Annotated in this window: 51 protein-coding genes and 1 riboswitch (2 of these 52 only partly in view); of the genes, 34 read left to right on the plus strand and 17 right to left on the minus strand. The window is 65.7% G+C overall.

Features of this window, described 5'->3' with window-relative positions:
* On the minus strand, positions 1-311 hold the start of the coding sequence (locus tag ACODSM_RS12505; protein ID WP_488805473.1) for a methyl-accepting chemotaxis protein. 1,345 nt of this gene lie to the left of the window's left edge; 311 of the gene's 1,656 nt are visible here — the first part of the coding sequence; its start codon is at positions 309-311; its stop codon lies off the left edge, out of view.
* A 34-nt stretch (positions 312-345) separates the two neighbouring features.
* A complete protein-coding gene (locus tag ACODSM_RS12510) occupies positions 346-873 on the minus strand; it encodes a chemotaxis protein CheW (RefSeq protein ID WP_488805474.1) in 528 nt (175 codons plus the stop codon).
* A gap of 227 nt (positions 874-1,100) precedes the next feature.
* Between ACODSM_RS12510 and ACODSM_RS12515 the strand changes: the two genes are divergently transcribed.
* The 21 genes from ACODSM_RS12515 (at position 1,101) to ftsZ (ending at position 26,643) form a co-directional block, all read left to right on the plus strand.
* Positions 1,101-2,336, plus strand: coding sequence for a class I SAM-dependent rRNA methyltransferase (locus ACODSM_RS12515; RefSeq protein ID WP_488805475.1), 1,236 nt, complete (start codon positions 1,101-1,103; stop codon positions 2,334-2,336).
* Between the two features lie 113 nt (positions 2,337-2,449).
* Complete coding sequence (locus tag ACODSM_RS12520; RefSeq protein ID WP_060985569.1) at positions 2,450-3,511, plus strand: CobW family GTP-binding protein; 1,062 nt, start codon at positions 2,450-2,452, stop codon at positions 3,509-3,511.
* 178 nt (positions 3,512-3,689) lie between these two features.
* Positions 3,690-4,487 (plus strand): RNA polymerase-binding protein DksA, encoded by a 798-nt coding sequence (dksA, locus tag ACODSM_RS12525; protein WP_015012542.1) that lies wholly within the window; start codon positions 3,690-3,692, stop codon positions 4,485-4,487.
* Between the two features lie 47 nt (positions 4,488-4,534).
* The gene (locus ACODSM_RS12530) at positions 4,535-6,274 is read left to right on the plus strand and encodes an STAS domain-containing protein (RefSeq protein WP_110961392.1); all 1,740 of its coding nucleotides are present in this window, start codon (positions 4,535-4,537) and stop codon (positions 6,272-6,274) included.
* 165 nt (positions 6,275-6,439) lie between these two features.
* Positions 6,440-7,006 (plus strand): ATP-dependent protease subunit HslV, encoded by a 567-nt coding sequence (gene hslV, locus ACODSM_RS12535; protein ID WP_056646768.1) that lies wholly within the window; start codon positions 6,440-6,442, stop codon positions 7,004-7,006.
* Positions 7,007-7,138: 132 nt separating this feature from the next.
* Positions 7,139-8,464, plus strand: a complete 1,326-nt coding sequence (gene hslU / locus ACODSM_RS12540; RefSeq protein ID WP_488805476.1) for an ATP-dependent protease ATPase subunit HslU — start codon at positions 7,139-7,141, stop codon at positions 8,462-8,464.
* Between the two features lie 252 nt (positions 8,465-8,716).
* Entirely contained in the window at positions 8,717-9,145 is a 429-nt protein-coding gene (gene mraZ, locus ACODSM_RS12545) for a division/cell wall cluster transcriptional repressor MraZ (RefSeq protein WP_015012546.1), read from the plus strand.
* An 8-nt stretch (positions 9,146-9,153) separates the two neighbouring features.
* A complete protein-coding gene (gene rsmH / locus ACODSM_RS12550; protein WP_488805477.1) occupies positions 9,154-10,080 on the plus strand; it encodes a 16S rRNA (cytosine(1402)-N(4))-methyltransferase RsmH in 927 nt (308 codons plus the stop codon).
* Position 10,081: 1 nt separating this feature from the next.
* The gene (ftsL, locus tag ACODSM_RS12555; RefSeq protein ID WP_488805478.1) at positions 10,082-10,411 is read left to right on the plus strand and encodes a cell division protein FtsL; all 330 of its coding nucleotides are present in this window, start codon (positions 10,082-10,084) and stop codon (positions 10,409-10,411) included.
* Positions 10,408-12,153 (plus strand): peptidoglycan D,D-transpeptidase FtsI family protein, encoded by a 1,746-nt coding sequence (locus ACODSM_RS12560; protein WP_015012549.1) that lies wholly within the window; start codon positions 10,408-10,410, stop codon positions 12,151-12,153. Before ftsL ends, ACODSM_RS12560 begins: the two co-directional genes overlap by 4 nt.
* Positions 12,153-13,667, plus strand: a complete 1,515-nt coding sequence (locus ACODSM_RS12565; RefSeq protein ID WP_488805479.1) for a UDP-N-acetylmuramoyl-L-alanyl-D-glutamate--2,6-diaminopimelate ligase — start codon at positions 12,153-12,155, stop codon at positions 13,665-13,667. Before ACODSM_RS12560 ends, ACODSM_RS12565 begins: the two co-directional genes overlap by 1 nt.
* Entirely contained in the window at positions 13,658-15,124 is a 1,467-nt protein-coding gene (locus tag ACODSM_RS12570; protein WP_488805480.1) for a UDP-N-acetylmuramoyl-tripeptide--D-alanyl-D-alanine ligase, read from the plus strand. The genes ACODSM_RS12565 and ACODSM_RS12570 overlap by 10 nt, the downstream gene beginning before the upstream one ends.
* A 39-nt stretch (positions 15,125-15,163) precedes the next feature.
* On the plus strand, positions 15,164-16,342 hold the full coding sequence (gene mraY / locus ACODSM_RS12575; RefSeq protein ID WP_015012552.1) for a phospho-N-acetylmuramoyl-pentapeptide-transferase: 1,179 nt from the start codon (positions 15,164-15,166) through the stop codon (positions 16,340-16,342).
* On the plus strand, positions 16,339-18,288 hold the full coding sequence (murD, locus tag ACODSM_RS12580; RefSeq protein WP_488805481.1) for a UDP-N-acetylmuramoyl-L-alanine--D-glutamate ligase: 1,950 nt from the start codon (positions 16,339-16,341) through the stop codon (positions 18,286-18,288). The genes mraY and murD overlap by 4 nt, the downstream gene beginning before the upstream one ends.
* Positions 18,285-19,553 (plus strand): putative lipid II flippase FtsW, encoded by a 1,269-nt coding sequence (gene ftsW / locus ACODSM_RS12585; protein WP_488805482.1) that lies wholly within the window; start codon positions 18,285-18,287, stop codon positions 19,551-19,553. Before murD ends, ftsW begins: the two co-directional genes overlap by 4 nt.
* A gap of 79 nt (positions 19,554-19,632) precedes the next feature.
* Positions 19,633-20,694 carry an undecaprenyldiphospho-muramoylpentapeptide beta-N-acetylglucosaminyltransferase gene (gene murG, locus ACODSM_RS12590; RefSeq protein ID WP_488805483.1) on the plus strand — a complete coding sequence of 354 codons (1,062 nt, stop codon included), beginning with the start codon at positions 19,633-19,635 and terminating at the stop codon, positions 20,692-20,694.
* Entirely contained in the window at positions 20,691-22,124 is a 1,434-nt protein-coding gene (gene murC, locus ACODSM_RS12595) for a UDP-N-acetylmuramate--L-alanine ligase (protein WP_488805484.1), read from the plus strand. Before murG ends, murC begins: the two co-directional genes overlap by 4 nt.
* The gene (locus ACODSM_RS12600) at positions 22,121-23,110 is read left to right on the plus strand and encodes a D-alanine--D-alanine ligase (protein WP_488805485.1); all 990 of its coding nucleotides are present in this window, start codon (positions 22,121-22,123) and stop codon (positions 23,108-23,110) included. Before murC ends, ACODSM_RS12600 begins: the two co-directional genes overlap by 4 nt.
* The gene (locus tag ACODSM_RS12605; protein ID WP_015012558.1) at positions 23,110-23,913 is read left to right on the plus strand and encodes a cell division protein FtsQ/DivIB; all 804 of its coding nucleotides are present in this window, start codon (positions 23,110-23,112) and stop codon (positions 23,911-23,913) included. Before ACODSM_RS12600 ends, ACODSM_RS12605 begins: the two co-directional genes overlap by 1 nt.
* Before the next feature lie 107 nt (positions 23,914-24,020).
* A complete protein-coding gene (ftsA, locus tag ACODSM_RS12610) occupies positions 24,021-25,250 on the plus strand; it encodes a cell division protein FtsA (protein WP_015012559.1) in 1,230 nt (409 codons plus the stop codon).
* A gap of 151 nt (positions 25,251-25,401) precedes the next feature.
* Positions 25,402-26,643, plus strand: coding sequence for a cell division protein FtsZ (gene ftsZ / locus ACODSM_RS12615; RefSeq protein ID WP_209816169.1), 1,242 nt, complete (start codon positions 25,402-25,404; stop codon positions 26,641-26,643).
* 142 nt (positions 26,644-26,785) lie between these two features.
* Here the strand turns inward: ftsZ and ACODSM_RS12620 are convergent, their stop codons facing one another.
* On the minus strand, positions 26,786-28,573 hold the full coding sequence (locus ACODSM_RS12620) for a methyl-accepting chemotaxis protein (protein WP_488805486.1): 1,788 nt from the start codon (positions 28,571-28,573) through the stop codon (positions 26,786-26,788).
* A gap of 194 nt (positions 28,574-28,767) precedes the next feature.
* Here ACODSM_RS12620 and lpxC point away from each other — a divergent pair, with 194 nt between their 5' ends.
* From lpxC to ACODSM_RS12640, 4 genes are all read left to right on the plus strand, one after another.
* Entirely contained in the window at positions 28,768-29,691 is a 924-nt protein-coding gene (gene lpxC / locus ACODSM_RS12625; RefSeq protein WP_015012562.1) for a UDP-3-O-acyl-N-acetylglucosamine deacetylase, read from the plus strand.
* Between the two features lie 12 nt (positions 29,692-29,703).
* Positions 29,704-29,880 (plus strand): hypothetical protein, encoded by a 177-nt coding sequence (locus ACODSM_RS12630; protein WP_015012563.1) that lies wholly within the window; start codon positions 29,704-29,706, stop codon positions 29,878-29,880.
* A 55-nt stretch (positions 29,881-29,935) separates the two neighbouring features.
* Positions 29,936-30,058, plus strand: a riboswitch (TPP riboswitch).
* Positions 30,059-30,206: 148 nt separating this feature from the next.
* The gene (gene thiC, locus ACODSM_RS12635) at positions 30,207-32,084 is read left to right on the plus strand and encodes a phosphomethylpyrimidine synthase ThiC (protein ID WP_488805506.1); all 1,878 of its coding nucleotides are present in this window, start codon (positions 30,207-30,209) and stop codon (positions 32,082-32,084) included.
* Positions 32,085-32,280: 196 nt separating this feature from the next.
* Positions 32,281-33,930: a methyl-accepting chemotaxis protein gene (locus ACODSM_RS12640; RefSeq protein ID WP_488805487.1), complete on the plus strand. Its 1,650-nt coding sequence runs from the start codon at positions 32,281-32,283 to the stop codon at positions 33,928-33,930.
* 66 nt (positions 33,931-33,996) lie between these two features.
* Here ACODSM_RS12640 and ACODSM_RS12645 read toward each other — a convergent pair whose 3' ends face one another.
* The 10 genes from ACODSM_RS12645 to gspG form a co-directional block, all read right to left on the minus strand.
* Positions 33,997-35,385: a GspE/PulE family protein gene (locus tag ACODSM_RS12645; protein ID WP_110961377.1), complete on the minus strand. Its 1,389-nt coding sequence runs from the start codon at positions 35,383-35,385 to the stop codon at positions 33,997-33,999.
* A gap of 19 nt (positions 35,386-35,404) precedes the next feature.
* The gene (gene gspD / locus ACODSM_RS12650) at positions 35,405-37,687 is read right to left on the minus strand and encodes a type II secretion system secretin GspD (RefSeq protein ID WP_488805488.1); all 2,283 of its coding nucleotides are present in this window, start codon (positions 37,685-37,687) and stop codon (positions 35,405-35,407) included.
* Between the two features lie 4 nt (positions 37,688-37,691).
* Positions 37,692-38,504: a type II secretion system protein N gene (gspN, locus tag ACODSM_RS12655; protein WP_260666293.1), complete on the minus strand. Its 813-nt coding sequence runs from the start codon at positions 38,502-38,504 to the stop codon at positions 37,692-37,694.
* A 41-nt stretch (positions 38,505-38,545) separates the two neighbouring features.
* Positions 38,546-39,094: a type II secretion system protein M gene (locus ACODSM_RS12660; protein WP_488805489.1), complete on the minus strand. Its 549-nt coding sequence runs from the start codon at positions 39,092-39,094 to the stop codon at positions 38,546-38,548.
* Positions 39,091-40,377, minus strand: a complete 1,287-nt coding sequence (gspL, locus tag ACODSM_RS12665; RefSeq protein ID WP_488805490.1) for a type II secretion system protein GspL — start codon at positions 40,375-40,377, stop codon at positions 39,091-39,093. Before gspL ends, ACODSM_RS12660 begins: the two co-directional genes overlap by 4 nt.
* 83 nt (positions 40,378-40,460) lie before the next feature.
* On the minus strand, positions 40,461-41,438 hold the full coding sequence (gene gspK, locus ACODSM_RS12670) for a type II secretion system minor pseudopilin GspK (RefSeq protein ID WP_488805507.1): 978 nt from the start codon (positions 41,436-41,438) through the stop codon (positions 40,461-40,463).
* Positions 41,439-41,536: 98 nt separating this feature from the next.
* On the minus strand, positions 41,537-42,358 hold the full coding sequence (locus ACODSM_RS12675; protein ID WP_488805491.1) for a PulJ/GspJ family protein: 822 nt from the start codon (positions 42,356-42,358) through the stop codon (positions 41,537-41,539).
* A complete protein-coding gene (gene gspI, locus ACODSM_RS12680) occupies positions 42,358-42,732 on the minus strand; it encodes a type II secretion system minor pseudopilin GspI (protein WP_060984497.1) in 375 nt (124 codons plus the stop codon). The genes ACODSM_RS12675 and gspI overlap by 1 nt, the downstream gene beginning before the upstream one ends.
* The gene (locus tag ACODSM_RS12685) at positions 42,729-43,241 is read right to left on the minus strand and encodes a prepilin-type N-terminal cleavage/methylation domain-containing protein (RefSeq protein WP_110961369.1); all 513 of its coding nucleotides are present in this window, start codon (positions 43,239-43,241) and stop codon (positions 42,729-42,731) included. The genes gspI and ACODSM_RS12685 overlap by 4 nt, the downstream gene beginning before the upstream one ends.
* A gap of 28 nt (positions 43,242-43,269) precedes the next feature.
* The gene (gene gspG / locus ACODSM_RS12690) at positions 43,270-43,710 is read right to left on the minus strand and encodes a type II secretion system major pseudopilin GspG (protein ID WP_015012575.1); all 441 of its coding nucleotides are present in this window, start codon (positions 43,708-43,710) and stop codon (positions 43,270-43,272) included.
* 72 nt (positions 43,711-43,782) lie between these two features.
* Between gspG and ACODSM_RS12695 the strand changes: the two genes are divergently transcribed.
* Positions 43,783-44,232, plus strand: coding sequence for a type II secretion system protein N (locus ACODSM_RS12695; RefSeq protein WP_488805492.1), 450 nt, complete (start codon positions 43,783-43,785; stop codon positions 44,230-44,232).
* Positions 44,233-44,252: 20 nt separating this feature from the next.
* Here the strand turns inward: ACODSM_RS12695 and ACODSM_RS12700 are convergent, their stop codons facing one another.
* From ACODSM_RS12700 to ilvA, 3 genes are all read right to left on the minus strand, one after another.
* Complete coding sequence (locus tag ACODSM_RS12700; RefSeq protein WP_488805493.1) at positions 44,253-44,846, minus strand: histidine phosphatase family protein; 594 nt, start codon at positions 44,844-44,846, stop codon at positions 44,253-44,255.
* A complete protein-coding gene (cobS, locus tag ACODSM_RS12705; RefSeq protein ID WP_488805494.1) occupies positions 44,843-45,649 on the minus strand; it encodes an adenosylcobinamide-GDP ribazoletransferase in 807 nt (268 codons plus the stop codon). Before cobS ends, ACODSM_RS12700 begins: the two co-directional genes overlap by 4 nt.
* Positions 45,650-45,729: 80 nt before the next feature.
* On the minus strand, positions 45,730-47,289 hold the full coding sequence (gene ilvA, locus ACODSM_RS12710; RefSeq protein WP_060984500.1) for a threonine ammonia-lyase, biosynthetic: 1,560 nt from the start codon (positions 47,287-47,289) through the stop codon (positions 45,730-45,732).
* Positions 47,290-47,666: 377 nt separating this feature from the next.
* On the opposite strand from ilvA, the gene ACODSM_RS12715 reads away from it, so the two are divergent.
* Entirely contained in the window at positions 47,667-48,116 is a 450-nt protein-coding gene (locus ACODSM_RS12715; protein WP_099731207.1) for an OsmC family protein, read from the plus strand.
* 95 nt (positions 48,117-48,211) lie between these two features.
* Here the strand turns inward: ACODSM_RS12715 and coq7 are convergent, their stop codons facing one another.
* Entirely contained in the window at positions 48,212-48,829 is a 618-nt protein-coding gene (coq7, locus tag ACODSM_RS12720) for a 2-polyprenyl-3-methyl-6-methoxy-1,4-benzoquinone monooxygenase (protein WP_488805495.1), read from the minus strand.
* A gap of 315 nt (positions 48,830-49,144) precedes the next feature.
* Here coq7 and ACODSM_RS12725 point away from each other — a divergent pair, with 315 nt between their 5' ends.
* The 7 genes from ACODSM_RS12725 to ACODSM_RS12755 all read left to right on the plus strand — a co-directional run.
* Entirely contained in the window at positions 49,145-50,191 is a 1,047-nt protein-coding gene (locus ACODSM_RS12725) for a porin (protein WP_110961364.1), read from the plus strand.
* A gap of 505 nt (positions 50,192-50,696) precedes the next feature.
* Positions 50,697-52,277, plus strand: a complete 1,581-nt coding sequence (locus ACODSM_RS12730) for an ABC transporter substrate-binding protein (RefSeq protein ID WP_209816155.1) — start codon at positions 50,697-50,699, stop codon at positions 52,275-52,277.
* A 137-nt stretch (positions 52,278-52,414) separates the two neighbouring features.
* Positions 52,415-53,395 carry an ABC transporter permease gene (locus ACODSM_RS12735; RefSeq protein ID WP_015012584.1) on the plus strand — a complete coding sequence of 327 codons (981 nt, stop codon included), beginning with the start codon at positions 52,415-52,417 and terminating at the stop codon, positions 53,393-53,395.
* Complete coding sequence (locus ACODSM_RS12740) at positions 53,395-54,612, plus strand: M20 aminoacylase family protein (protein WP_060986071.1); 1,218 nt, start codon at positions 53,395-53,397, stop codon at positions 54,610-54,612. The genes ACODSM_RS12735 and ACODSM_RS12740 overlap by 1 nt, the downstream gene beginning before the upstream one ends.
* Positions 54,613-54,723: 111 nt before the next feature.
* Positions 54,724-56,307 (plus strand): ABC transporter substrate-binding protein, encoded by a 1,584-nt coding sequence (locus ACODSM_RS12745; protein ID WP_060986070.1) that lies wholly within the window; start codon positions 54,724-54,726, stop codon positions 56,305-56,307.
* Between the two features lie 122 nt (positions 56,308-56,429).
* Positions 56,430-57,341 carry an ABC transporter permease gene (locus ACODSM_RS12750; RefSeq protein WP_015012586.1) on the plus strand — a complete coding sequence of 304 codons (912 nt, stop codon included), beginning with the start codon at positions 56,430-56,432 and terminating at the stop codon, positions 57,339-57,341.
* A 29-nt stretch (positions 57,342-57,370) separates the two neighbouring features.
* Positions 57,371-57,671, plus strand: partial view of an ABC transporter ATP-binding protein gene (locus tag ACODSM_RS12755; RefSeq protein WP_015012587.1) — the beginning only. It continues 686 nt past the right edge of the window; only the first 301 of its 987 coding nucleotides appear in the window; the start codon lies at positions 57,371-57,373; its stop codon lies beyond the right edge, outside the window.

Consider the following 57,671-nt stretch of genomic DNA (forward strand, 5'->3'; position numbering starts at 1 on the left):
TGTGCGAGGGTCTCGAACAGCTGCGTGATCTGTTGGCGTTTGGCGTTGATGGTGGCCTGGTGCCGTTGTACGTTTTCGGGGCTGGTATCCAGCAGCATCTGCGTGAGGGCCAGTTCGACCCCCGTCACGTCTTCCTTGGCCACATGCAGGTGCAGCACCTTGGGGAAGCGGTCATCGATGATGGAGTGGAACGCTTTGTCAGCGCGGCTTGCCAGCACCACCGACATCGTGCCCATGAGGCCGATGAGCAGCGCCATCAAGCCAAAGCCCAGCGTGAGCCGGGTCGAAATCTTCAGGTCATTGAATTTCATGGTGTGTCCAGTTCTTGGGGGAGGGGGTGGCCGTTTAGTGGGTGGCGGCAAGGGCTTCGCCCGCCACAGGCCGGGCAAGGAATTTCTCGATGTCGAGCAGGATCAGCATGCGCGGGCCCACCGAGCCGATGGCCAGAAGGTGTTCGGGCTTGACGTTGCCGCGCAGGGCGGGCACTGGGCGCAACTGTTCGCGCTGCAGCGTGAGCACGTCGGACACGCCGTCCACCACCACGCCCACCGTGCGCTGGCCGATGTGCAGCACGATCACCACCTTCAGGTGGTCGTACTGCACGGCGGTCTGTCCCAGCTTCAGGCGCAGGTCGATGATGGGCACGATCACGCCGCGCAGGTTCATCACGCCCAGCAATTCGCCCGTGGCGTTGGCAATGGTGGTGGGCTTCTCGTACGTCCGGATCTCCTGCACGCGCAGGATGTCCACCCCGTATTCCTCGTTGCCGATCTTGAAGGCCAGAAATTCGCGCAGGTCGGTCATCACGGCCTGGGCCGTGCCGGGCGCTGAGGCGAGGCGGGTGGTGCTGGGGCGTGTGGCGGAGGTGGTCATCGGAGTGCTTTGATAAAAATGATAATTTATGCAATTCTATCGATTGAAAATCACATTTGTCAAATATGCGGTTTCAAGAGAGCGACTCGTCCGGGTGTCTGCCTGGCGAAGAGGGGCGGACGGCGCGTGTCTGACCAAGGCGTGATCAGGCGCGGTGATGGCTTCTGCGCGCGTTTTTCCGTCGGCGGGGCACTCTCCCGTGCCCGCCAGCCCGCACAATCCGGGGCATGAAAACCCTTCGACTCCGCGCAGGCAAAGAGCGCTCGCTGCTGCGCCGCCATCCCTGGATCTTTGAATCGGCCATCGCCAAGGGCGGCGGCGACAGCGGCGAGACCGTGCGCGTCGAGTCGCACGAAGGCCAGTTCCTCGCCTGGGCGGCCTACAGCCCCAGCTCGCGCATCCGCGCGCGGGTGTGGAGCTTTGACGAGGCGCAGCGCATTGATGCTCCATTTTTTATAGCTGCTTGCGCACGTTCCATCATCGCCAGAGCCCGTTTTGATGTGCAAAGCGATGGCGTGCGCCTGGTGCACGGCGAGTCCGACGGTCTGCCGGGGCTCATCGTGGACCGCTATGGCGATACCCTGGTGGCGCAGTTCACCAGCGCAGGCACTGAGCGCTGGAAGGGCGTGATTGCCGATGCGCTGCTGCGCGAGACGGGGCTCACCAAGCTGTACGAGCGCTCGGACGCCAGCGTGCGTTCGCTGGAAGGTCTGGAGCCCGCCACCGGCTGGCTGCGCGGCGGGCCGACGGGCGCTGCGGGCGATGGCGAGGGGCCGCCGCTCGAACTGACGATCCGCGAGCACCAGTGGCGCCTGACCCTCAACATCGCCGAGGGCCACAAGACGGGCTTTTATCTGGACCAGCGCGACGGCCGCAAGCGGTTTGCTGACTACACCCAGCGCCTGGGCTTCAAGCATGTGCTCAACTGCTTTTGCTACACCGGCGGCTTCAGTGTGGCGGCGCTGGCGGGCATGCGTGCTGCGGGCAATGTGGCCGACGGGCACGTGACCTCCATCGATTCCTCCGGCCCGGCCCTGGAGCGCGCCCGCGCCCACGTGGCGCTCAATGGGTTCGATCCGAACCGCGCCACCTTCCTCGATGCCGACGTGAACGCCTCGCTGCGCCAGTTCCTCAAGGAAGGCCAGCGCTTCGACGCCATCATCCTGGACCCGCCGAAGTTTGCGCCCACTGCGGCGCACGCCGAGCGCGCCGCACGCGCCTACAAGGACATCAACCGGCTGGCGCTGCAGTTGCTGTCGCCGGGGGGCGTGCTGTTCACCTTCTCCTGCTCAGGCGGCATCAGCGCCGACCTGTTCCACAAGATCGTGGCCTCGGCCGGCGCGGATGCGGGTGTGGACGGCTTCATCCTGGAGCGCCTGGGTGGGGCGCCCGACCACCCGATGACGCTGGAGTTTCCGGAGGGCGAGTACCTCAAGGGGCTGGTCGTCATGCGCAAGGGGTGAGCTTTCCGGCGCCAGCAGGGGCTTGACAGCCTCGGTACACTGAAAAAGATGCCCCTGGGTGGGGCACTGCTGCCGCGCAGCGCGAGTATTTGATTCCCTTGAAAGACAGATTTATGGCACTGATCCCCGTCACCATCCTCACCGGCTTCCTGGGCTCGGGCAAAACGACGTTGCTCAAGCGCCTCTTGAGCGAAGCCCATGGCCAGAAGATCGCCGTGATCGAGAACGAGTTCGGCGAAGAAAACATCGACAACGACATCCTGGTGACCGAGTCCAAGGAGCAGATCGTGCAGATGAGCAATGGCTGCATCTGCTGCACCATCCGCGAAGACCTGCGCGAGACCCTGCAACTGCTGGCCGCCAAGAAGCGCAAGAACCTGCTCGACTTTGACCGCATCGTGATCGAGACCACCGGCGTGGCCGACCCGGGCCCCGTGGCGCAGACCTTCTTCATGGACGAAGAGATCGCCGAGACTTACCTCATCGACTCGATCATCACCCTTGTGGATGCGAAGCATGCGCCGCAGCAGCTCAACGACCGCCAGGAAGCGCGCCGCCAGGTGGGGTTTGCCGACCAGATCTTCCTGTCCAAGACCGACCTGGTCAGCGCCGAGGAAACCGATGCGCTGATCCACCGCCTCAAGCACATGAACCCGCGCGCGCCCATCAAGGCCGTGCATTTTGGCGAGGTGCCGCTCAAGGAGGTGCTGGACCTGCGCGGCTTCAACCTCAATGCCAAGCTGGACATCGACCCGGACTTCCTCAAGGAAGAGGAGCACGGCCATGACCACCACGATCACGACCATGAGCATGGCGAGCACTGCAACCACCCGTCGCACCAGCATGGCCACGAGCACGGGCACCACCATCACCATGACGATGACGTGAAGAGTTTTGTGTACCGCTCGGACCGCCCGTTCGATCCGGCCAAGCTCGAAGACTTCCTCGGCGCCATCGTCAACATTTACGGCCCGCGCATGCTGCGCTACAAAGGGGTGCTGAATATGAAAGGCACGGAGCGCAAGGTGATTTTCCAAGGCGTGCACCAGCTCATGGGCAGCGACCTGGGCCCCCAGTGGGCCGAGGGCGAGCCGCGCACCAGCAAGATGGTTTTCATTGGCATTGACCTGCCCAAGGACATCTTCTTGCAGGGGCTGGAGCAAAGCCTGGTCTGACCTGCGCACGGGGTTTGAGGGGGCGATGGCGCCCGATTTGTGTTGTATCCGCAACGTTTCCGTTTGCGTCAGCCCAGGTCGATACAATCGCGCCCCGGTAAAACCACCCAAGGCTTGCCACCAGTCCCGGGCCGTGAGAGCGGCCAAGGGCCCGCCCGTACTGCGAGGAGACCAGGAAGTGAAAGCCGACACCAGCAAATCCAAGGGGGCCACCAAGGCAACCCCTGCCGCGGCGAAAAGCGCCGCCGCCCCAGCAGCACCCAAGGTGGCTGCGAAGGCCGCTGCCAAGGCTGCTGCGGCACCCAAGGTGGCCGCGCCCCCCGCCGTGGCGGCACCCGCTGCGGCGCCTGCGCTGCAGGCGGGCTCGCAGGTACCCGTGCGCACAACCCGGCCTTCTTCCCGATTGGCCCAATTGACCGTACCATCCATGGCACAGACGGTGGCCTCAACGGCCGCCAAAGCCAGTTATCAACACACCATGCCCACGACCGCGCAAGCGCAGCCTACTTTCACGGCTGCCAAAAAAGACCCCAAGCTGGCGAACAACTGGAAGACCAAGTCCGTCGCCGAGCTGACCGACGCTGAAGTCATGGCCATGCCCGACAGCGAGTACATGAACGAGAAACAGATGGCGTTCTTCCGCCTCAAGCTCGTTCAGCTCAAGCAGGACATCCACAACAGCGCCGGCGAAACCACCGAGCACCTGCGTGAAGACACCGTGGTGGTGCCCGACCCGGCCGACCGCGCCACCATCGAAGAAGAGCACGCACTGGAACTGCGCACCCGCGACCGCGAGCGCAAGCTGCTCAAGAAGATCGAGCAATCCATCGCCCGCATTGATGCCGGTGACTACGGCTACTGCGACGAAACCGGTGAACCCATCGGCGTGGGCCGCCTGATCGCTCGCCCCACTGCCACGCTGTCGCTCGAAGCGCAGCAACGCCGCGAACTCAAGCAGAAGATGTTTGGGGATTGAGCAGGCAGCGGCCTGTCAATCAACGCGCGCACTCTGCACCCTGAGCCATGAGCAAGGAAGAATCCACCCCCGGCGGCCTGCTATCGAAGGTGGTGCGGTTCGTGAAGAATCCGACCGTCAACTGGACGGAGCTCGATTCCCTTCAGGACGACCGGGAGAGCCAGTACAGCAAGCAGATGCTCAAGGAGATGATCGAGCGCAAGCGCCGCAACGACTTTGTGCGGCGCCGCGAGTTCGATCAGCTGCGCAAGCTGCGCCAGCGCGAGGTCTTGCACGGCCAGCGGGTCGAAGACGCCGCAGGGCGGCCCTCGTTCTTCCAAAGCAGCATGGCATCGCCTGACGAGCGGGCCGTCACGCTCAAGAAGATCGACGAGATCGAAGCGCAGATGTCCCAGCAGTGGTGGAAGAGCAAGCAGGGCGCCGACGCCCCCACCCAGCCTGGGGTGATGCCGGACTCCAGCACGGAGGCCTCTTCGGAGGAGCAGGCCCGTGCCTATGCGCCCACGGTGCCCGGAAGCCTGTCTGCCCCCTTGGACACCAAGCCTGCCGTCCAGCCCCTGTTTGCCGATGACAGCATGGCCATTGGCCGTTTTGGTGGCACGGACGCCACCATGCTGCCGGGCAGCACCCCACACGTCGAAGCATCCTTCAGCCCTGCGGCTCCCACGGCTGCGCCCGCGCCCGCATTCGAACCGGAGGAATTCGTGCACGAACCCGATCTTGAAGAAGCCGCCATCCGGTTTGCCAATGGTGACCATGCAGGGGCCGAGTCTGGTCTGCTGGAGGTGCTGGCCCAGCACCAGCAGGACGATCCAGCGCAGCAGCTGGAAATCTGGATGACGCTGTTTGACCTGTACCGGGCCACCGGGCAGCACGACCGTTTTGATACCCTGGCCATCGACTTTGCCGCGCAGTACGGCCGTTCTGCGCCGCTGTGGTTCTCCATTCCGGCGCAGCTGGGTCTGGCCGCAGAGGCCGCACCGGCTGCCGAGCCCGCCGTCGCCATGCGCCGCGATTTCAGCTGGAACGCACCACCCACCGTCGCTGTCTCTTCGGTGGCGGCCCTGCAGGCCTCCCTGGTGCGTGCCGCATCGCCCTGGACCTTGTCCTGGTCGCGCCTCACTTCCATCGACGAGGCTGCGGTGCCGCTGCTGGCCGACCAGTTCAGCCAGTGGGCTGACCGTGATGGGCAGATCGTGTTTTCGGGTGTGGAAAAGCTCCATGCCTTGCTGGATGCCAAGACCCAGTCGGGCGACCGCTCCAACAGCCCTGAGTGGTGGCGCCTGCGCATGGCCGCCATGCGCCTCATGGGCAAGCCCGACGAATTTGAACTGGTGGCCCTGGACTACTGCGTGACCTATGAGGTCTCGCCGCCGTCCTGGGTGTCGCCGCGCTGCGGATACTCGGACAACGAAGGGGTTTCGTCTGGTTCCGCCCCGCTGGCGGCGGACAGCGACTTCATGGCCTCCGACCTGGGCGAGCTGTCGGCCCCGGCCCCGCTGGATGCGGGCCCGGTGGCAGAGCTCAAGGGCCACATCGATGGCGATGCCACGCCCCTCTTGCAGCCGTTCGAGGCGCACTTCAAGCCCGGCGTGCCGCTGACCATTGCCTGCGACAAGCTGATCCGGGTGGACTTTGCGGCGGCAGGCTCCGTGCTCAACTGGGCCGCCGAGCAGCAAGGCCACGGTCATGTGATCCAGTTCCACAATCTGCAGCGGCTGGTGGCGATTTTCTTCAACGTGATCGGCATCAACGAGCACGCCTGGGTGGTGCCCCGCAAGAACTGAGGCGAGCTGGATCTGCGACGGGCAGCTCGGCGGTCCTTTCTTTTCCTTGCAGCCTCGGGTTTCGGCGGAACCGCCTTCTGCGGCGCGCGTGAGGGGGCGTTCTGCCCATCTCCCCGCTGGATAGCTGCCTTGCAAAATGGGCCTCCGCCCCCATCTGCCGCAGCTATGGACTCATCACAAGACAACCACCCGGTGTTCCACGGCACCACCATCCTCAGCGTGCGCCGCCAGACTCCTTCCGGCATCCAGGTCGCCATCGGGGGCGACGGGCAGGTCACGCTGGGCAACATCGTGGTCAAGGGCACGGCGCGCAAGGTGCGCAAGCTCTACCACGGCAAGGTGCTGGCGGGTTTCGCCGGGGCCACGGCCGATGCCTTCACGCTGTTCGAGCGGTTCGAGGCCAAGCTGGAAAAGCACCAGGGCCACCTGACGCGCGCGGCCATCGAACTCACCAAGGACTGGCGCACCGACCGCGTGCTGCGCCGCCTCGAAGCCATGCTCGCGGTGGCCGACGCCAGCGCGTCGCTCATCATCACTGGCAATGGCGACGTGCTGGAGCCCGAGCAAGGCATCGTGGCGATCGGCTCCGGGGGCGCCTATGCGCACTCGGCGGCCAAGGCGCTGCTGGTGAACACAGAGTTGTCCGCCGAAGAGATCGTGAAGAAGTCGCTCGAAATCGCGGGCGAACTCTGCATCTACACCAACATGAACCACACCATCGAGACGCTCTGAGCGTACGGCGGTAGAACCGGCCCCACGTTGGCCGCACGGTCAGCCCCTGATGGGCTGATTGCTCTGTTATTTATAGCTGCCAGCGCATGATCCACTAGCGCTACAGCCCCATTTGATACCAGGAAGACCTGTATGTCGTCCATGACCCCCCAGGAAATCGTCTCCGAGCTGGACAACCACATCGTGGGCCAGGCCAGCGCCAAGCGCGCCGTGGCCATCGCCCTACGCAACCGCTGGCGCCGCCAGCAGGTGGAAGGCAGCCTGCGCCAGGAGATCACGCCCAAAAACATCCTCATGATCGGCCCCACCGGCGTGGGCAAGACCGAGATCGCACGCCGCCTGGCCAAGCTGGCCGATGCGCCCTTCATCAAGGTCGAGGCCACCAAGTTCACCGAGGTGGGCTACGTCGGCAAAGATGTGGATTCGATCATCCGCGACCTGGCCGAGATGGCCGTCAAGCAGACGCGCGAGGCCGAGATGAAAAAGGTGCGCACCCGCGCCGAAGATGCGGCCGAGGAACGCATTCTGGACGTGCTGATCCCCCCGGCCCGCGCCGCAGCAGGCAGCGAGCCTGCCGCTGACAACACCGCCCGCCAGGTCTTTCGCAAGAAGCTGCGCGAAGGCAGTCTGGACGACAAGGAGATCGAGATCGACGTGGCCGAAGGCCGCCCCCAGCTCGAAATCATGGGCCCCCAGGGCATGGAGGAAATGACCGAGCAGCTGCGCGGCATGTTCAGCCAGCTGGGGCAGGACAAGCGCAAGACCCGCAAGCTCAAGATCGCGGAAGCCCTGAAGCTCATCACCGACGAAGAGGCGGCCAAGCTGGTCAACGAAGAGGAGATCAAGACCCGCGCCGTGCAGAACGCCGAGCAGAACGGCATCGTCTTTATCGATGAGATCGACAAGGTGGCCGCGCGCCAGGAAAGCAGTGGTGCGGACGTGTCGCGCCAGGGCGTCCAGCGCGACCTGCTGCCGCTGGTGGAGGGCACCACGGTGTCCACCAAATACGGCATGATCAAGACGGACCACATCCTGTTCATCGCGTCGGGCGCCTTCCACCTGTCCAAGCCCAGCGACCTGATTCCGGAACTGCAGGGGCGTTTCCCGATCCGGGTGGAGCTGGAGTCGCTGTTGGTCAAGGACTTCGAGGCCATCCTCACGCAGACCCATGCGTCGCTGGTCAAGCAGTACCAGGCCTTGCTGGCCACGGAAGGCGTGACGTTGGAGTTTGCCCCCGAGGGCATCACACGCCTGGCGCACATCGCCTTTGAGGTGAACGAACGCACCGAGAACATCGGTGCGCGCCGCCTTTCCACGGTGATGGAGCGCCTGCTGGACGAAGTGAGTTTTGACGCCACGCGCCTGTCCGGCCAGACCATCACCATCGACGCCGCCTACGTCGATGCGCGCCTGCAGACCCTGAGCCAGGACGAGGACCTGTCGCGCTACATCCTGTGACCACTCGGTCAAGCCTTGAGAGGTCACTTTCATAGGCCTCTCTAAGTACTTCTTTTTCAACGACTTTTGGCGTTTTGGCGGCTGAAAAAACGCATCTAAGTCGTTGATTTCATTGAAAAGTTTGTGGGACACCCCCCTTGTTCGGTGTGCTTTTCCTGCTACAGTGCAAAAAAGTGCAATTAAGTGGTGAAAAGTGCCCTCAAGGTCCCCTTCGGGACCTCCGAGGCGCAAAACCGAACTGGGAATCTGTCCGTGTTTCAAGGTGCCTCGTCGCTGAGTCTCGATGCGAAGGGTCGGCTGTCTGTGCCGACCCGGCATCGTGACGTCCTTGCGGCCACGGCATCCGGTCAGCTCACCATCACCAAGCACCCGCACGGCTGCCTCATGGTCTTTCCCCGTCCTGAATGGGAGAAGTTCCGCGAGCGCATTGCCCAGCTGCCCATGTCCGCCCAATGGTGGAAGCGCATCTTTCTGGGCAACGCCATGGACGTGGACATGGACGCCACCGGCCGTGTGCTGATCTCCCCCGAGCTGCGCGAAGCCGCCGGTATTTCCAAAGACACCATGCTGCTGGGCATGGGCAACCATTTCGAGCTCTGGGACAAGGCCACCTACGACGAGCAGGAAGCCAAGGCCATGCAGGGCGAGATGCCGGATGTCTTCAAGGACTTCTCCTTCTGAGGCGCGCTGTGACATCTCCCTTGCAACACACCACCGTCCTGCTGAATGAGGCTGTGGACTCTCTCTTGGGCGGCGCAGGCCCGGAGCCTTCCGGCACCTGGGTCGATGCGACCTTCGGGCGCGGCGGGCACTCCCGCCTCATCCTGCTCCGGCTGGGCCCCCAGGGGCGCTTGGTGGCCTTTGACAAGGACCCCGAGGCCATCGCCGAAGCAACGCGCATCACCGATGCGCGTTTTTCCATTCGGCACGAAGGTTTTCGCCATCTGGCGGACCTGCCGCCTGCCAGTGCTGCGGGTGTGCTGATGGATCTGGGTGTGAGCTCGCCCCAGATCGACAGCCCCGAGCGGGGCTTCAGTTTCCGTTTTGACGGTCCGCTGGACATGCGCATGGACACCACGCGCGGCGAAAGCGTGGCCGATTGGTTGGCCACGGCCGAAGTCGGTCAGATTGCGGAGGTGATACGTGACTACGGTGAAGAACGGTTTGCTGGCCCCATTGCAAAGGCGATTGTTGCTCGGCGCGAAGAACGGGGTCCTCTTGCAACCACCGCAGAACTGGCCGACCTCGTGGCTGGCGCGGTCAAAACCCGCGAGCCGGGCCAGAACCCTGCAACGCGCACATTTCAAGCTCTTCGGATTTTCATCAACGCCGAGCTTGAAGAGCTGCAACAGGCGCTAGAGGCCAGCCTCTCGGTGCTGCAGCCCGGCGGGCGGCTGGTGGTCATCAGCTTCCATTCGCTCGAAGATCGCATCGTCAAACAATTCATCGCGAAACACTCCAAGGAGGTCTACGACCGCCGCGCACCGTTTGCCGCGCCGCAGGCCATGAAGCTTATCGCGCTCGACCGCATCAAGCCCAGTGCGGCGGAGGTCGAGGCCAATCCCCGCTCGCGCAGCGCCATCATGCGCGTGGCCGAGCGCACGGCGGTCGCCTGACATGACGCGGCTGAACGTGGTCCTTTTGCTGGCGGTGCTCGCCAGCGCGATCTACCTGGTGCACACCCAGTACGAATCGCGCCGCCTGTTCACCGAGCTGGACCGCGCGGTGGCCGAGGCACGTCGTCTGGAGACGGAGCACCAGCGCCTGCAGGTGGAAAAGCGCGCCCAGGCCACGTCGCTGCGGGTGGAAAGGATCGCGCGTGCGCAGCTGAACATGCGCACCGCCACGCCAGCCATCACGCAGTACGTGTCTGACCCACAGGGTGTCGCAACTGCCAATGCAGCAGCGGCAGCCGCCGCTTCGCAACCTGCGGGGGCGCAGCCATGAGCCGCAGCGTGCTCTACACATCCAGCCCCTTGCTGGCCAGCAAGACGCCGGTCTGGCGCAGCAAGTTCATTGTGGCGGTGATTGCGCTGGGTTTTCTGGGGCTTGCCGGGCGGGCGGCCTATGTGCAGGTGTTTGGCAATGCGTTCTTCCAGCGGCAAGGTGAGGTGCGGTTTGCGCGCACGCTGGAGCTGCCTGCCAACCGCGGCAAGATCGTGGACCGCAACGGTCTGATCCTCGCTTCCAGCGTGCCGGCTGCGAGCATCTGGGCCATTCCTGAAGACGTGGACCAGGACAAGCCCGAGGTCCGCGCCAAGCTCAAGCAGCTGGCCAAGCTGCTGGACATGCCGCAGGCCGATCTGCTGAAGAAGCTGGCGGACGAGGACAAGACCTTTGTCTGGATCAAGCGCCAGCTCGACTGGGATGTGGGCCAGCAGATTGCAGCCCTGGACATCAAGGGCATCTACCAGCGCAAGGAGTACAAGCGCCAATACCCCGAGGGCGAAGCCGCCGCGCACGTGGTGGGCTTCACCAACGTGGAAGACCATGGCCAGGAAGGTATGGAGCTGGCGTTCGACAAGGAACTGGCGGGCAAGCCCGGTTCGCGCCGCGTGATCAAGGACCGCCTGGGTCGCGTGGTGGAAAGCGTGGGCGAAACCGTGCCCCCGGTCGACGGCAAGGACATGCAGCTGTCCATCGACAGCAAGGTGCAGTTCTTTGCGTACCAGAAGCTGCGCGACCAGGTGGCCGCGCACAAGGCCAAGGCGGGCAGCGTGGTGGTGCTCGATGCCCACACGGGCGAACTGCTGGCACTGGCCAACTACCCCAGCTACGTGCCCGACAAGCGCCAGAACCTCACCGGCGAGCAGCTGCGCAACCGCGCGCTCACCGACGTGTTCGAGCCCGGTTCCACCATGAAGCCGTTCACCATCGGCCTCGCGCTGGAGACAGGCCGCGTGCGCCCCGAGACCATCGTGGACACCAACCCCGGGCGCATCACCATCACCGGCTCCACGATCTCGGACACGCACAACTACGGCGTGCTTACCGTGGAAGGCGTGATCCAGAAGTCCAGCAACGTGGGCACCACCAAGCTGGCCATGCAGATGCCCGCGCGCGAGATGTGGGAGACCTTCTCGGCGGCCGGTTTTGGCCAGAAGCCGCAACTGCACTTCCCGGGTGTGGTGACGGGTCGCCTGCGCCCTTACAAGAGCTGGCGCCCGGTGGAGCAGGCCACCATGTCCTACGGCTACGGTCTGTCGGCCAGCCTGTTCCAGATGGCACGCTCGTACACCGTGTTTGCCAACGGTGGCCGGGTCATTCCCGCCACCATGCTCAAGACCAGCGAGCCCGCCGTGGGCGTGCCCGTGTTTTCCGAACGCACGGCCGACCAGGTGCGCAAGATGCTGCAGATGGCCGCAGGCCCCGGCGGCACGGGCCAGAAGGCGCAGACCGTGGGCTACTCGGTGGGCGGCAAGTCGGGCACGGCGCGCAAGCAGGTGGGCAAGAACTACGCCTCGGGCAAGTACCGCGCGTGGTTCACCGGCATGGCGCCCATCGACAAGCCCCGCATCATCGTGGCCGTGATGATCGACGAGCCCAGCAACGGCGTGTTCTACGGCGGCGCTGTGGCCGCGCCCGTGTTCAGCGAGGTGGTACAGCAAACCCTGCGCATGATGGGCGTGCAGCCCGACATGGCGGTCAAGCCGCAGATCGTGGCCAATGCGGTGGAGGAGTCGCTGTGATGCAAGCCCCGCTCCATACCCTGCAGACCGCTGGCGACGCGGTGCAATGGCTGCGCACGCGCGTCACCGGCACCCTGCACACCGACAGCCGCCAGATCACGCCCGGCGACGGCTTCATTGCCTGGCCTGGTGCCGCCACCGATGGCCGCGCGCATGTGGCCGATGCCATGGTGCGCGGCGCCACGGCCTGTCTGGTCGAACAGGCGGGGGTCGAGGCTTTTGCTTTCGAGGGCGACCACATGGCCGCGCTGCCAGGCCTCAAGGCCGCCACAGGGCCCATCGCCGCTGAATGGTTTGCACAACCCACGCAGCAGCTGAAGGTGCTGGCCGTGACCGGAACCAACGGCAAGACCAGCACGGCCTGGTGGCTGGCGGGTGCGCTGAATGTGCTATCGAATGAGGAGCGCTCGGGGCGAGATCAATGTGCGCTGGTGGGCACTTTGGGAATGGGAGTGCCTCCCGCGCTGGCCTCCACCGGCATGACCACGCCCGACCCGGTGCGGTTGCATCGCGCGTTTGCCCAGTTTGTGGCGCAGGGCCTCGGTGCCTGCGCCATCGAGGCCTCGTCGATTGGACTGGCCGAGGCTCGGCTCGATGGCACGCAGATCCACACCTCCATCTTCACCAACTTCACGCAGGACCACCTGGACTACCACGGCAGCATGGCCGACTACTGGCTGGCCAAGCGCGCTCTCTTCGACTGGCCCGGTCTGCAGGCCGCCATCGTCAATGTGGACGACCCCGCAGGCTCCCAGCTGCATGGAGAGCTGAAAGGCAGTGCGCTGGATCTGTGGAGCGTCTCGGCCCAGGCACCTGCGCGGCTGACGGCACAAGACATCGCCCTGGGTGATCAGGGCCTGCGCTTCACGGTGGTGGAGGGCAATGACCGTCATCTGCTGCAAACCCGTGTGATCGGCCAGTACAACGTGCTCAACTTGCTGGGCGTGCTGGCCACGCTGCGCAGCCTGGGCGTACCGCTGGACCGTGCCGTGCGCGCCTGCGCCAGTCTGCAGCCCGTGCCGGGCCGCATGCAGCGGCTGGTGTCTGCAGGACAACCCCTGGTGGCGGTGGACTACGCCCACACCCCCGATGCTTTGGACAAGGCCCTGCAAGCCCTTCGCCCCATAGCTGCTGAGCGTGGCGGGCGGCTGTGGTGCGTGTTCGGCTGCGGCGGCGATCGCGACGCGGGCAAGCGCCCGCTGATGGGCGCCGTGGCCCAGCAGCAGGCCGACCAGGTGGTGGTGACCAGCGACAACCCCCGCAGCGAAGACCCAGCCGCCATCCTGCACCAGATCCTGCAGGGCACGATTGCCGGTGGCACGGTGCGCGCCGAGCCCGACCGTGCGGCCGCCATCGCCCAAGCCATTGCCGAAGCTGCGCCCGCCGATGTGGTGCTGATTGCCGGCAAGGGCCACGAAGACACCCAGGAGACGGCAGGCGTGCGTGTGCCGTTCTCCGACATGGCCCACGCGCAGGCTGCGCTGCAGGCCCGAGGAGCCCACACATGGGCATGAACAGTTTTGAACCCGTCATGACACTGCAGCAAGCATGGGTGCTGCTGCAGCCAAGTATTCCCACCGCCCGTCTGGTGGGCGATGGCGCCACCCCGCTGGCGCGTGTGCACACCGACACGCGCACGCTGCAGCCGGGCGATTTGTTTGTGGCCCTCAAGGGCGAGCGTTTTGATGCCAATGCCTTTTTGGCCGATGCCCGTGCAGGCGGCGCTGCCGCCGCTATTGCGCACGGTGGCCTGGAAGCCGCGGGCTTGTCCGGCATCGAAGTGCCCAACAGCCTGGCTGCGCTGGGCGCACTGGCCACCGGCTGGCGCGCGCAATTCCACCTGCCGCTGATCGGTGTGACGGGCAGCAACGGCAAGACCACGGTGACGCAGATGATTGCGTCCATCCTGCGTGCCTGGCAGGGCGAGGCTGCGTTTGCCACGCAGGGTAATTTCAACAACGACATCGGTGTGCCGCTGATGCTGATGCGCCTGCGCGCCAGCCACCGCGCCGCCGTGATCGAGATGGGCATGAACCACCCTGGCGAGATCGCCACGCTGGCTGCGATGGCCCAGCCCACGGTGGCCTTGGTCAACAACGCCCAGCGCGAGCATCTGGAATTCATGCACACCCTAGAGGCCGTGGCCCGCGAGAACGGTTCGGTGTTTGCCAGCCTGCCGGCCGATGGTGTGGCCGTATTCCCGGCAGGGGATGCGTACACGAGCCTGTGGCAATCGCTTGCCATGGAGCGGCCCGGCCGCCGCACGGTGACATTTGGCGATGGCGGCGACGTCCGCTGCGCGCAGGCCACCTGGGAGCGCGGCGCCTGGGCGGTCACCCTGGCCACGCCACGCGGCGCGATCACCACCCGTCTGCACATCGCAGGCCGCCACAACGTGACGAACGCACTGGCGGCCACGGCGTGCACGCTGGCAGCCGGCGCACCGGTGGCTGCCATTGCCCAGGGGCTGCGCGACTTCACGCCGGTCAAGGGCCGCTCGCGCGCGTTCAGCGTGTCCGTTGCAGGCCGCGACATCACGGTGGTCGACGACACCTACAACGCCAACCCTGATTCCATGCACGCTGCCATCCAGGTGCTGGCTGAATTGCCGGGCCCGCAACTGCTGGTGATGGGCGACATGGGCGAGGTGGGCGACCAGGGCCCGCAGTTCCATGCCGAGGCGGGCGCACTGGCCCGTGAGGCGGGCATCCCCACGATGTTTGTTCTGGGTGCGCAGTCGGTGCACGCCGCATCGGCCTATGGCGATGGGGCCCGGCATTTCAACGAGATGGTCGCCCTGCAGGATGCCGTGCGCAACGCCCTGCCCACGGTGGGCAGTGTGCTGGTCAAGGGATCGCGATTCATGAAGATGGAACAGGTGGTCGAGGCGATCAGCGCCGCCGCACTGCCCGCAGAACAACAACAAAAGCCGATCAACCCACGGGAGGGACACCATGGCGCAACGCATTGATATTGCCCGCACGGTGCCAGCCTGCGCCGGAGGTGCCACATGCTGCTGATGCTGTCGCAATGGCTGCAGGGCTTGTCGCCCGAGTTCGGCTTTTTCCGGGTGTTCCAGTACCTCACGTTCCGTGCGGTGATGGCTGCCATGACGGCGCTGCTCATCGGGCTGGTGGCCGGCCCCAAGGTGATTCGCATCCTCACCTCGCTCAAGATCGGCCAGCCCATTCGGGGCTATGCGATGCAGTCGCACCTGTCCAAGAGCGGCACGCCCACCATGGGCGGTGTGCTGATCCTGTTGTCGATCGCCATTTCCACCCTGCTGTGGTTTGACCTGTCCAACCGCTTTGTGTGGATCGTGCTCATCGTCACGCTCGGCTTTGGCGCCATCGGCTGGGTGGACGACTGGCGCAAGGTGGTCAACAAAGACCCCGAGGGCATGCGCTCGCGCGAGAAGTATTTCTGGCAGTCGGTGATCGGCCTCATGGCCGCGCTGTACCTGGTGTTCAGCATTTCCGAAAGCTCCAACGCCAAGGTGTGGGAGCTGTTTGTGGGCTGGGTGCAGTCGGGCTTCTCGCTGGACCTGCCGCCCAAGGCGGGCCTGCAGTTGCCGTTCTTCAAAGAGGTGAGCTACCCGCTGGGCGTGCTGGGTTTCGTGATCCTCACCTACCTGGTCATCGTGGGTTCGAGCAATGCGGTGAACCTGACCGATGGTCTTGACGGCCTGGCCATCATGCCCGTGGTGATGGTGGGCTCGGCACTGGGCGTGTTTGCCTACGTCACCGGTAGCTCGGTGTACTCCAAGTACCTGTTCTTTCCGCACATTCCGGGGTCGGGCGAACTGCTGATCTTCTGCGCAGCCATGGCGGGCGCAGGTTTGGCGTTTTTGTGGTTCAACGCGCACCCTGCCCAGGTCTTCATGGGTGATGTGGGCGCGCTGGCGCTGGGCGGTGCCCTGGGCACCATCGCCATCATCGTGCGCCAGGAAATCGTGCTCGCCATCATGGGCGGCATCTTTGTGGTCGAGGCGCTGTCGGTGATGCTGCAGGTCACCTGGTTCAAGTTCACCAAGAAGCGCTATGGCGAAGGCCGCCGCCTGCTCAAGATGGCGCCGCTGCACCACCACTTTGAGAAGAGCGGCTGGAAGGAAACGCAGGTGGTCGTGCGCTTCTGGATCATCACCATGCTGCTGTGCCTGATTGGGCTGTCCACGCTGAAACTGCGATGAACCCGAACGATCCTCTTGTCCCTGACCCCCTCGGTACACCCGAGGCCATGCCCCCGTTGGCAGGGGCCGGGGTGGGTGCGGACGGCACTCCCGAAGGCGATCCTGGCATGCAGGCCCCTTTGCCTGCAGAGCCCGTAGCTCCTGAGGCGAATCCGGAGCAGGATGTTGCTGCGACAGGTAGCGAGGCCACAGACGCTTCGCCCGCAGCCAAAAGCACCAGTACCGCCTGGAACCCCGAGGCCGTGCCGGCCGTCTCCGCCGCGAAGGCCGCGGCGGACTTTGTGGCGCAGATCTTTGCCGAGGTGACCGCCCCCGAGCCGGGCGCTGCGGACAGCGCGGACGTTGCCGAGACCGCTGCGGCCGACGAGTCCACCACGCCGGATGTGCCTGCGGGCCCGGCGCGCGAGGGCGTTGCAACCCTGCTGCAAGACCAGCACATCCTGATCCTGGGCCTGGGCGCCTCGGGCATGGCGATGGCACGCTGGTGTGTGCGCTGCGGTGCACAGGTCACCGTGGCCGACACGCGCGCTGCCCCGCCACAACTGCCTGCGCTGCAGCAGGAGCTACCCCAGGTGCGTTTTGTGTCGGGCGCATTCGATGCCAGCCTGGTGCAGGGGCAGAGCCTGCACGCGGTCTATCGTTCGCCAGGGTTGAGCCCCGAGGCAGTGGCTCCTGTTTTGGAAGCGGCTCGCGCAAACAGCATCAGCACTGGCGGTGAGTTGAGCCTGTATGCCACGGCCCTGGCCGCGCTGCGTGCATCGCATGCATATGCCCCGGCCGTGCTCGCCATCACCGGCACCAACGGCAAGACCACCGTGACCTCGCTCACCGGCCAGCTGGTGGAGCGCTCGGGCAAACGTGTGGCCGTGGCCGGCAACATCGGTCCTACCCTGCTCGACACACTGGCAGAACACCTGGATGCAGACACCTTGCCCGATGTGTGGGTGCTGGAGCTGTCGAGTTTTCAGCTGGATGGCGTCAGTGGGGGTGAAGGGGGCTTCGAACCCACAGCCGCCACGGTGCTCAACATCACGCAGGATCACCTGGACTGGCACGGCAGCATCGAGGCCTACGCTGCGGCCAAGGCACGCATCTTTGGCCAGACGGGCTTGATGATCCTGAACCGCGAAGACCCTGCGGTGATGGGCATGCTACCGCCGCCCGTCAAGGTCAAGCTGCAAAAGCCGCAGGTGCGCGCACACATCACTTTTGGTGGCGACATGCCCCGGCGTCCGGGCGATTTCGGCATTGAGGTGGTCAGCGGCATGCCCTGGCTGGTGCGTGCCATGGATGCAGACGAAACCCGCAAGCGTGGTCGCAACGAGGTCGAAGAGGACCTGCATATCCAGCGGCTCATGCCAGCGGATGCGCTGCGCATCCGGGGGCGCCACAACGCCACCAATGCCTTGGCGGCGCTGGCGCTGGCCACGGCAGCGGGCTGCCCGCTGGCGCCCATGCTGTACGGCCTGCGCGAGTACCGGGGCGAGCCGCACCGCGTGGAACCCGTGGCCATCATCCATGGCGTGGAATATTTTGACGACAGCAAGGGCACCAACGTAGGCGCCACGGCGGCAGCGCTGGTGGGGTTGGGCACGGAGCGGCGTCTGGTGGTCATTCTGGGCGGAGAAGGCAAGGGGCAGGACTTTGCGCCCCTGGCGGCCCCCGTCGCGCGCTATGCACGTGCGGTGGTGCTGATCGGCCGCGACGCACCGCTGATCCGCGCTGCGCTCCAGGACGCCGGCGTGCCGCTGCTCGATGCGGGCACCTTGCCAGAGGCTGTCGCACTGGCAGCGCAGCGCGCCCATTCTGGTGATGCGGTGCTGATGTCGCCCGCCTGCGCCAGCTTCGACATGTTCAAGGACTACGAGCACCGCGCCCACGTCTTTTGCGAGACCGTGCGGGCGATGGCCGACGATGCGGGCCAATCGGCGGAGGGCATGCAATGACAGCACCCGCCAGCACCTTGCTCCAACGCGTGACCGGCTGGTTCGGTCGCCTGCCCGGCAAGGCGGCCGACGTGTTGCCCGTGCGTGTGGGCGGCACCGAGTACCGCCAGTCGTCCAGCACGCCCGCGAGTGTGCTGGGCTTTGACCAAGCCCTGCTCTGGGTGGTGGTGGCGCTGCTGGCCTGGGGACTGGTGATGGTCTATTCGGCGTCGATTGCCATGCCGGACAACCCGCGCTTTGCCAACTACGCGTCCACCCATTTCCTGACCCGCCACATGATGTATCTGGTGGTGGGCTTTGTGGCGGCGCTGCTGGCGTTCCAGGTGCCCATGGCGCTGTGGGAGCGCGTGGCACCCTGGTTGTTCATTGTGGCCCTGCTCATGCTGGTGGCGGTGCTGATTCCTGGCGTGGGCAAGGTGGTCAACGGCGCGCGCCGTTGGCTGTCCATCGGGCCGGTGGGCTTCCAGCCGTCCGAGGTGGCCAAGTTTGCGGTGCTGATCTATGCCGCCGACTACATGGTGCGCAAGATGGAGGTGAAGGAGCGCTTCTTCCGCGCCGTGCTGCCCATGGGCGCTGCGGTGGCCATCGTCGGCGTGCTGCTGCTGGCCGAGCCCGATATGGGCGCCTTCATGGTGGTGGCCGTGATTGCCATGGGCATCCTGTTCCTCGGCGGTGTGAATGCCCGCATGTTCTTCCTGATTGCTGGCGTGCTGGTCGGTGCCTTTGCGTTGATGATCGCCAGCTCCCCTTGGCGCCGCGAGCGCGTGTTTGCCTACCTCGACCCTTTCAGCGAACAGCATGCGCTGGGCAAGGGCTACCAGCTGTCACACTCGCTGATCGCCATCGGGCGGGGCGAGGTGTTTGGCGTGGGGCTGGGCGGCAGCGTGGAGAAGCTGCACTGGCTGCCTGAGGCGCACACCGACTTCCTGATGGCAGTGATCGGCGAAGAGTTTGGTCTCGTGGGTGTGGTGGCGCTCATCATCCTGTTCCTGTGGATGACCCGCCGCATCATGCACATCGGCCGGCAGGCCATTGCGCTGGACCGGGTGTTCTCCGGCCTCGTCGCACAGGGCGTGGCGATCTGGATCGGCTTCCAGGCCTTCATCAACATGGGCGTGAACCTGGGCGCACTGCCGACCAAGGGGCTCACGCTGCCGCTGATGAGTTTTGGCGGGTCAGCGATTCTGATGAATCTGGTGGCGCTGGCAGTGGTGCTGCGTGTGGACTATGAAAACAAACTTCTCATGCGCGGAGGCCGCGTATGAGGAGTTTGTTTCACCAAAACCAGCTGCAGCAGCGTGCAACGCTGCCGAATGCGCAGCATTCGATGAAAAGGGGGCGGGTATGACGCAGAAGACCGCCCTCATCATGGCCGGCGGCACCGGTGGCCACATCTTCCCCGGCCTGGCCGTGGCCGAAGAGTTGCGCACGCGTGGCTGGCGCGTGCACTGGCTGGGCGCGCCCGGCAGCATGGAGTCGCGCATCGTGCCGCAGCACGGCTTTGCGCTGGAACTCATCGATTTCTCGGGCGTGCGCGGCAAGGGGCTCGTCACGCTGGCCCTGCTGCCGCTGCGCTTGCTGCGCGCGTTCTGGCAGGCGCTGCAGGTCGTGCGCCGTGTGAAGCCCGATGTGGTGGTGGGCCTGGGCGGCTACATTACCTTTCCGGGCGGGATGATGGGCGTGCTCGCGGGCAAGCCCCTGGTGCTCCACGAGCAGAACTCGGTGGCGGGCATGGCGAACAAGGTGCTGGCCGGTGTGGCCGACCGGGTGTTCACCGCTTTTCCTAACGTGTTTAAAAAGGGCCAGTGGGTGGGCAACCCGCTGCGAACCGCCTTCACGCAGCAGCCCGGCCCGGCCGAACGGTTTGCGGGCCGCAGCGGCCCGCTGCGCCTGCTTGTGGTGGGTGGCAGCCTCGGCGCACGTGCGCTCAACGAGATCGTGCCCCAGGCCATTGCGCTGATGCCTGCCGACCAGCGCCCCACCGTAGTCCACCAAAGCGGTGCGGCGCAGATCGATGCGCTGCGCGCCAACTATGCCGCCGCGGGTGTCGAGGCAGAGCTGACGCCTTTCATCGACGACACCGCCAGCGCGTTCGCAGCGGCCGACATCATCGTCTGCCGCGCGGGTGCGAGCACCGTCACCGAGATCGCGGCCGTGGGCGCTGCGTCCATCTTTGTGCCCTTCCCGTCGGCCGTGGACGACCACCAGACCACCAACGCGCAGTTCCTGGTGAATGCGGGCGGCGGCTGGCTGGTGCAGCAGCGCGACCTAACGCCACAAGGGCTGTCTGAAATGCTATTGAAATTGGAGCGGTCCACGCTTGTGGATGTAGCGCTCAAGGCCAAAAACATGCAAAAAATCAACGCCACCCGCGAAGTGGTGACTGCCTGCGAGGAGTTGGCATGAAACACGCGATTCGCCACATCCACTTCGTCGGCCTGGGCGGCGCCGGCATGAGCGGCATTGCTGAAGTGCTGTTCAACCTGGGCTACCGCATCTCGGGCTCGGACCTGGCCGACAGCGCCACGCTGCGCCGCCTGGCCGACCTGGGCATCAAAACCTGCCTCGGCCACGCGGCCGCGCACATCGATGGTGCCGACGCCGTGGTCACGTCCACAGCGGTCACTTCGGACAACCCCGAAGTGCTGGCCGCACGCGAAAAGAAGATCCCCGTGGTGCCGCGCGCGCTGATGCTGGCCGAGCTGATGCGCCTCAAGCAAGGCATTGCCATAGCCGGCACACACGGCAAGACCACCACCACCAGCCTTGTGACCAGCGTTCTGGCCGAGGCGGGGCTGGATCCCACCTTTGTGATCGGCGGCAAGCTCAACAGCGCGGGCGCCAATGCCAAACTGGGCAGCGGCGACTACATCGTGGTCGAGGCCGATGAGTCCGATGCGTCGTTCCTGAACCTGCTGCCCGTGATGGCGGTGGTGACCAACATCGATGCCGACCACATGGAGACCTACGGGCACGACTTCGGCCGGCTCAAGGGCGCGTTTGTGGACTTTCTGCACCGCATGCCGTTCTATGGCACGGCCATCCTGTGTGTGGACAGCCCCGCCGTGCGCGACATCCTGCAAAGCGTGACCTGCCCTATCACCAGCTACGGCTTCTCGGAAGACGCCCAGGTGCGTGCCATCAACGTGCGCGCCGAGGCGGGCCAGATGCGCTTCACGGTGCAGCGGCGCAACGGCGTCACGCTGCCCGACATGGAAGTCGTGCTCAACCTCGCGGGGGAGCACAACGTGCTCAACGCGCTGTCGGCCATTGCCGTGGCGGTGGAACTGAACATCCCCGACGACGCCGTGCAGCGCGCGCTGGCGGGTTTCAAGGGTGTGGGCCGGCGCTTCCAGCGCTATGGCGACCTGCCCGCGAAGGACGGCGGCACCTTCACCGTCATCGACGACTACGGCCACCACCCGGTGGAAATGGCTGCCACGCTGGCAGCCGCACGTGGCGCGTTTCCCGGGCGGCGCCTGGTGCTGGCCTTCCAGCCGCACCGCTACACGCGTACGCGCGATTGCTTCGAAGACTTCGTCAAGGTGATCGGCCATGCCGACGCGGTACTGCTCACCGAGGTGTACGCCGCAGGCGAGGCGCCGGTCGTGGCTGCCGATGGCCGCTCGCTGGCCCGTGCCTTGCGTGTGGCGGGGCGCGTGGAGCCTGTGTTTGTGGACAACGTGGCCGATCTGCCCCAAGCCATTGCCGACAACGCACGTGCAGGCGACGTGGTGATGTGCATGGGCGCCGGTTCCATCGGTGCCGTGCCCGGCAAGGTGGTTGAGATGCTACAAAATAATGAGCTGAAAGCGCACGAAGGGAGCGCAGTATGACCCTTCCTGAATCCCCTATCGATGTTAAATCGCTGGGCAAGGTCGCCGTCCTGATGGGCGGGGACTCGGCCGAGCGCGAGGTGTCGCTGATGTCGGGCAGCGGCGTGCTGCAGGCGCTGCGCTCGCGGGGCGTGGATGCCCATGCGTTTGACCCCGCACAGAACGCACTGGGTGACCTGAAGCGCGACGGCTATGCGCGCTGCTTCATCGCACTGCATGGTCGTCATGGCGAAGACGGCACGGTGCAGGGCGCGCTGGAGCTGCTGCGCATTCCGTACACCGGCCCTGGCGTGATGGCGTCGGCGATTGCCATGGACAAGGTCATGACCAAGCGGGTGTGGCTGGCCGAGGGCCTGCCCACGCCGCGCTATGTGTGGCTGGCCCCTGACCGTCAACAGCGTGAAGTAGTGCGCACCGTGCCCGACGAGCTGGGTCTGCCGCTGATCGTGAAGCCGCCGCGCGAAGGTTCGTCCATCGGCGTGACCAAGGTGCGCGGCTACTCGGACATGCAGGAGGCCGTGCAGCTTTCGGCCCAGTACGACCCCGACGTGCTGTGCGAAGAATTCATCGAGGGCGAAGAAGTGACCTGCCCCGTGCTGGGCCAGGGCGCCAGCGCCCGCGCACTGCCGGTGATCCGCATCGTGGCGCCTGATGGTGCCTACGACTACCAGAACAAGTACTTCACCGACGACGTGAAGTACCAGTGCCCGAGCGGCCTGCCTGAGGCCGAAGAGCGCGAGATCCAGCGCATCGTGCTGGAGGCCTATCGCACCCTGGGCTGCCGGGGCTGGGGCCGCGCCGACCTGATGATCCGTGCGAGTGACCGCAAGCCCTTCCTGCTGGAGATGAACACGTCCCCCGGCATGACAGGCCATTCGCTCGTGCCCATGTCGGCCCGGGCCTCAGGCATCAGCTACGAAGAGCTGTGCCTGCGCATCCTTGCGGATGCGGCACTGGACACGCCCGCAAAGCCAAAGGCTGCCTGATGAATCAGACGCTGCCCGCACCCCTGGACGTCAAGCTCATGAACCTGACCGCGTCGGTCCTGTTCGTGGGCTGCGCCATGGCCGTGCTGGCGGCGGGCGCGTGGTGGGTGCTGCGCTACCCCGGCTTTGCCATTGCACGCATCGTGGTGCAGGGCGAACTGGTGCACAACAACGCGGTGACGCTGCGGGCCAACGTGGCGCCGCACCTGGTGGGCAACTTCTTCACGGTGGACCTGCGCGCGGCGCGCGAGGCCTTTGAGCAGGTGCCCTGGGTTCGCCGCGCGCAGGTGCGGCGGGTCTACCCCGGCAGCCTGCGTGTGGAGCTGCAGGAGCACGACGCCGTGGCGTATTGGGGCCCGGACACCGGCTCGGCGCTGGTCAACAGCCAGGGCGAGGTCTTCGAGGCGAATGTGGGCGATGTGGAGCAGGAAGGCCTGCCGCGCCTGCAGGGGCCAGCGGGCACCTCGGCCGAGGTGCTGCAGATGTACGGGCTGCTGGAGCCGGTGTTCCAACCGCTTGGGCTGGATGTGGAAGAGCTGGAGCTGACAGGGCGGGGCGGCTGGCGCGCCACCCTCGACAGCGAGGCTGTGGTGGAGCTAGGCGGCGGCACGCCGCAGGAAGTGGTGCAGCGCACGCAGCGGTTTGTGCGCACCCTCACCCAGGTGGCCGCGCAGTACGGCCGTCGCGTGGATGCGCTGGAGTCGGCAGACCTGCGCCACGCCGGGGGCTACGCGCTGCGCCTGCGGGGCGTGACCACGGTGAGTGCAGACGCAACCGGCGCCACGGCCGTGCGCAAGAGGTGATGGCATGAGGAACAACAGGACTGGACGCAGCATGCTGCAGGCCCCGAGAGGGCGGTGCGAGGGCTTGGTGGGACAGCGGGACAGAACCGAGAAGGGCAGAGACTGATATGGCAAGAGAATACAAAGACGTCGTCGTGGGGCTGGACATTGGCACCGCCAAGGTCATGGCCGTGGTGGCCGAGGTTCTGCCCAATGGCGAGCTGAAGCTCGCAGGCTTGGGCGTGGCCCCGAGCAATGGTCTCAAGCGGGGCGTGGTGGTCAACATCGATGCCACGGTGCAGAGCATCCAGCAGGCCTTGAAAGAGGCCGAGCTGATGGCCGACTGCAAGATCCAGCGCGTCTACACCGGCATCACCGGCAGCCACATTCGCGGCCTCAACTCCAGCGGCATGGTGGCCGTGAAGGACAAGGAAGTCACCTCGGCCGATGTGGCGCGGGTGGTGGAGACGGCCAAGGCCATCAACATCAGCAGCGACCAACGCCTGTTGCTGGTGGAGCCGCAAGAGTTTGTGATCGACGGGCAGGATGTGAAGGAGCCCATTGGCATGAGCGGCATCCGCCTAGAAGCCAAGATCCACATCGTGACGGGCGCACAGAGCGCGGCCGAGAACATCATCAAGTGCGTGCGCCGCTGCGGCCTGGAGGTTGAGCAGCTCATGCTGAACCCGCTGGCCAGCAGCCAGGCCGTGTTGACCGACGACGAGCGCGAGCTGGGTGTGGTGGTGGTGGACATCGGCGCAGGTACGACGGATGTGGCCATCTTCACGGGTGGTGCGATCCGCCACACGGCGGTGATCCCGATTGCGGGCGACCTCATCACCAGTGACATCGCCATGGCGCTGCGCACCCCCACGAAGGACGCCGAAGACATCAAGGTTGAAAGCGGCTACGCCAAGCAGCTGCTGGCCGACCCCGAGGCGCAGGTGGAAGTGCCCGGCCTGGGTGACCGTAGCCCGCGCATGCTGAGCAAGCAGGCGCTGGCTGGTGTGATCGAGCCCCGCGTCGAAGAAATCTTCTCGCTCGTGCAGCAGGTGGTGCGCGAGTCGGGTTACGAAGAGGTGTTGTCCTCGGGCATCGTGCTCACGGGCGGCAGCTCGGTGATGCCCGGCATGATCGAACTGGGCGAAGACATCTTCCTCAAGCCCGTGCGGCGCGGCATCCCCAAGTATTCCAGTGCGCTGGCGGACATGGTGGCCCAGCCTCGTGCCGCCACGGTGATGGGCCTTCTGGAAGAGGCCCGGCTGGCGCGCCTGCGCGGCTTCAAGGTAGCTCAGAAGAGTGGGTCCATGAAGACCGCATTCGGGCGCTTCAAAGATTTCATCGTGGGGAATTTCTGACCATGAAATATCCCCTGTGGCTGGCGCGTGGGAGCCCTCACCAGATACCGCGCGAGCGATGGCGATGTACAGGACCGCCACGCACTACAAGAAAAATGATCCCATCTCTCAATTGGCAATTGCATACGAATTTAGAACCAGGAGCTCCAAGATGACCATCGAAATGATCGAAGCCGAAGAATTCAACCAGGGCACCCAGATCAAGGTGATCGGTGTGGGCGGCGGCGGCAGCAATGCCGTCGAGCACATGATTGCCCGCAGCGTGCAGGGCGTGGAGTTTGTCAGCGCCAACACCGACGCGCAGGCGCTTACACGCAGCTCGGCCCACCGCGTCATCCAGCTGGGCAACAGCGGGCTGGGCGCAGGGGGCAAGCCCGAGAAGGCCCGCGACGCGGCCGAGGCAGCGGTGGCCGATATCCGTGAAGCCATTTCCGGCGCCCACATGCTGTTCATCACGGCGGGCATGGGCGGCGGTACGGGCACGGGCGCTGCGCCCGTGATCGCGCGCGTGGCCAAGGAGATGGGCATCCTCACCGTGGGCGTGGTCACCAAGCCTTTCGACTGGGAAGGTGGTCGCCGCATGAAGAATGCGGACGATGGCCTGGCCGAACTGGAAGCCAACGTGGACTCGCTGATCGTGGTGCTCAACGAAAAGCTGCTGGACGTGTTGGGCGACGACATCACCCAGGACGAGGCCTTTGCCCACGCCAATGACGTGCTCAAGAACGCCGTGGGCGGTATCGCTGAAATCATCAACGAATACGGCCAGGTGAACGTGGACTTTGAAGACGTGCGCACCGTGATGGGCGAGCCCGGCAAGGCCATGATGGGCACGGCCACGGCCAGCGGCCCGGACCGCGCACGCATCGCTGCCGAGCAGGCCATTGCCTGCCCGCTGCTCGAAGGCATCGACCTGTCGGGCGCCAAGGGCGTTCTGGTGCTGGTCACGGCCAGCAAGGGCAGCCTCAAGCTGTCCGAGTCGCGCCAGGCCATGAACACCATCAACGCCTACGCATCCACCGATGCGCATGTGATCTTCGGCGCCGCCTACGACGAAAGCCTGGGCGATGAGATCCGCGTAACGGTGGTGGCCACGGGCCTGTCGCGTGCCAATGCACGCCGCCAGCCCATCTCGGTGGTGCAAGGTGGTCTGCGCACGGGCACGGACAACATGGCCTACCAGATGCCCGTCGCCGGTGTGGGCACGCTGGGTGCCGCTGTGGGCGTGCCTGGCGGCCATGCGGGCAGTGCACAGGCCGACTACGGCAGCATGTCGGTGCCCAGCGTGTGGCGCACCAACCGCACGCAGGCGGCAGCCCGCGTGGATGCCCTGTCGTCCGGCGGCATGGATGACCTGGAGATCCCCGCCTTCCTGCGCAAGCAGGCGGACTGACAGCCCCGCTGATCGCACTCCGCCGCCCCTTGATGGGGGGTAAAACAAAAAGCCCTGCCAGCGCAAGCTGGCAGGGCTTTTTTACTGATGTAGCGTGCTTCAGCGCGCGTTCAGGCCTGGGTCGCCCCAGGCCTCTCAGCGATCAGAAAGACTCCCAGTCATCGTTGCTGTCTGCCGCAGGCTTGGGGCTGCTGGCCTTGGGGGGCAATGCCGCCGCTGGGGCGGGTGAAGGCGCCGCAGGGCGAGGGGCTGCCGGCGCCTTGGCCAGGGCTGGGCGGGGTGTTGCGGCGCGCACTGCAGGAGCCACGGCGGGTCGTGGCGCGGCTGCGAGCCGGCTGGCCGGTGCGGGCGCGGGCGCGGAGGTGCTGCCGTTCACACGGAAGAGCGCCACCACCTGGGTGAGCTTCATGGCTTGCTCGCGCAGGCTGTCTGCGGCGGCGGTGGATTCTTCCACCAGCGCCGAGTTTTGCTGCGTCATCTGGTCCAGCTGGTTCATGGCGGTGTTGACCTGCGCAATGCCCTGGCTCTGCTCCGACGTGGCGGCACGGATCTCGCCAATGATGTCGGTCACGCGCTGCACGCTGGCCACGATCTCCGTCATGGTGGCACCCGCATTGCCCACCAGGGCCGTGCCGGACTCCACCTTCTCGACCGACGCGCCGATCAGCGACTTGATCTCCTTGGCGGCTTCGGCGCTGCGCTGCGCCAGGCTGCGCACCTCGCCGGCCACCACGGCAAAGCCCCGGCCCTGCTCGCCGGCACGGGCAGCTTCCACGGCAGCATTGAGCGCCAGGATATTGGTCTGGAATGCGATGCCGTCGATGACACCGATGATGTCGCTGATCTTCTTGCTGCTGGCGTTGATGTCCTGCATGGTGGACACCACCTGCGACACCACCTCGCCCCCGCGCGCCGCCACTTCAGCGGCAGACGTGGCCATCTGGTTGGCGGTCTGGGCGGAGTCGGAGGTCTGCTTCACCGTGCTGGTCAGCTCCTCCATGCTGCTGGCCGTGGTCTGCAGGTTGCTGGCCGTGTCTTCGGTGCGGTGGGCCAGGTCGTTGTTGCCTTGCGCAATTTCGCTGGACGCGGTGGCGATGCTGTCGGTGGCCGAGCGCACTTCGGTCACCAGCTTGCGCAGCGAGGTCACCATGTGGGCGAGGCCGTCAAGCATGGAGCCCGGCGGGGCGGCCGGAATCTGCGCGTCCAGGTTGCCTTCGGCCACCTCGGACATGATGGCAATGGCATGGGTGGGCTCGCCGCCAATCTGGCGCAATACCGAGCGCGACACCAGCAGGCCGATCACGCCCACCGCCACAAACACCGCCAGCACCAGCGCCAGGCTCGACCACAGGGCCTGGCGCAGCATGACATCTACGTCGTCTGTGTACAGCCCGGAGCCGACCATCCAGTTCCAGCCATCCACCTTGACGATGTACTGCAGCTTGGGCACGGGCGTCTGCTGGCCGGGGCGCGCAAACATGGTGGGCACAAAGGCCTTGCCATCCTTGCTGTTGCGCATGCCGTTGACCAGCAGGCCGATGATGTCCACGCCCGAACCATCCTTGACCTTGCCGAGCATGTCCTGCCCGTCCCATTCGGTCTTGAAGGGGTGCATCACGCCCACGCCCTCCGTGGTCCAGATGTAGAAATATTCAGTCTTGCCCTCGGGGCCGCCGTAACGGGCAATGCGCAGGGCGTCCTTGGCGGCTTTCTGCGCGTCTTCCACCGACATGGCGCCGCTGGCGGCCTTGGCCTGGTAGCCGACCACGATGCTGTGGGCCGACTGGACGGCGGTGGTCAGCATGTCCTTGCGGGACTCGGTGATCAGCCGTCGCTCCTGGAGGAGGGACAGGATGGCCATGATCAGCAGCGCCGTAAGCGCTGTGCCGATCATGAGCATGACCTTCATCTTGAAACTGAGTTTGCTCATGGGAGTCTCCTGCGGGGCGGGTGTAATGAGTTCATGTCGTGTATTTTCAAGGCCCTCAGAGTGCAAATTGTGCGACCAGGCATGGGGCCTGCACAGTAGGTGAAAACGCGGCGGTAGCTCTACGTACGCGTCTCTGAAGGGCTGACAAGACCTCGGCGCATGCGGGGCGGCGGCGCAGAAACTAAAATGCGCGGATGCTCCAGCAACGCACCCTCAAGACCCTGACCCGCGCCGTAGGCGTGGGTCTGCACAGCGGCCAGCGGGTCGAGTTGACCCTGCGGCCCGCGCAGCCGGACACGGGCATCGTGTTCCGGCGGGTGGACCTGCCGCAGCCGGTGGACATTCCCATCCGTGCCGAGGCGGTGACGGACACGCGGCTGGCGTCCACCATCGCGGTGGGCAATGCCAAGGTGCACACCGTGGAGCATCTGATGTCGGCCTGTGCGGGGCTGGGCATTGACAACCTCTACGTGGACATTACGGCTGAAGAGGTCCCCATCCTCGACGGGTCTTCGGCCTCGTTCGTGTTCTTGCTTCAAAGCGCCGGGGTGGAGCTGCAAAACGCGCCCAAGCGCTTCATCCGCGTCACCCGCCCCGTGGAGGTGCGCGAGGGTGAAGGCGCCAACGCCAAGTGGGCGCGCCTCACGCCGTACCACGGCTACAAGCTCAGTTTTGAAATCGACTTCGACCATCCCGCCGTAGACTCCACCGGCCAGCGTGTGGAGTTTGACCTGGGGCAAGGCAACTACAGCCGCGACATCGCTCGCGCGCGCACCTTTGGCTTCACCCGCGATGTGGAGATGATGCGCTCCAACGGCCTAGCGTTGGGAGGCGGGCTGGACAACGCCATCGTGATGGACGACTACAAGGTGCTCAACAGCGACGGCCTGCGCTACGACGACGAGTTCGTGAAGCACAAGATCCTGGACGCCATGGGTGACCTGTACCTCATTGGCAAGCCGCTGCTGGCCGCCTACAGCGCCTTCCGCTCGGGCCATGCCATGAACAATTTGCTGCTGCGCGAGCTGCTGGCCCAGCGCGATGCCTGGGAGGTGGTCACCTTCGAGGATGAGCGCCAGGCACCCACCGGCTTTGCGCAGCCTGCGCGTGCCTGGTAGGGCCCGTTGGCCATGTTGATCTTTCGCTGGCTGGCCATGCTGCTGCTCCTGGCGGCGGCCGTGTCGTTCGCGTTTTACGCGGGCACCGGGCAGCCGCGCTACAAGCGCCTGGGGCTCGTCATTCTCAAGTGGACGGTGATTGCCGCTGTGTTCTTTTTTGCAGTGATCCTCATCGGCCGCTTGGCCTGATGTATCGGCTGATGCGCGGGCTCTGCGGGCCCGGTTTTTCCTCTGCCCTATACTCGCGCCTGCTCCGGGGTGTGCTGATGCGCTGAGATGCAAGGGCCTGAAGGAATTCAGGCGAGCTTGCGAACCCGACGAACTTGATCCGGTTCATACCGGCGGAAGAAGAGCCGACCTCCTTGTCCCCGTGCCCGCACTCCCTGTGGGCACGCCTTGCCTCAGGTGCTGCCATGCGCAGCCACCCGAGGGGCGCACAGGTCCATTCCGGAGCAGACCCACCGCCACCGGAACCAGGAGACCTGCCCATGAACGCCCCCGACCCCCACGCCACACTGGCTGCCCCTGAAAAGTTCGCCGAGCTGCTCGCACGCACCCGCGAACCCTTCCCCGCATCCCGCAAGGCCTATATCCCCGGCCATCTGCACACCGACCTGCGCGTGCCCGTGCGCGACATCGCGCTCACCAACGGCGAGCTGGTCAGCGTGTACGACACCTCCGGCCCCTACACCGATCCCAACGCCGTGATCGACGTGCGCCAGGGCTTGGCCAGCGTGCGCGGTGGCTGGATCACCGGCCGTGGCGATGTGGAGCACTACGAAGGCCGCGCCCCCGTAGCGCTGGACGACGGCCAAAAGAGCGAAGATGCCACCCGCCTCGCCCAGCTGCGCGCCGAGGCCGCCGCCTTGCAGCGCAAGCCCCTGCGCGCCAAGGCGGGTGCCAATGTCACGCAGATGCACTACGCCAAGAAGGGCATCGTCACGCCCGAGATGGAGTACGTCGCCATCCGCGAAAACGGCAAGCGCGAATGGATGGAGCAGTACATTGCCGACGCAGGCCGTGAAAAGCGCCTGATGGGCAACCCGATGGGCGCAAGCATCCCGCGCATCATCACCCCCGAATTTGTGCGCGATGAAGTGGCCCGGGGCCGCGCCATCATCCCCGCCAACATCAACCACCCCGAGGTGGAGCCGATGGCGATTGGCCGCAACTTCCTGGTCAAGATCAACGCCAACATCGGCAATTCGGCTGTCACATCGAGCATCGAGGAAGAAGTGGAAAAGCTCGTGTGGGCGATCCGCTGGGGTGCTGACAACGTGATGGACCTGAGCACCGGCAAGAACATCCACACCACACGCGACTGGATCGTGCGCAACTCGCCCGTGCCGATTGGCACGGTGCCGATCTACCAGGCGCTGGAAAAGGTGGGCGGCGTGGCCGAAGACCTGACCTGGGAAATCTTCCGCGACACGCTGATCGAGCAGGCTGAGCAGGGCGTGGACTACTTCACCATCCACGCGGGCGTGCGTCTGGCCTACATCCACCTCACGGCGCAGCGCCGCACGGGCATCGTCTCGCGCGGCGGCTCCATCATGGCCAAGTGGTGCATGGCGCACCACCGCGAGAGCTTCCTGTACGAGCACTTCGAGGACATTTGCGACATCATGAAGGCGTACGACGTGTCGTTCAGCCTGGGCGACGGCCTGCGCCCCGGCTGCGCCTCTGATGCCAATGACGAAGCGCAGTTTGCCGAGCTGCACACGCTGGGCGAGCTGACCCAGGTGGCCTGGAAGCACGACGTGCAGACCATGATCGAAGGCCCCGGCCATGTGCCCATGCACATGATCCAGGCCAACATGACCGAGCAGCTCAAGACCTGCCACGAAGCGCCGTTCTACACCCTGGGCCCGCTGACCATCGACATCGCGCCGGGCTATGACCACATCGCCAGCGCGATTGGCGCGGCCATGATCGGCTGGATGGGCACGGCCATGCTGTGCTACGTGACGCCCAAGGAGCACCTGGGCCTGCCCGACCGCGATGACGTGAAGCAAGGGATCATTGCGTACAAGATCGCGGCCCACGCGGCCGATGTGGCCAAGGGCCACCCCGGGGCCCGCTCGCGCGACGATGCTCTCAGCCAGGCGCGCTTCGACTTCCGTTGGCAAGATCAGTTCAACCTGGGCCTGGACCCGGAGACGGCCAAGGAATACCACGACGAGACCCTGCCCAAGGACTCGGCCAAGGTGGCGCATTTCTGCTCGATGTGTGGGCCCAAGTTCTGCTCGATGAAGATCACCCAGGAAGTGCGTGACTTTGCCGCGCAAAAGGGCGTGGCCGAGGCCGAAGCCCTGGCCCAGGGCATGCAGGCCAAGGCGGCCGAGTTCCAGCAGGGCGGCGGCGAGCTGTACATCCCCCTCAAGCCCGTGTGATGGCAGCGGCGCAATAAGCGCAGCTACTGGCCCCGAGGATTCCCTGAAACAGGGCCCCGGGGCCGTGCTTACCCTGTGCGGCGGACGGCCTGGCCCGGCATATAGTCCCGCCCACCCCCGGCCCAGAAGGTGGGGGGTGTGTGTGGCACCAAATTTGCTATGCTGGACTATCTGTTAAAAAATGTAAGGAAGAGCCATGAACGCTCTCGGCCGCTTCTCCATCCGCACGCGTCTCTACTTCGGAACCGTCTTCTCCCTGATCCTTCTGGTCGTCATCGGTGCCATGGGCTACGTAGCCCTGGACCGCACGCGCGGCACCCTGCAGGTGCTTTTTTCAGAGCGCGTGCAGACGCTGACCGACATGTCCGAACTGCGCACCACCCTGGGTGACCTGCGCCGGACCGAAAAAGACATCATCATCAACTTCAACAACTCGGTCGAGGTCTCTGCCCTGCGCGAGTCCTGGGCCAAGACACTGACCTCCCTGCGCAAGCGCCTGGCCGATGTGCGGCAGGTGCAGTCGGGCGATGCCGATTTTGTGGCCTCCATCGACAAATCGCTGGACGAGATCAAGCAGTACGAAACCGGCATTTCGCCCATCTTCGAGAAGATCGAAGGCGCGCAGCTCGACGGCGCCGGTGGCGGCGCCTACGCCGATCGCCTGAAGGTCCACATGGAGGCCACCGACAAGCTGTTCTCCAGCCTCGCGGACTCGGCCCGTGCGCAGATGGACGAGGCCCGTGCGGGCGTCGAATCACGCACCTCCACCATGGCCGCGCTGATCGGCGTGGGCCTGGTGCTGGCGCTGGCCGTGCTGATTCCGCTCACGTTCTTCAGCGTGCGCTCCATCACCAAATCCCTCGGGCAGGCGCAGGAGCTGGCCGAACGCATCGCCAGTGGCGACCTGTCGCGCGATGTGGCGGCCATGAACCAGGACGAAGTGGGCCAGCTGGTGGGCGCCATGGGCCGCATGCAGGACTCGTTGCGTGACCTGGTGCGCCAGGTGCAGGACGCGGCGGGCAACATCTCCACCGCCAGCTCCGAGATCGCCAGCGGCAACCACGATCTGAGCCACCGCACCGAGCAGACGGCGGCCAACCTGGAAGAGACGGCCTCGTCGATGGAAGTGCTGACCAGCACCGTGCAGCAAAGCGCCCAGGCCTCGCGCCAGGCCAGCGATTTCGCATCGACCGCCGCCGAGGTGGCTGCGCGCGGTGGCGCCGTGGTGTCGCAGGTGGTGACCACCATGGACCAGATCACCACCAGCTCGCGCAAGATTGCCGACATCACGGGCGTGATCGATTCGATTGCGTTCCAGACCAATATCCTGGCGCTCAACGCCGCTGTGGAAGCCGCCCGTGCCGGTGAGCAGGGCCGCGGCTTTGCAGTGGTGGCCAGCGAGGTGCGCAACCTCGCGCAGCGCAGCGCCGAGGCCGCCAAGGAAATCAAGGGCCTGATCGGTTCGTCGGTGGAGCGGGTCGAAGACGGCTCGCGCCTGGTGAGCCAGGCCGGCCAGACCATGACGGAGATCGTGAGCAGCGTGCGGCGTGTGTCCGACATCATTGCGGAGATCACCGCCTCGTCGGCCGAGCAGAGCGACAACATCGGCCAGATCAGCCAGTCGGTCACTCAGCTCGACCAGATGACCCAGCAGAACGCGGCGCTGGTGGAGGAATCTACCGCAGCGTCCGAGTCGCTGCGTGAGCAGGCCCACCACCTCAACAGCGCCGTCAGCCAGTTCAAGCTGCAGGATGGCGCATCGCCCTCGGCCACGTTCAACACCCCCGCTTCCGCAGCACCCGCCGTCGCCCAGGTGGCGCGCCGACCTGCGTTGCAGATCTGGTAATTTCAGGTGTTTTTGGCTGGTAGCGCTAGTGTTTCATGTGCTAGCAGCTATCAGATGTATAGCAAATCAGTCCCGCGTCACCCGCAGCACTTCTTCGCGGCTGGTGATGCCGGCGGCAATCAGGCGTTCGCCGTCTTCGCGCATCAGTGCCATGCCATCGGCCATGGCGGCGGCGCGGATGTCGGCCTCTGACGCCTGGGCGTGGATTTGCGCGCGGATCGCGTCCGTGGTCACCAGCAGCTCGAACACGCCTGTGCGGCCGGTGTAGCCGGTCTGGCCGCAGTGCTCGCAGCCCGCGCCGTGGCAGTGGCTGCAGAACTTGCGCACCAGGCGCTGGGCCAGAACACCGAGCAATGACGACGACAACAGGAACGGCTCCACGCCCATGTCCGTCAGGCGCGTCACGGCGCTGGCCGCATCGTTGGTGTGCAGCGTGGCCAGCACCAGGTGGCCGGTGAGCGACGCCTGGATGGCGATCTGCGCGGTCTCAAAGTCGCGGATTTCGCCGATCATGATGATGTCCGGGTCCTGCCGCAGGATGGCGCGCAGGGCCTTGGCAAAGGTCAGCTCGATCTTGCTGTTGACCTGGGTTTGCCCCACGCCGGGCAGCTCGTACTCGATGGGGTCTTCCACCGTCATGATGTTGTTGCGCGTGGCGTCGAGCCGGCCCAGCGCCGCGTACAGCGTGGTGGTCTTGCCCGAGCCCGTGGGGCCGGTGACCAGGATGATGCCGTGCGGCTGGCCGATCAGGCCCTCGAAGCGGTGCAGGGTGTCGCCCTGCATGCCCACGGCTTCCAGGCTCAGCTTGCTTTCGCTCTTGTCCAGCAGGCGCAGCACCGCGCGTTCGCCATGGGCGCTGGGCAGGGTGGAAACGCGCACGTCGATGGCTCGGGTGCCCAGGCGCAGGCTGATGCGGCCGTCCTGGGGCAGGCGTTTTTCGCTGATGTCCAGGTCGGCCATGATCTTCAGGCGCGAGATCAGGGCCGCGTGCAGCGCGCGGTTGGGCTGCACCACTTCGCGCAGCGTGCCGTCCACCCGAAAGCGCACGCTGCTGTGGCGCTCGTAAGGCTCGATGTGGATGTCGCTCGCGCCGTCGCGTGCGGCCTGTGTGAGCAGGGCGTTGAGCATGCGGATGATGGGCGCGTCGCCAGCGGACTCCAGCAGGTCTTCCACCGCCGGTAGCTCCTGCATCATGCGAGAGAGGTCGGCATCGCTCTCGACCTCGCTCACCACGGTGGCAGCGCTCGATTCGCTGTGCGAATAGGCTGCGCTGATGCGCTGGGCCAGGGCCGGGGCATCCAGCGGCAGCAGTTGCTGCACCGGGTGCTTGCGCAGCACTTCGGACAGCGCGCCCGCGTCGGGGCTGGGGCCGTGCCACAGCACCAGCTGGTGGCCGTCGTCCTCCAGCAGCAGCTGGGCGGTGCGGGCAAAGGCGTAGGGCAGGGGGTGGCGCATGGGGGCGGCTCTTCTCTTCTCAGCGTGGCGAAGTCTCTGCGGGCAGCGGGGCGAGCGGCTGCGCAGGCACCGTGGCTGCGCCGGGCTCTGCGCGCTGTGGCAGCGCGGGCAGGATGGGAGCGCCCGACACCGACTTCATCACCACGCTGGGCGCGGGCTGCGTGTTCTGCTGCAGCGCGCGGATGGCCTCGTAGCGGTCCATCATCAGCGCATCGCTGGTGGCGTTGTCGCGCACCACAATGGGGCGCAGGAACACCATCAGGTTGGTCTTGTTGCGGGTACGGTTCTCGCTGCGGAACAGGTTGCCCAGCACCGGGATGTCGCCCATCACCGGAACCTTGTCCTGGCCTTGCGAGTAGCTGTCTTCCAGCAGGCCGCCGATCACGATGATGTTGCCGTCGTCCACCACCACGTTCGACTCGATGGAGCGCTTGCTGGTGGTGGGGCCGTTGGCGTTGCTCAGCGTGGCGGTGTCGATCTTGGAGACCTCCTGGTAGATGGCCATCTTCACGGTGCCGTTCTCGCTGATTTGCGGGCGCACCTTGAGCATCAGGCCCACGTCCTTGCGCTCCACCGTGGTGAACGGGTTCACCGTGCTGCTGCCCGTGCTGTTGGCGTACGAGCCGGTCACGAACGGCACGTTGTTGCCGATGATGATGCGCGCCTCTTCGTTGTCCAGCGTCATCAGGTTGGGGGTGGAGAGCACATTGGCGTCGCCGCTGTTCTGCAGAAAGTTCGCCAGCGCGCCCAGGTAGTACTGGCCGTTGACGCGCGGCGCCAGCGCCAGGTTCAGCCCCTTGCCCAGCGAGCTGGCCGCCGAGGCGATGGAGGTGGTGGAGCCCGAGGCCAGCGCGGCCGTGACTCCCAGGATGTTGGCGCCCGCCTGGCCGGAGTTGGTGCCGATCACGCCCACGGTGCCATCACCGTTCTTGCCCAGAACGCCCTGCCACTGGATGCCGAACTCGGCCACCTTGTTGGCGGAGACCTCGACGATCAGGCTCTCGACCAACACCTGCGCGCGGCGGCCGTCGAGCTTGTCGATCACGTCGCGCAGCTGGCGGTACAGCGGCTCGGGCGCCGTGATGATGAGTGAGTTGGTGGTGGGGTCGGCCTGGATCTGCCCGCCAGTGGAGGGCTGGTTGTTGTTGGTACTGCTGGTGCCCATGGCGCTCGCGCTGGAGCCCAGGCCGCCGGTGCTACTGTTGCTGCCGGACGAGCTGCCGTTGGTGGACAGCATGCCGCCGGTGCTCAGCCCCGTGCTGGGTGCGGGCGCGCTGGCACCGCCACCGCCACTGGCCGCGCCGCCATTGTTGCCGCCCATGGCCGCCATGGCGGCGCGCAGGGTGGTGGCCAGCTTGGTGGCGTCGGCGTTCTTGAGGTAGACCACATGGATGTTGCCGCTGGCGGCGCTGCTGCCCGGCGCAGGCGCCTGGTCCAGCTGGGCCACCAGCGCGCGCACCTGGGCCACGCGGGCCGGGTTGGCGGCGCGCAGGATCAGCGAGTTGCTGCGCGGCTCGGCAATCAGGGTGGTTTTGAACGACGTGTCGGCTTGGCCGGGCGCGGCCGCAGCGGCGGCGCCCCCGTTGGCGCTGCCACCGTCGATCAGGCGCGACACCAGCGGTGCCAGGTCGCTGGCAATCGCGTTCTTGAGCGGAATCACCTCCACATCGCTGGCGTTGGACACATCCATGGCCGCCACGATGCGCGCCAGGCGCTGCAGGTTGTCGGCGTAGTCGGTGATCACCAGCGAGTTGTTGCCGGGGTTCACGTTGATGGTGTTGTTGGGGCTGATGAGCGGGCGCAGCACCGGCACCAGGTTGGCCGCGTTCTCGAAGTTGAGCTTGAAGATCTGCGTGACGATCTGCCCACCGCCGGGTGCGCTGCCCGCGTTGCCCTGCACCACGCTCACGCTGCCGCCCTGCAGCTTGGCGTCGGCCTCGGGCACCACCTTGTACAGGCCCGCCGCCTCCACCACCGTGAAGCCCTGCAGCCGCAGCGCGGCCAGGAACTGCTGGAACGCGGCGGCGGGTGTCACGGCGCGCTCGGTCACCAGGTTGAGCTGGCCTTTCACGCGCGGGTCCACCACCACGTTGCGGCCAGTGATGGTGGCCATGGTGCGGGCCACGGCCTCGATCTCGGCGTTGGCAAAGTTGAGCGTGACGGGTTCGCTGGGGCGCACGCTGCCGGTGCGGGTGTCTACTGCCGTTTGGGCGCCAATTTGGCCGCTGGCGCAGGTAAGTATTGCGCTGGCAGCTATTGTTTTGAGAGTAAAGCGCAGGCGTGGAGCAAACAGGAAAGTCATAGATTCAACCCACGGTGATGATGGAGCGCGCGCCATTGCGCCGTCCGATGATGTTCAGAAGATTGGACAGTGCGGCCTCCCGCTCGGGGGCGGCACTGGCCTCGCCCGCAAAGCGCAGGCGGTTGCCCACCCACTGGCCGCTGCCGCTGAGTTGCAAGGCCCCGTCGAGGGTGCTGAGGGCGAGCGTGGGCACCTCGCCGCCCTGCAGCACCAGCCGGTAGCTGCCCATGGGGCGCAGGGTGGACAGGCGTGAGGACATGGCCCGCGCATCCAGCTGGGCCTCGCCCGACAGCACCATGCGGCCAGCGGCCCATTGCACGGCCAGCGCGCGGGTCTGCAGCGCCAGCTGGCCCTGCGGCTGTAGCGTGTTCCAGGGGGTGCCCAGGCCCGCCAGCAACGCGGCGGGCCACTGGCTCTGGCCGTCGGCCAGGGTGATTTGCGGGCCGGCCCAGCGCAGGTGCACCTGGGCTTGCAGGGGCTCCGCCGTGCAGCAGCCCGCTTGCAGCCGGGCGCGCAGGCCGCCCCAGGTGGGGCGCAGCTGCCAGTCCACCCGGCCGGGGAGGGCGGCGCTGTCTTTGCTGGCCTGGCCGCCGGTCAACACCAGCTGGGCCGATCCGGTCCACACCGTGCCGCGTGGCTGCAGCAACTGCACCTGCCCCTGGGTGGCGCGGGCCACGCCGCCGGCCAGCCAGTGCGCGGGCGCAAAGGCCACCACGGCGGGCAGCACGCCCACCAGCGCACCGGCCCATGCCCAGCCCCACGCTGTGCGGGGGGCGGAGCGGGGGGCGGGGCGTGTCGGACGGAGGTTGCGGGCCACGGTGGGGAGGGTGTCGTTCAGGGCGGTGACGGAGCGGCGGGTCAGCGGGCGGGTGCGGCGGGCAGGGCCAGCACCACGGTGCCATCCCAGCGGGGCATGGCCACGGGCGTGCTGCCCAGGGTGACGGGCGCATTGCCAGCCGGCGGCGCAGCGGTAGCGCTGCGGGTCAGGCGTGCTTCGAGCGGCGTGGCGCGGGCGTTGCTGCGGGCCTGGGCCAGCCACTGGGCCAGCGCGTCGGCCGATGCGCCTTTGAGCGTGACCGTGGCCCGGTCGCCCGCCACGTTGAGCTGGGCCGTATTGCCCAAGCGCTGCGTGAGGGCGGTGCGCAGCGCGCCTACGGCATCGCCGGGGCTGGTGGCGGGGGTGGCCTGCAGCTGCTGGGCCTCGGCCTGCAGGCTTTGCATGCGCTGCAGTTGGGCATCGAGTGCGGCGTGCCGTGCGGGCGCGGCACGCAAGGTGCCGAGTGCGGGGGCGACGGCCACCCACCACAGCAGGGCCAACGCCACCACGGTGCTGGCGGCCAGCACCAGGTTCTGCTCGCGGGGCGCCAGGGCTTTCCAGCGGTCCTGGAGGGCGGAGGGTTGGGTCATGGGCTCACCTCGGTGCGCAGCAACAGGCTGCCATCGTCCATGCGGGCGCGGTAGCCGGCGGCTTGCAGGCGGCCAGACGCCACAGCTTCTTCATCGGGCGCCAGCGTCACGCCGCGCAGGCGCAGCTCGCCGGGCGTGTATTCGATGCTGCTGGGCAGGCGGCCATCGGGCAAGGCGGCGCCGGCCGCTGCCAGCAGCGGCTCCAGGTCGCGCGCCGACACGCTACCGGCGGCCTGCCGCAGCTGGGCGAGCTCGCGTTCCATCTGCACCGGCGCGTCGACCACCACCTGCACCTTGGGGAAGGTCTGGGCCAGGGTGTTGCGCACGCTGGCCTGCTTGGCGTTCAGTGCCTGCCGTTCTTGCCAGGCCCAGGCATTCAGCCCCACCAGGTGTGCCACCACCAGCACGCCAGCGCCCCAGCGGGCGGCACGCCACTGAGGCGCGTACAGCGCCGCGCTCAGCGCGCTGCCCACCTTGCGCAGCGCGCGGGTGCTGCTGGTGCTGGAGAGGTCGAACTGCGCCAGGTCCCAGTCGCCACGGGCGGCATCGAGCGCGCGCTGGCTGGTGGTGTGCAGGGCGATGCGTTGGCCTTGCTGGCCCAGGGTGCGTTCGGCCAGTGCAGCCACGGCGGGCTCGGCGCGGACCATGAGAGCCTGGTCTTCACCGGTGTCGGCGGCTGGCAAGCCTACGCGTGCCAGGGTCAGGGCCATGGGGGTCAGCGGCAGCACCGCCACGCCTTGGTCGGCGCCATGGCCGGTGAGCACCACATAGGCCTCTTCGGGCGTGCCCAGGGCACACAGCTCGGGCTGGCCGCTGCCCGTGGGGCCGGGCGCAAATTCGGGCACCACGCGGGCCACGCGGCGGCCTGCGGCCTCCAGCGCCTGCAGGTGTTCGCGCAGCCAGGCGCGGTCGCACACGGCCACCCACACCGGCTCGCCGGCCTGCGCACGACTTTGTGCGCCGGGTTGCAGCGCAAAGTGCAGCTGGCTGGCATCGTCCAGCACGCGGTCTTCGAGCAGGCCTTCGAGCACGGAGCGCAGCCGGGGCGTTTGCTGGCCGGCGCCCAGCGGCACACCGGCCGGCATGGTCACGCGCTGCCACGACAGCGCCCGTGCGGGCACCACGGCCACGACCTCGCCGCCGGGGCGGGTGGGCTCGGGCAGCAGGGCAGCGGGTGCGGTGGCGTGCTGGAGGGCGGAATGGCCGTCTGCCGTGAGCGTGTAGGCGTACTCGGAGGCGGGTCCCGGGCGTGCCGGCGGCAGGAAAAGGATCAGGGTGCTCATGGGCGGGTTTTGCGGGCCATTTTAGGGGGCGGGCGTGACGCAGCGGCGGTGTGGGTGGGTGCAGTGTGAGGGTTGTTACACCCTCAGCGCTGTGCCCCGGGCAGCAGTTGCGTGGTTTCCCGGTCGAAGGCGCCGCGTTCGCGCCACAGTGTGGTCACGTCGATGCCCTGTTTGCGCACCAAAGAGCGCTCGTCCACCATCGCATCGCCGAGCCGCAGGCGGCCCCGTACTTCAAAGTACGAAGAGGCCACGGCGTGGGCACTTTCGTTGATGTCGATGCTGGCGCCCACCAGGTCGCGCACGTCGCTGAGGGTGCGGAAGTGCCGCGCCTCGCGCGTCTGCACGATCTTCTGGGCCGTGGCGCTGTCCAGCCCGTCGATGGCGGCCATGAGCACGTTGATGTCGGCGGTGTTCAGATTGACTGGGGTGCGCACGGGCAGCAGCGTCACATGGGGGGCGAGCGCCGCCACCGTGGCCGGGGTCAGGCCCAGCCAGCCTAGCTGGCTCACGCTGGGGGGCAGCAGGGGGGCGGAGCCGCTGTCGGTGCCTGCACCCGCCTGCGCGCGGCGCAGGCCGTCGATGAGGGTGCTCAGCTGCTGGCCGGGCAGGCCCAGACGCTCGAACAGCCGGGTGAACTGCCGCAGTGCCACGGCCTGCACCTGCCCGCCTTCTGCGAGGTTGGTGATGTTCAGGCGGCCCTGCAGGTCGGTGATCTGGCCCGACAGGAAGGCTTCGGTGGTGTCGGTGCTCGCGTCGTCTACCTGCGTCACGTTCTTGTCGGCCGCGAGGAAGGTGGACAGGCGGGCCTCCTGCAAGGGAATGGCCCAGGGCTCAGCCAGGTGGTCGGCCCCGCCGGAGCGCCCGTCCTCGCGCAGGATCAGCCGCGACCAGTCGAGCGCGCCGATCAAGATCCACGCGGACTGCACGCGGCCGCGCTCGGCCGTCTCGACCTCCACCGCGCGCCACTGCTGCCACATCGCGGCGGCCGCAAAGGTGGCGACCAGCGTGACGGTGAGCATGGCGGCGAGCAGGGCGGCGCCGTGCGTCCTGAGCCTGGGCAATGGACGCTGCCGCAGCGGGTGCCACCGTGGAGCTGGCTTGGCCAGGCCACGGGTGGCGTCCCCCTGGGGGGATGCGGCGCAGCCGCTCAGGGGGGGACTCACGTTCTGCCTCCACCCAGCACGGGGTTGACCCAGTCACGCGTCAGCTGGCCCGCCAGCGCCTGGCCCGGGGGCAGGGTGATCTGCAGGCGGATGCCGTCCGGGATGGACGAGGTGCTGTCGCCCGTCGGGGTGCCTGTGCTCGACTGGGGGTTGGACCATGCACCGCCCCGGTAATAAAAGATCTGCCAGTTGTCCAGCGGCAGCAGCGTCACCTCGTAGCGCCGCTCGGCGTCGCCCGGCGTGCGCGCCCACTGGGCGGCCTGTTCCCAGGCCTGCCGCCAATCAGCACGGGTGCGCACTGGCGGCGACTGCCAGCGCAGCCACTGGCCCACGCCCTGGTTGTTGTTGCGGCGGGTCCAGGCCACCACCAGCGCACCCTCGTCGGGCACGGCGCTGCTGCGGCGGGTGAGGCGCAGCACCTGGCCGTCCCAGTCCAGCGGCGTGGTGTTGGCGATGGACACCAGGGCGTCCAGGTCCGTCCCCCACTGGCCCAGCGCGGCCTGCAGCACCAGCATCTCGTCCGCCCGCTGGCGTGTGGACTCCTGCGCCCGCACCATGCCATCTAGCCCGCGCCAGCTCAGGATGGCAATCAGCGCCATCACGCTGATGGCCACCAGCAGCTCGATGAGCGTGAAGCCGCGCGGGACCGTGCCCCCACTGCAGAGGCGCCGGCGCGAGGCCTGAGCAACTGGCGCGGCCCAGGCCAGCGGACGCCGCGCAAGGGCCGCCCCGCCGCGCTGGCGGCGTCCCCCTGCCCGCATTGCGCAGCAATGCGAGAGCGGGGGGAAGGCCCGCAGGGCCTCAGGGGGGTGTTCCATCAATACCTTCCAATGATGGTGGAAAGGCGCAGGATGGAGTTGTCCCCATCCAGCACCTGCGCATCGATGCGCCGAAAACTCGGGTTGGGCGTGGGCCGCACGATGGTCACCACCTGTAGCTGCCGCCCGGCCTGCTCGCAGGTCAGGCTGCTGTCACCCACGCTGGGCATCTGGCGCGAGAGTCGGGCCTTGACCAGCTCGTTCTCCGCGCACAGCTGCGCGAGCACGATGTCGGACTGCCGCAGGGCGTTGCGCGTGAGTGCCGTCGTTGCTTGCAGTCCCGCCATGAGGGCAATGGCCACGATGGCCAGCGCCACCAGCACTTCCACCAGCGTGAAGCCCCGGTGGCTGACAGGGGGGCGGCGCGTCCTCACTGCACCGCATCCACAGAAAACGGGCGCACTCCATCAGTGGCAATGCGCAGGGTGCGGTCGGGGGAGGACTGGTGGGTGATCAGCACCTGCTGCGGGCCGATCAGGGGCTCGGGGCCCAGTTGCAGCACCGCTGGTCCGCGCACCACGGTGCCGGGGTCCAGCCACTGGTTGGGCAGAGCGGCCTGCGCGCTGCGCGGCAGCCCTTCAAAACGGAACCCCCCCGGCAGCGCGCGCCACCGCACCGGGATGCCCCCGGCGCGCGACTGGGCGCGTGCGGATTCGAGCAGCGCCGCCAGCCGCGCGGCCTCCCGCTCCAGCTGCGTCTGCCCGCCATCGCGCATCGCCAGCCCCACGCCCGCCGTGGCCAGCGCCATGATGCTGATGACGACCAGCAACTCCAGGAGGGTGAAGCCCCTCTGAGCTGCTGCACGGCTTCTTCCGAAGAAGACGCCAGTGGCCTGGCAAAGCCAGTTCCATGGCGTCCCTCGCTGGGCGCGTGCCCGTTTCATGGGGCTGGGGCACCTTGGCAATGAGCGGTCACTGCCAGCTGCCAATATCGGCGTCCTTGCCTTCGCCGCCCGACTGGCCATCGGCGCCGAACGACATCACGTCGATCTCGCCCTTGATGCCGGGGTTGAGGTATTGATAGGGGCGGCCCCAGGGGTCGTTGGGCAGCTTTTCGAGGTACAGCTTCCAGTTGCCCGGCACGGGGCCCGCAGTGGGCTTGATGACCAGGGCTTGCAGGCCCTGTTCGGCCGTGGGGTAGCGCTGGTTGTCCAGGCGGTAGAGCTTGAGCGCCTGCATGATGTTGGTGATGTCGGTGCGGGCGGCCGTCACGCGGGCATCGTCGGCACGTTCGAGCACATTGGGCACGATCAGCGCGGCCAGCACGCCGATGATCACCAGCACCACCATCAGTTCGATGAGGGTGAAACCACGGGCCACGGACTTGGCAACGCGGCGCGGGGCGGAGCGCACGAGGAGGGAGAAAGAAGTGTTCACTGCTGGCGGTCTCTCGGATGGTCGAATCGCCTGAATCATAATCTCCGCATGGTGACCAATACGTACAGCAAATGGGGCGTCCGCCTGGGGACTCTGGTGCTCTGGGCAGCAGCCGGCGCCAGCGTGGTCTATTGGGGGCTGCGTCTGTCGGCGCCTTCGTCCGCATCCACCGCGCCGGCCGTGGCGCCCGCCCCGGTGGCCATGGACGCGCAGGCGCTGGCGCGTTTGCTGGGTGCTGCGCCTGCAGTCCCGGGCGTGGCAGCGCCGGTGGCACCCACCGCAAGCCGGTTCACGCTGATCGGGGTGCTGTCGGGGCGCACCAGCGGCGGCGGTGCGGCACTGATTGCCGTGGACGGCAAGCCCGCCAAGCCCTTCCGCGTGGGCGCTGCGGTGGACGAAGGCCTGGTGTTGCAGGCCCTGGGCCCCCGCCAGGCGCAACTGGGGACCAGTATGGGCGGACCCGCTACGGTGACGCTGGACATGCCGCTCAAGAACTAGGCATCTGCTGGCCTACAGCTTCAGGCCAGCTCCCTGATTTCCCATTCCCCCCAGCCCGGCGCCGCCACCGGCCAGTCTTCCGCGCGGGGCAGGGCGCTTTCTCCACGCTCCTGCAACCAAGCCACGCAGCGTGCCACCCCGGCGTGGGTGATCCACACCACATCCTTCGCTCCCTGGTTGGAGCGCCACTCCCGGGCGGTCTGCAGGGCGGCCGCCACGCGGTGCAGCATGTGGGCCAGGCTTTCGCCCCCGCCGGGTGCATGGGTGGCGAACCCGGCCACCCAGGCATCGATGGCGCTTTGGCCGATGGCGTCCCAGGTCTGCCCTTCCCAACGGCCGAAGTCCATCTCGCGCAGCCGGGCGTCGGGGGTAAGGGTCAAATCGGGTCTGAGCGCTTGTAATTCATGCGCTAGCAGCTCACATCTTTGTAGCGTGGAATAAACCACGAGGGCTCCAGCGGGCAGGGCTGTTGCCAGGCGCTCTGCTGCTGCGCGGGTGTCCTGCGCGTCGGCCGGCACGTCCAAAGCGCCGTAGCAGGTGCCTGGGGCAACCAGCGGGGCCGCATGGCGCACCAGCCACAGGCGGTTTTTGGCGGCGGCGGGAGGGGGCGTCATAGCCATCGCAGTGCGATGGCAGCGCCCAGGTAGAACCCGATCTCGCTCACCTGCTGCGTGGCGCCCAGGCAGTCGCCGGTGAAGCCTTGCAGCCGTCGGGCGAACCAGCGCGCCATCCAGGCCGCGCAGAGCGCGCTGAGAGCGATGGATGCTACCAAAAAGAGAGCTGATTGGGTATATCCCACTAGCACCAGGGGCGGAAAACACCATAAAAGCGCCGCAACCAGTGCCTGGCCGGAGATCTGATCGGCCAGCGGCTTGCTTTTGGAGCGCGCCGTATCACCCACATGCGGCAGGCTGCGCACGATGACCAGAGGCCAAAAGCGCGACAACACGTGCGCGCCGACCAGGGCCGCGAGTGCCACCGGCAGGCTATGCGCCCCCAGCAGCGCCAGCAGGCTGAGCTTGGCCAGCAACGCCAGCACCAGCGCCATGGCCCCGAAGGCGCCAATGCGCGAGTCCTTCATGATGTCCAGCGCGCGTTCGCGGTCGTAGCTGCCGCCCAGGCCGTCGGCCACGTCGGCCAGGCCGTCTTCATGAAAGCCGCCGGTCATCAGCACCGTGGCGATGGTGCAGAACACCGCCGCTACGGCCGGGGCCAGCGGGTTGGGCGCCAGCGCCCAGTGCAGCGCGGCATACACGGCCACAGACAGCAACGCCGCCAGCCAGCCAATGCCCGGAAAGTGCGCCGCGCTGGCCCGCAGCATGGCCGGGCTGTAGCCCACCCAGTTCGCCAGCCGCCCGGTGACGGGGATGCGGGTGAAGAACTGCACGGCCAGCAGGTAGTGGCGCAGGGCTTGCATGGTGTGCCGTAGGGGCTTGATGCTTCTGTTTTGATAGCTGCTAAGGCATGCTCAACAAGCGCTTGCAGTCATTTTTTGCATTATTTGGAGCGCAGGAACAGCCGGTAGGCCGGATTCAGTGTTTCTTCCACATAGGGGTAGCCCAGTGTGGCCAGGAAGGCGTCGAAGGCCGCCTTGTCTTCGGGCGGCACCTGCATGCCCACGAGGATGCGACCATAGTCCGCGCCCTGGTTGCGGTAGTGGAACAGGCTGATGTTCCAGGTTGGCTGCATCAGGCTCAAAAATTTGAGCAGCGCGCCGGGCCGCTCGGGGAAGGTGAAGCGCATCAGGCGCTCGTCCTGGGCCAGGGCCGAGTGTCCGCCCACCAGGTGGCGCAGGTGTTCCTTGGCCAGTTCGTCGTGCGTCAGGTCCAGCGCCTCGAAGCCGTGGCGGTTGAAGTTCTTGGCGATCTTTTCCGATTCGCCCTTGCCGTTGGTGGTCAGGCCTACAAACACATGGGCCCGGGCGGCGTCGCTGATGCGGTAGTTGAACTCGGTCACGTTGCGCGGGCCGCCGGGCAGTCCGCCCACCACCTCGCAAAAGCGGCGGAAGCTGCCGCGTTCTTCGGGGATGGTGACGGCGAGCAGCGCCTCGCGCTCCTCGCCCACCTCGGCGCGCTCGGCCACAAAGCGCAGCCGGTCGAAGTTCATGTTGGCGCCGCAAAGGATGGCGGCGTAGGTCTCGCCCTTGGTCTTGTTCTTGGCGACATATTGTTTAATGGCCGCCACTGCCAGCGCGCCAGCGGGCTCCACGATGCTGCGCGTGTCTACAAAGATGTCCTTGATGGCGGCGCAGACGGCGTCGGTATCGACGGTGATGTAGTCATCCACCAGGCCCTGCGCCACGCGGAAGGTTTCCTCGCCCACCAGCTTCACGGCGGTGCCGTCGGAGAACAGGCCCACATCGGCCAGCGTCACGCGCTTGTGCGCCTGCACCGACTGGATCATGGCGTCCGAGTCGTTCATCTGCACGCCGATCACCTTGATCTCGGGACGCACGGCTTTGATGTAGTTGGCCACACCCGAGATGAGTCCGCCGCCGCCAATGGCCACGAACACGGCATCGAGCTGGTTGCTGCCCAGGCTTTGCAGCTGGCGCAGGATCTCCATGGCGATGGTGCCCTGGCCAGCAATCACGTCCGGGTCGTCGAACGGGTGCACGAAGGTCAGGCCCTGTTCCTTTTCCAGCTGGACGGAATGGCCGTAGGCGTCGGAATAGCTCTCGCCAAACAGCACGACCTCGCCACCGAGCGTCTTCACGGCATCAATCTTGAGCTGCGGCGTGGTGGTTGGCATCACGATCACGGCGCGCGTGCCCAGCCGGTGGGCGCTCATGGCCACGCCCTGGGCATGGTTGCCGGCTGATGCGCAGATCACGCCGCGCTGCAGCTGCTCGGGCGTGAGGTGCGCCATCTTGTTATAGGCGCCCCGCAGCTTGAAGCTGAACACGGGCTGCTGGTCCTCGCGCTTGAGGAGCACCTTGTTGTGCAGACGGCGGCTGAGGTTCTTGGCGGGCTCCAGCGCCGACTCCACCGCCACGTCATACACGCGGGCAGTCAGGATTTTCTTGAGGTAGTCGGCGGGGGTGAGGTGCTGGGTCATGGCAGGTGCAGGAGGAGAGCCCCACCGGCGCAGGGCAGCGGGCGGGGGCCCACATCATAGGGCGTCGCCCTGGCGAGGGGCCGAGGCATCCGGGACGGCAGTCTGCTGTGGGTCTGTGCGAGCGGGCAAAAAAAAGCCCCGGGCCGTGAGGCCTGGGGCTAATCCATCCTTTGAGGAGATGGAGGAGACAATCGGTGCGAGGCAAGTGCCGGGTTCCGGGCTTCTTGCCGCCTGCCGGTTCCTTTCTGTTCGAAAGCGGCAGCGCATGGGCGAAGTTTAGCGCGAGTCTTGTTGCGATGCAGCAAAATTCGCATCAAATTCTTTTCGTTTCGGTTTTCCGTGCGAAAAAAACCACGTGTCACACAGGAGAAACACAAATGGAATGCACAGTCAGTTGGACCGGCGGGGCGGGAACCCGTTCCGGCATGGGTTTTGTGGCCGAAACCGGCAGCGGCCATGTTTTGACCATGGACGGCGCCCCCGATGCCGCCAACCCCGCCAACGGCGGCCAGAACTTGGCGCCCCGGCCCATGGAGACCGTGCTGGCGGGCACGGGCGGGTGCACCGCCTATGACGTGGTGCTGATCCTCAAGCGCGGCCGCCATGACGTGCGTGGCTGCAGCGTCAAGTTGACGACGGAACGTGCGCAGACCGACCCGAAAGTGTTCACCAAGATCCACATGCACTTCACCGTCACGGGCAAGGGCATTCCCCCGGCCGCCGTGGAGCGTGCGATTGCCATGAGCCATGACAAGTACTGCTCGGCCAGCATCATGCTGGGCAAGACAGCCGAAATCACCACCGGCTTCGAAGTGCTGGAGGCCTGAGGGGGGCGGCGTGTAGTGGTCTGGACTGCCAGGCTGAGCGGGTTGCGGCGCGTATGTTTTGGTACGCCTGCTGCCCGCGTGAACCAGCTTGGGGTTCAAAGATAGTGCGCCGTGGTGGTCATTACCTTCGCGGCGCCTTTCATGGCAATGCGCACCAGGGCGGGCAATTCCAGCGCACCGGCGGCGCGGGCCTGGTCTGCGTGCCGCTCCTCGTCCTGCTTCATCCGGGCGACCACGGCCTTTGACGCCTGGTCTTGCTCGGGAAGCCTGTCGAGGTGGCTTTGCAGATGCGCGGCCACCTGGGTTTCCGTCTCCACCACAAAACCCAGGTTGGCCCGGTCGCTGACCTTGGCAGCCACCAGCCCGAGCGCAAAAGCCCCTGCGAACCACAGAGGGTTGAGCAGGCTGGGGCGTGCGCCCAGTGCGTCCAGGCGCTGTTGTGTCCATGCCAAATGGTCGGTCTCTTCGCGCGCCGCTGCCTGCAGGTGGTCTCGCAGGGCGGGGTCACGGGTGACGGCCGCCTGCGCACTGTAGAGTGCCTGGGCGCACACCTCCCCCACATGGTTCACGCGCATCAGGGCTCCCGCGAGCTTTTTCTGCGCAGGATCCAGCGACGCCTCGGGCACGCCGTGTGCCGGTGTCTGTTCGGAAGCGCGGGGTTGGGCAAACAGTGTGCGCAGCGCGTTGTCTGCGGCTTTCAAAAAAGCGTCCATGGAAAGCTTTCGGGTGGCAATGGTGTCGAAACACAAATTGCACTTGGATACAAAAAACCACAAGACAAGGCACAGGAGTTGCATGCAGCAATCGTGATTTTGCCCGTGCGCACTGAAATGTTGCAACACTGCAACGAATTTCCCCTTTCGGGGCGATTGTGGGTGAATTCCTTTGCGAAACCGGTCCGGGTCTGGTGCAATAAGAGCAACTTCCCCACCAGGAGGTTGGCCCGGGAAACCGGCGGGACTGTGCAGGTGTTTTCACCATAGACCCCCCGTACCGGAGCCCGATGTTTAACCTTGGAGTAACTCGCAATGAAAAAATCCCTGATTGCCCTGGCTGTGCTGGCTGCTTCCGGCGCTGCAATGGCTCAATCTTCCGTGACCCTGTTCGGCGTGGTTGACGCAACCTACGCTTACGGTTCCGGCAGCGTCTCTAACAAGTCGCAACTGACGAACTCCGGCTACAACAGCAGCCGTCTGGGTTTCCGCGGCGTTGAAGACCTGGGTGGCGGCATGTCCGCTTCGTTCTGGCTCGAAGCTGGTCTGAACAACGACAACGGCACCGGCGGCGTTACCAACACCAACAACCAAGCAGCTACCAGCACTGGCGGCGGCCTGACTTTCAACCGTCGTTCGACGGTTAGCCTGAACGGCGGCTTCGGTGAAGTGCGTCTGGGCCGCGACTACACCCCCCAATTCTGGAACCTGACCGTGTTCGATCCGTTCGGCACGAACGGCGTGGGCACCACCCAAACCCTGAACTCCAGCCTGGGCGGTCCCACCACCATCCGCGCTTCGAACTCCATCGGCTACTTCCTGCCCGGCAACCTGGGTGGTTTCTATGGCCAAGCTCAGTACTACATGGGTGAGAACAACAGCAACGCTGCCAACAAGAAGGACGGCAACGGCCTGGCACTGCGCGCTGGTTACGCTAACGGCCCCATCAACGCCGCTATCGCTTTCTCCGAAACCAAGTTCCTGACGGGCAACATCAAGGCTGTGAACCTGGGCGGTCAATACGACCTGGGCATGGCTAAGATCATGGCTCACTACAACCAAGACAAGATCAGCGGCGGCAACGACGGCAAGGGCTTCCTGATCGGTGGTCTGATCCCCGTGGGCGCTGGCGAAGTTCGTCTGGCTTACTCCACCTACAAGATCGACACCGTTGGTGCTGATCCCCGTACGAACAAGCTGGCTCTGGGCTACGTGCACAACCTGTCCAAGCGCACGGCTCTGTACGCAACGTACGCTCACCTGACCAACAAGAACGGCGCTGCACAAGCTCTGAACGGCGCTGTGACTGGTGTGAACAGCAACTCCAACGGTTACGACTTCGGTATCCGTCACAGCTTCTAATATCGTCAGCTGGCTTTGGCCAGTTGTTGATACAAAAGCTTAAAAGCCGCCTTCGGGCGGCTTTTTTCATTTCTCGATTTGTTTTCGTGAGTCGGTTCGTTGCCTGCGACTCCCTGTGTATCGGCTCGGGTGGTCCAAAGCTGTCTCGTGGTTTGCGTGCTGAACCATGACTGCTCATGCAGACCTATACGTTTTGTGGGGCGACCGATTCCCCTCTGTTGAGTGCTTCCGTTGAGGCGGCCAGAAGGCCCGGTGGGTGGCAAGGCCACAGTGCAGTGCCGCTGCTCCCGGGTTGCTGAGTGGCAAAGGGATGTCCCCGCTGTAATCAGTGGCATGAGCCCACGCGGACAAGGTAAGGGGACGGTTTTAGCTGGCACCAACCTTGCATAAAGGACGCGCTGTCAGCGCAGATATAGGCCCTTCATAGCACCGGGGATTCAGGGATTTCCCGTTGGCTATAGAGCAACCTTTACTGCATAGTAAAACTTTTAATTCAGAGGGTTCCATGAAACTCAACCACAGTCTTTTGGCGGTGGCTGCGGCCGCCGCGCTGCTGTTTGCGCCATCACTGCAAGCCAAGCCCTTCAAATGGGCCAGTCAGGGGGAAATCGCGACCTGGGACATTCACTCCCAGAACAATGCGCTGCAAAACGGCCTTCATGCCAACGTGTATGAAAGCTTGGTGTACTACAACAGCAAGACGTTCGATGTGGAGCCCGTGCTGGCAACAGCCTGGAAGGAGATCAGCCCCACGCAGGTGCGTTTTACGCTGCGTCAGGGCGTCAAGTTCCATGATGGTTCGCCGCTGACCACCGACGATGCGGTGTACTCCATCCAGCGGGCCATGGCCAAAACGTCCAACTTCACTCCCTACGTGCAGGGCATCAGCAAAGTGGTGAAGGTGGATGCCCAGAACTTTGATGTGATCCTGTCCTCGCCCAACCCGGTGCTGCTGCGTCAGATGACCGAGTTGCGCATCATGAGCAAGGCATGGGCCGAAAAGAACAAGTCGGTAGAGCCCAAAGACATCAAGGGCACCGATGAGAACTTTGCCCACCGCAATGCCATGGGGACAGGGCCTTACACCCTCGAGTCGTGGCAGCCTGATGTGAAGATGGTGTTCAAGCGCAACCCCAACTGGTGGGGCAAGATGGACGGCAACGTGACCGAGATCGTCTATACGCCCATCAAGTCTGCAGCCACGCGCATTGCCGCGCTGCTGTCGGGTGAAGTGGATCTGGTACTCGATCCGTCACCCCAGGATCTGGGCCGCCTGCGCGCCAGCCCTGACCTGAAGGTGATTGACGGCGTAGAGAACCGCACGATCTTCCTGGGCATGGACCAGTTCCGCGAAGAACTCCCGGGCTCGAACATCAAGGGCAAGAACCCGCTCAAGGACGTGCGGGTGCGCAAGGCCCTCTATCAGGCGATTGATGCCGAAACCATCTCGCGCAACATCATGCGCGGCCTGGGCAAGCCCACCGGCACCATCGTGGCGCCACAAGTGGCCGGCTACACCGAGGCCGTGGGCAAGCGCTTCCCGTACAGCGTGGATGCGTCCAAGAAGCTGCTGGCCGAGGCTGGTTACCCCGATGGTTTTGAAGTGGATTTCGCCTGCCCCAACAACCGCTACATCAACGACGAAGCCATTTGCCAGGCCGTGACGGCGATGTGGGCGCGCGTCGGTGTGAAGGCCAAGCTGCGTACGCTGCCGCTGGTCAATTACTTCCCGATGATCCAGCGCTACGAAGCCAGCATCTACATGCTGGGCTGGGGTGTGCCGACGTTTGACGCGCTGTACAGCCTGCAATCGCTGGTGCGCACGGTGGGCCAAGGCGGTGACGGTAACTACAACGTGGGTCGCTACAGCAATCAGCGCATGGACTACCTGGTGGACCGCATCAAGGCCGAAACCGATGCGCCTGTGCGCGCGCGCATGCTGACCGAAGCACTGCAACTGTCCAACGACACCGTGTCCCACATTCCTCTGCATGACCAGGTGATCCCATGGGCCATGAAGAAGAACATCGAACTGGTGCACCGTGCCGATAACCGCGTGGACATGCGCACCGTCAAGGTGAACTGATTTATTCTTGACAGACTGAAAGCAAGGGCCGTGCGGCCCTTGCTTTCTTTGGTATATCTGACGATGTATTGACCCGCAGTGCCTCGGCCACCAAAAGTGGCGGTGGCACTTCCATCGAACACTCACTCGACTCTCTGATGCTTGCCTTTATATTGCGCCGCCTGATACAGGCTGTGATTGTCATGGTCACGGTGGCCTTCATCTCCTTCATGCTGTTCCAGTACGTGGGAGATCCCGTGGTGTTCCTGCTGGGCCAGGATGCCACCCCTGAGCAGATTCGCGAGCTGCGCAGCGCCCTTGGCCTGGACAAATCCTTCTTCGTGCAGTTCTGGCACTTTCTGGTGAATGCGGCGCAGGGCGAGTTTGGCCTGAGCCTGCGCCAAGGTGCCAAGGTATCGCGCCTGATTGCCGAGCGCTTCCCAGCCACGCTGGAGCTGGCGTTGGTCGCGGCCCTCCTCGCGCTGGTGATTGGTGTGCCGATGGGTGTGTATGCCGCCCTCAAGCGCGGCACCTTCACCAGCCAGCTGTTCATGACCCTGTCGCTGCTGGGCGTGTCCCTCCCCACCTTCCTGATCGGCATCTTGCTGATCCTGGTGTTTGCCGTGCACCTGGGCTGGTTCCCCAGCTTTGGCCGTGGCGAAGTGGTGCAGCTGGGCTGGTGGAGCACTGGCTTGCTCAAGGCGAAGGGTTGGCATCACATCACCTTGCCTGCGATCACACTGGCCATCTTCCAGCTCACGCTGATCATGCGTCTGGTGCGGGCTGAAATGCTGGAGGTGCTGCGCACCGACTACATCAAGTTCGCCCGGGCGCGTGGCCTGTCCAACCGGGCCATTCACTTTGGCCACGCCCTCAAGAACACGCTGGTGCCTGTGCTGACGATCACCGGTCTGCAACTGGGTGGCCTGATCGCTTTCGCCATCATCACCGAGACCGTGTTCCAGTGGCCGGGCATGGGCCTGCTGTTCATCCAGGCCGTCACGTTCGCCGACATCCCCGTGATGGCCGCTTACCTGTGCCTGATCGCGCTGATCTTCGTGGTCATCAACCTGGTGGTAGATCTGCTGTACTTCGCGGTGGATCCTCGCCTGCGCGTGGGCAAGGCAGGAGGCCACTGATGCAAGGCCCTCGTTTGAAAGCGGGTGGTCGCGCCTTCGCGCACATCGCGCAATACCACCCCGAGTTGACGGCGCTGCGCCGTGACCTGCACGCCCATCCCGAGCTGGGTTTTGAAGAGGTTTACACCAGCAAACGCGTCAAGGAAGCGCTGAAGCTCTGCGGTGTGGATGAGATCCACGACGGCATCGGGCGCACCGGCGTGGTGGGCGTCATCCGAGGGCGCAGCACGGCCAGCGGCAGCATGGTGGGCTTGCGCGCCGACATGGATGCCCTGCCGCTGACCGAACACAACGACTTTGCCTGGAAGTCCTGCAAGCAAGGACTCATGCACGGTTGCGGCCACGACGGCCACACCGCCATGCTGATCGGCGCCGCGCGCTACCTGGCGGAGACGCGCAACTTCGACGGCACCGCCGTGCTGGTGTTCCAGCCAGGCGAAGAAGGCTTTGCTGGTGCCCGCGTGATGATGGAAGACGGGTTGTTTGACCGCTTCCCGGTGCAGTCCATCTTTGCCATGCACAACTGGCCCGCGATGAAGCCCGGCACCGTCGGCATCAACGCCGGGCCCATGATGGCAGCTGCCGACCGCTTCACCGTTGAAATCACCGGGCGTGGCGGCCACGGCGCGCACGCCTACCAGACGGTAGACGTGGTGCTGGTCGCAGCCCACATCATCACTGCCGCACAGAGCATCGTGTCGCGCAACGTCCGGCCCATCGACAGTGCGGTGGTCAGCCTGTGCGCGATGCAGGCAGGCGACCTGGGGGCCTTCAGCGTGCTGCCCGGTACGGCCACGCTGGTAGGTACCGTGCGCACCTTTGACCCGCAGGTGCAGGAGATGGTGGAAAAGCGCCTCAAGGAGCTGTGCAGCGCCATTGCGCTGGGCTTCGGTGCCACGGCCACCGTGCACTACGAACGCATCTACCCCGCCACCATCAACAGCGAAAGCGAAGCCATCTTCGCGGGCGACGTGGCCGAATCCCTGCTGGGTGCCGACCACGTGGTGCGCGACCTGGAGCCCAGCATGGGCGCCGAGGACTTCTCTTTCATGCTGCAAAACAAGCCGGGCGCTTACCTGCGCATTGGCCAGGGCACGGGCGCAAGCGGCAGTGCGCTGCACAACAGCCGCTATGACTTCAACGACGACATCCTGCCACTGGGCGCTGCGCTGCATGCGAGCCTGATCGAGCAGGCCATGCCCCTGCCGGCAGTCTGACCGGATGTCCAGCCTTCATTGCTTGCACCGCCCGTTCGCGCAAACACGCTTTTCACCCACCGGAAGTCTTCGTACCCTTCCATCCCACCCTTTCACTACCAGGAGATTTCCATGAAATTCCAGAAAAAACTCGCTGTGACCGCTCTCTTCGCTGCGCTGGCTGCGGCGAGCGTGGTAGCCCAGGCCCAGACCGTGCGCATCGCCAACCAGGGCGATGCACTGTCGATGGACCCCCATTCGCTCAACGAATCCCTGCAGCTGAGCGTGACCAGCAACGTGTACGAACCCCTGGTGGGCCGCAACAAGGACCTGAGTCTGGCGCCCGCCCTGGCTACCAGCTGGAAGCAGATTGCCCCGACCGTGTGGCGCTTCGAACTGCGCAAGGGTGTGCAGTTCCATGACGGCACGCCGTTCACGGCCGACGACGTAGTGTTCAGCTTCGCCCGCATGAAGGGCGATGGCTCGGACATGAAGGCCACCAACAGCGACATCAAGCAGGTGCGCAAGATCGACGACCATACGGTCGAGATCGATACCGTCGCTCCCCAGCCCATCCTGCCAGACGTGATCACCACGTCCTACATGATGAGCAAGAAGTGGTGCGAGACTAACCAGGCCACCACCCCGGTGGACCGCCGCAAGGGCATCGAGAATGCCGCGTCATTCCGCGCCAACGGCACGGGCCCCTACCGCCTGCGTGAGCGCCAGCCCAACGTGCGCACGGTGTTTGTGCGCAACGGCGCCTACTGGGACAAGATTGAAGGCAACGCGACCGAGGTCGTCTTCACGCCCATCGGCAACGACGCCACCCGCGTGGCAGCCCTGCTGTCGGGTGAAGTGGACGTGATGGAGCCCGTGCCGGTGCAGGACATCGAGCGCATCAACAACAGCGCCAACGCCCGCGCTATCACCGGCCCCGAGCTGCGCACCATCTTCCTGGGCATGGACCAGAAGCGGGACGAGCTGCTGTACTCCAACGTCAAGGGCAAGAACCCCTTCAAGGACAAGCGCGTGCGCCAGGCCTTCTACCAGGCCATCGACATCGAAGGCATCAAGAAGACCGTGATGCGCGGTGCCTCCAACCCGTCCGCACTGATGGTGGGCCCTGGCATCAACGGCTTCCAGCCGGACGTCAAGCGACTGCCTTATGACGTCGAAGCCGCCAAGAAGCTCATGGCCGAAGCCGGTTACCCCAACGGCTTTGAGGTCACCATGAACTGCCCCAACGACCGTTATGTGAACGACGGCCGCATCTGCCAGACGGTGGCTGCGAACCTGTCGCGCATCAACGTCAAGATCAACCTCGCGGCTGAAACCAAGGGCACGTACTTCCCCAAGGTGCTGCGTCGTGACACCAGCTTCTACATGCTGGGCTGGACCCCCACCACGTACGACTCGCACAACGCCCTCAATGCGCTGATGATCTGCCCCGACGACAAGACCGGCGCAGGCCAGTTCAACCTGGGTGCGTACTGCAACCCCAAGCTGGACGAGCTGACCAAGAAGATCCTGGTCGAGACCGACAAGCCCAAGCGCGACGCCATGATCAAGGAAGCCTTTGAAGTGCACACCGCCGATGTGGGCCACCTGCCGCTGCACCAGCAGGCGCTGGCCTGGGGCGTGAGCAAGAAGGTTAAGCTCGTGCAGATGGCCGACAACTACATGCCGTTCAAGTGGATCACCGTGAGCAAGTGAGCCCGCGCTTTTCCTACTGATCGATACGACGACAACAACAAAGCCACCGGCTGATTCAAGCCCGCAACAACACCCGCAGCTACCCGCTGTGCGTGTTGTTGCCCGTTGACTGGTTTCCCACAATGAAAACTACCCTTGCCCGCTGGTTCGACAGCGACGTTGGCTACAGCTTCCGCACATCGCCGGTCGCCATGCTGGCCGCTGCCATTGCGCTGATTTGCCTGTTCTGTTCGGTGTTTGCCGGATGGGTGGCACCCCACAACCCGTTCGACCTGACCACGCTGGAGCTGAGCGATGCGCGCCTGCCTCCGGCATGGAGCGAAATGGGCTCGATGAAATATCCCCTGGGCACCGATGACCAGGGCCGCGACATCCTGTCGGCGCTGATCTACGGCGCGCGCATCTCGCTCGTGGTGGGCATCGCCTCGGTGGTGCTGTCCGTGGTGGTGGGCGTGGCCTTTGGCCTGCTGGCAGGCTTTCGGGGTGGCTGGGTGGATGCCGTGCTCATGCGCCTGTGCGACGTGATGCTGTCCTTTCCCGCCATCCTGGTCGCGCTGCTGATTGCCGGCGTGGGCCGTGCGCTGTTCCCCAATGCGCACGAGTCGCTGGCGTTTGGCGTGCTGATCCTGTCCATCTCCCTCACCGGCTGGGTGCAATATGCCCGCACGGTGCGCGGCTCCACACTGGTGGAGCGCAACAAGGAATACGTGCAAGCCGCCCGGGTCACGGGCGTCTCGCCGCTGCGCATCATGCGCAAGCACGTGCTGCCCAACGTGATGGGGCCCGTGCTGGTGCTGGCCACCATCCAGGTGGCCACGGCCATCATCACCGAAGCCACGCTGTCCTTCCTGGGCGTGGGCGCACCGCCCACTTCGCCGTCGCTGGGCACGCTGATCCGTATCGGCAACGACTACCTGTTCTCGGGCGAATGGTGGATCACCGTCTTCCCTGGCGCCATGCTGGTGCTGATTGCTTTGTCCGTGAACCTGCTGGGTGACTGGCTGCGCGACGCACTCAACCCCCGCCTGCGTTGAACAAGAACAAGAAGAAAAGCGATATTTCCATGAGCCTTCTCGAAGTCAAAAACCTCGTTGTCGAATTCCCGGGACGCCGCGGTACCCTGCGCGCTCTGGACGACATTTCCTTTTCCATCGCACCCGGTGAGATCCTGGGCGTGGTGGGAGAGTCCGGCGCCGGCAAGTCGCTCACCGGCGCGGCCATCATCGGCCTGCTGGAGCCGCCCGGCCGTGTGGCCTCGGGCCAGATCCTGCTGGAAGGCCAGCGCATCGACAACCTCAACAACGAGGAGATGCGCCACATCCGGGGCCGCCGCATCGGCGCCATCTTTCAAGACCCGCTGACCT

The sequence above is a fragment of the Acidovorax sp. FG42 genome, from assembly GCF_057809195.1.

Coding starts and splice junctions, on each gene's coding strand:
- ACODSM_RS12630 (WP_015012563.1), top strand. CDS start 29,704: ATGTTGATCTTTCGCTGGCTGGCCATGCTGCTGCTCCTGGCGGCGGCC.
- ACODSM_RS12645 (WP_110961377.1), bottom strand. CDS start 35,385: ATGCGCCACCCCCTGCCCTACGCCTTTGCCCGCACCGCCCAGCTGCTG.
- ACODSM_RS12605 (WP_015012558.1), top strand. CDS start 23,110: ATGAATCAGACGCTGCCCGCACCCCTGGACGTCAAGCTCATGAACCTG.
- ftsW (WP_488805482.1), top strand. CDS start 18,285: ATGACAGCACCCGCCAGCACCTTGCTCCAACGCGTGACCGGCTGGTTC.
- hslV (WP_056646768.1), top strand. CDS start 6,440: ATGGACTCATCACAAGACAACCACCCGGTGTTCCACGGCACCACCATC.
- cobS (WP_488805494.1), bottom strand. CDS start 45,649: ATGCAAGCCCTGCGCCACTACCTGCTGGCCGTGCAGTTCTTCACCCGC.
- ACODSM_RS12520 (WP_060985569.1), top strand. CDS start 2,450: ATGGCACTGATCCCCGTCACCATCCTCACCGGCTTCCTGGGCTCGGGC.
- ACODSM_RS12515 (WP_488805475.1), top strand. CDS start 1,101: ATGAAAACCCTTCGACTCCGCGCAGGCAAAGAGCGCTCGCTGCTGCGC.
- gspD (WP_488805488.1), bottom strand. CDS start 37,687: ATGACTTTCCTGTTTGCTCCACGCCTGCGCTTTACTCTCAAAACAATA.
- ACODSM_RS12565 (WP_488805479.1), top strand. CDS start 12,153: ATGCAAGCCCCGCTCCATACCCTGCAGACCGCTGGCGACGCGGTGCAA.
- ACODSM_RS12660 (WP_488805489.1), bottom strand. CDS start 39,094: ATGACCCAACCCTCCGCCCTCCAGGACCGCTGGAAAGCCCTGGCGCCC.
- ilvA (WP_060984500.1), bottom strand. CDS start 47,289: ATGACCCAGCACCTCACCCCCGCCGACTACCTCAAGAAAATCCTGACT.
- murG (WP_488805483.1), top strand. CDS start 19,633: ATGACGCAGAAGACCGCCCTCATCATGGCCGGCGGCACCGGTGGCCAC.
- gspL (WP_488805490.1), bottom strand. CDS start 40,377: ATGAGCACCCTGATCCTTTTCCTGCCGCCGGCACGCCCGGGACCCGCC.
- ACODSM_RS12620 (WP_488805486.1), bottom strand. CDS start 28,573: ATGAGCAAACTCAGTTTCAAGATGAAGGTCATGCTCATGATCGGCACA.
- ACODSM_RS12725 (WP_110961364.1), top strand. CDS start 49,145: ATGAAAAAATCCCTGATTGCCCTGGCTGTGCTGGCTGCTTCCGGCGCT.
- ACODSM_RS12740 (WP_060986071.1), top strand. CDS start 53,395: ATGCAAGGCCCTCGTTTGAAAGCGGGTGGTCGCGCCTTCGCGCACATC.
- murD (WP_488805481.1), top strand. CDS start 16,339: ATGAACCCGAACGATCCTCTTGTCCCTGACCCCCTCGGTACACCCGAG.
- coq7 (WP_488805495.1), bottom strand. CDS start 48,829: ATGGACGCTTTTTTGAAAGCCGCAGACAACGCGCTGCGCACACTGTTT.
- ftsZ (WP_209816169.1), top strand. CDS start 25,402: ATGACCATCGAAATGATCGAAGCCGAAGAATTCAACCAGGGCACCCAG.
- ACODSM_RS12695 (WP_488805492.1), top strand. CDS start 43,783: ATGGTGACCAATACGTACAGCAAATGGGGCGTCCGCCTGGGGACTCTG.
- ACODSM_RS12730 (WP_209816155.1), top strand. CDS start 50,697: ATGAAACTCAACCACAGTCTTTTGGCGGTGGCTGCGGCCGCCGCGCTG.
- ACODSM_RS12600 (WP_488805485.1), top strand. CDS start 22,121: ATGACCCTTCCTGAATCCCCTATCGATGTTAAATCGCTGGGCAAGGTC.
- ACODSM_RS12560 (WP_015012549.1), top strand. CDS start 10,408: ATGAGCCGCAGCGTGCTCTACACATCCAGCCCCTTGCTGGCCAGCAAG.
- ACODSM_RS12685 (WP_110961369.1), bottom strand. CDS start 43,241: ATGAAACGGGCACGCGCCCAGCGAGGGACGCCATGGAACTGGCTTTGC.
- ACODSM_RS12570 (WP_488805480.1), top strand. CDS start 13,658: ATGGGCATGAACAGTTTTGAACCCGTCATGACACTGCAGCAAGCATGG.
- ACODSM_RS12640 (WP_488805487.1), top strand. CDS start 32,281: ATGAACGCTCTCGGCCGCTTCTCCATCCGCACGCGTCTCTACTTCGGA.
- ACODSM_RS12675 (WP_488805491.1), bottom strand. CDS start 42,358: ATGGAACACCCCCCTGAGGCCCTGCGGGCCTTCCCCCCGCTCTCGCAT.
- ACODSM_RS12750 (WP_015012586.1), top strand. CDS start 56,430: ATGAAAACTACCCTTGCCCGCTGGTTCGACAGCGACGTTGGCTACAGC.
- hslU (WP_488805476.1), top strand. CDS start 7,139: ATGTCGTCCATGACCCCCCAGGAAATCGTCTCCGAGCTGGACAACCAC.
- ACODSM_RS12715 (WP_099731207.1), top strand. CDS start 47,667: ATGGAATGCACAGTCAGTTGGACCGGCGGGGCGGGAACCCGTTCCGGC.
- ftsL (WP_488805478.1), top strand. CDS start 10,082: ATGACGCGGCTGAACGTGGTCCTTTTGCTGGCGGTGCTCGCCAGCGCG.
- ACODSM_RS12745 (WP_060986070.1), top strand. CDS start 54,724: ATGAAATTCCAGAAAAAACTCGCTGTGACCGCTCTCTTCGCTGCGCTG.
- ACODSM_RS12735 (WP_015012584.1), top strand. CDS start 52,415: ATGCTTGCCTTTATATTGCGCCGCCTGATACAGGCTGTGATTGTCATG.
- ftsA (WP_015012559.1), top strand. CDS start 24,021: ATGGCAAGAGAATACAAAGACGTCGTCGTGGGGCTGGACATTGGCACC.
- lpxC (WP_015012562.1), top strand. CDS start 28,768: ATGCTCCAGCAACGCACCCTCAAGACCCTGACCCGCGCCGTAGGCGTG.
- murC (WP_488805484.1), top strand. CDS start 20,691: ATGAAACACGCGATTCGCCACATCCACTTCGTCGGCCTGGGCGGCGCC.
- ACODSM_RS12530 (WP_110961392.1), top strand. CDS start 4,535: ATGAGCAAGGAAGAATCCACCCCCGGCGGCCTGCTATCGAAGGTGGTG.
- ACODSM_RS12700 (WP_488805493.1), bottom strand. CDS start 44,846: ATGACGCCCCCTCCCGCCGCCGCCAAAAACCGCCTGTGGCTGGTGCGC.
- mraY (WP_015012552.1), top strand. CDS start 15,164: ATGCTGCTGATGCTGTCGCAATGGCTGCAGGGCTTGTCGCCCGAGTTC.
- ACODSM_RS12510 (WP_488805474.1), bottom strand. CDS start 873: ATGACCACCTCCGCCACACGCCCCAGCACCACCCGCCTCGCCTCAGCG.